Origin of the sequence: Massilia sp. CFBP9026, assembly GCF_034045165.1 — a bacterium.
Lineage (GTDB): Bacteria > Pseudomonadota > Gammaproteobacteria > Burkholderiales > Burkholderiaceae_D > Telluria > Telluria arenae.
In genome coordinates this window covers 171,403-228,135 of record NZ_JAXCWH010000008.1, presented here as the reverse complement: position 1 = coordinate 228,135, position 56,733 = coordinate 171,403, and the positions used below count along the sequence as shown (strand labels likewise).

General features: G+C 65.5%; 50 protein-coding genes and 1 pseudogene (2 of these 51 cut by a window edge). 36 read left to right on the top strand and 15 right to left on the bottom strand.

Annotation, left to right across the window (positions count from 1 at the left end; translation table 11 throughout):
- From SOM28_RS20210 to SOM28_RS20180, 7 genes are all read left to right on the top strand, one after another.
- Nucleotides 1-681: the 3' portion of a WecB/TagA/CpsF family glycosyltransferase gene (locus SOM28_RS20210; RefSeq protein WP_123068746.1), read on the top strand. It extends 66 nt beyond the left edge of the window; the window shows 681 of its 747 coding nt (coding positions 67-747); its start codon lies beyond the left edge, outside the window; the stop codon is at nt 679-681.
- A 54-nt stretch (nt 682-735) separates the two neighbouring features.
- Complete coding sequence (galE, locus tag SOM28_RS20205) at nt 736-1,734, top strand: UDP-glucose 4-epimerase GalE (RefSeq protein WP_123068745.1); 999 nt, start codon at nt 736-738, stop codon at nt 1,732-1,734.
- A gap of 16 nt (nt 1,735-1,750) precedes the next feature.
- Nucleotides 1,751-2,923: a nucleotidyltransferase family protein gene (locus SOM28_RS20200; protein WP_320469223.1), complete on the top strand. Its 1,173-nt coding sequence runs from the start codon at nt 1,751-1,753 to the stop codon at nt 2,921-2,923.
- A complete protein-coding gene (locus SOM28_RS20195) occupies nt 2,920-4,338 on the top strand; it encodes a mannose-1-phosphate guanylyltransferase/mannose-6-phosphate isomerase (protein WP_123068743.1) in 1,419 nt (472 codons plus the stop codon). The genes SOM28_RS20200 and SOM28_RS20195 overlap by 4 nt, the downstream gene beginning before the upstream one ends.
- A 66-nt stretch (nt 4,339-4,404) precedes the next feature.
- Nucleotides 4,405-5,118, top strand: coding sequence for a PEP_CTERM-anchored TLD domain-containing protein (locus SOM28_RS20190; RefSeq protein ID WP_320469222.1), 714 nt, complete (start codon nt 4,405-4,407; stop codon nt 5,116-5,118).
- 177 nt (nt 5,119-5,295) lie between these two features.
- Nucleotides 5,296-8,250 (top strand): ExeM/NucH family extracellular endonuclease, encoded by a 2,955-nt coding sequence (locus SOM28_RS20185; protein ID WP_320469221.1) that lies wholly within the window; start codon nt 5,296-5,298, stop codon nt 8,248-8,250.
- 11 nt (nt 8,251-8,261) lie between these two features.
- Nucleotides 8,262-8,858: an NF038129 family PEP-CTERM protein gene (locus SOM28_RS20180; protein ID WP_123068740.1), complete on the top strand. Its 597-nt coding sequence runs from the start codon at nt 8,262-8,264 to the stop codon at nt 8,856-8,858.
- Here the strand turns inward: SOM28_RS20180 and SOM28_RS20175 are convergent, their stop codons facing one another.
- Nucleotides 8,859-9,167, bottom strand: coding sequence for a hypothetical protein (locus SOM28_RS20175; RefSeq protein WP_320469220.1), 309 nt, complete (start codon nt 9,165-9,167; stop codon nt 8,859-8,861).
- Between the two features lie 303 nt (nt 9,168-9,470).
- On the opposite strand from SOM28_RS20175, the gene SOM28_RS20170 reads away from it, so the two are divergent.
- A complete protein-coding gene (locus tag SOM28_RS20170) occupies nt 9,471-9,887 on the top strand; it encodes a hypothetical protein (protein WP_320469219.1) in 417 nt (138 codons plus the stop codon).
- 30 nt (nt 9,888-9,917) lie between these two features.
- Nucleotides 9,918-10,325: a hypothetical protein gene (locus SOM28_RS20165; RefSeq protein WP_320469218.1), complete on the top strand. Its 408-nt coding sequence runs from the start codon at nt 9,918-9,920 to the stop codon at nt 10,323-10,325.
- Between the two features lie 113 nt (nt 10,326-10,438).
- On the opposite strand, the gene SOM28_RS20160 is transcribed toward SOM28_RS20165, so the two are convergent.
- Nucleotides 10,439-13,585 (bottom strand): S8 family peptidase, encoded by a 3,147-nt coding sequence (locus SOM28_RS20160; protein ID WP_320469217.1) that lies wholly within the window; start codon nt 13,583-13,585, stop codon nt 10,439-10,441.
- A 62-nt stretch (nt 13,586-13,647) separates the two neighbouring features.
- Nucleotides 13,648-14,406: an NF038120 family PEP-CTERM protein gene (locus tag SOM28_RS20155; protein WP_320469216.1), complete on the bottom strand. Its 759-nt coding sequence runs from the start codon at nt 14,404-14,406 to the stop codon at nt 13,648-13,650.
- Nucleotides 14,407-14,777: 371 nt separating this feature from the next.
- Here SOM28_RS20155 and gspG point away from each other — a divergent pair, with 371 nt between their 5' ends.
- Genes gspG through SOM28_RS20100 form a run of 11 tightly spaced genes read left to right on the top strand, consistent with a single transcriptional unit; the run spans nt 14,778 to nt 24,177 of the window.
- Nucleotides 14,778-15,224 carry a type II secretion system major pseudopilin GspG gene (gene gspG / locus SOM28_RS20150; protein ID WP_320469215.1) on the top strand — a complete coding sequence of 149 codons (447 nt, stop codon included), beginning with the start codon at nt 14,778-14,780 and terminating at the stop codon, nt 15,222-15,224.
- Between the two features lie 41 nt (nt 15,225-15,265).
- Nucleotides 15,266-16,453: a type II secretion system F family protein gene (locus SOM28_RS20145; RefSeq protein ID WP_320469214.1), complete on the top strand. Its 1,188-nt coding sequence runs from the start codon at nt 15,266-15,268 to the stop codon at nt 16,451-16,453.
- Nucleotides 16,450-18,135 carry a GspE/PulE family protein gene (locus SOM28_RS20140; protein WP_320469213.1) on the top strand — a complete coding sequence of 562 codons (1,686 nt, stop codon included), beginning with the start codon at nt 16,450-16,452 and terminating at the stop codon, nt 18,133-18,135. Before SOM28_RS20145 ends, SOM28_RS20140 begins: the two co-directional genes overlap by 4 nt.
- Nucleotides 18,128-18,943 (top strand): hypothetical protein, encoded by an 816-nt coding sequence (locus SOM28_RS20135; RefSeq protein WP_320469212.1) that lies wholly within the window; start codon nt 18,128-18,130, stop codon nt 18,941-18,943. Before SOM28_RS20140 ends, SOM28_RS20135 begins: the two co-directional genes overlap by 8 nt.
- Entirely contained in the window at nt 18,940-19,485 is a 546-nt protein-coding gene (locus tag SOM28_RS20130) for a PilN domain-containing protein (RefSeq protein ID WP_320469211.1), read from the top strand. The genes SOM28_RS20135 and SOM28_RS20130 overlap by 4 nt, the downstream gene beginning before the upstream one ends.
- Entirely contained in the window at nt 19,482-20,042 is a 561-nt protein-coding gene (locus tag SOM28_RS20125; protein ID WP_123068730.1) for a hypothetical protein, read from the top strand. The genes SOM28_RS20130 and SOM28_RS20125 overlap by 4 nt, the downstream gene beginning before the upstream one ends.
- The gene (locus SOM28_RS20120) at nt 20,039-20,593 is read left to right on the top strand and encodes a hypothetical protein (RefSeq protein WP_123068729.1); all 555 of its coding nucleotides are present in this window, start codon (nt 20,039-20,041) and stop codon (nt 20,591-20,593) included. Before SOM28_RS20125 ends, SOM28_RS20120 begins: the two co-directional genes overlap by 4 nt.
- 29 nt (nt 20,594-20,622) lie before the next feature.
- The gene (locus SOM28_RS20115; protein WP_320469210.1) at nt 20,623-22,623 is read left to right on the top strand and encodes a secretin GspD/PilQ domain-containing protein; all 2,001 of its coding nucleotides are present in this window, start codon (nt 20,623-20,625) and stop codon (nt 22,621-22,623) included.
- Nucleotides 22,620-23,108 (top strand): type II secretion system protein, encoded by a 489-nt coding sequence (locus tag SOM28_RS20110; RefSeq protein WP_123068727.1) that lies wholly within the window; start codon nt 22,620-22,622, stop codon nt 23,106-23,108. The genes SOM28_RS20115 and SOM28_RS20110 overlap by 4 nt, the downstream gene beginning before the upstream one ends.
- A gap of 5 nt (nt 23,109-23,113) precedes the next feature.
- On the top strand, nt 23,114-23,488 hold the full coding sequence (locus tag SOM28_RS20105) for a type II secretion system protein (protein ID WP_370663529.1): 375 nt from the start codon (nt 23,114-23,116) through the stop codon (nt 23,486-23,488).
- Nucleotides 23,488-24,177: a type II secretion system protein gene (locus SOM28_RS20100; protein ID WP_123068725.1), complete on the top strand. Its 690-nt coding sequence runs from the start codon at nt 23,488-23,490 to the stop codon at nt 24,175-24,177. Before SOM28_RS20105 ends, SOM28_RS20100 begins: the two co-directional genes overlap by 1 nt.
- 6 nt (nt 24,178-24,183) lie before the next feature.
- Here SOM28_RS20100 and SOM28_RS20095 read toward each other — a convergent pair whose 3' ends face one another.
- The 3 genes and pseudogenes from SOM28_RS20095 to SOM28_RS20085 form a co-directional block, all read right to left on the bottom strand.
- A complete protein-coding gene (locus SOM28_RS20095; protein ID WP_229414874.1) occupies nt 24,184-24,582 on the bottom strand; it encodes a LuxR C-terminal-related transcriptional regulator in 399 nt (132 codons plus the stop codon).
- 58 nt (nt 24,583-24,640) lie between these two features.
- Nucleotides 24,641-24,784: pseudogene (locus SOM28_RS20090) on the bottom strand (histidine kinase); the annotation flags it as partial.
- Nucleotides 24,785-24,922: 138 nt separating this feature from the next.
- Nucleotides 24,923-25,276, bottom strand: a complete 354-nt coding sequence (locus SOM28_RS20085) for a hypothetical protein (RefSeq protein ID WP_123068724.1) — start codon at nt 25,274-25,276, stop codon at nt 24,923-24,925.
- 201 nt (nt 25,277-25,477) lie between these two features.
- Between SOM28_RS20085 and SOM28_RS20080 the strand changes: the two genes are divergently transcribed.
- Nucleotides 25,478-27,583 (top strand): protein-disulfide reductase DsbD family protein, encoded by a 2,106-nt coding sequence (locus SOM28_RS20080; RefSeq protein WP_320469209.1) that lies wholly within the window; start codon nt 25,478-25,480, stop codon nt 27,581-27,583.
- A gap of 21 nt (nt 27,584-27,604) precedes the next feature.
- Nucleotides 27,605-28,243: a redoxin domain-containing protein gene (locus SOM28_RS20075; RefSeq protein WP_320469208.1), complete on the top strand. Its 639-nt coding sequence runs from the start codon at nt 27,605-27,607 to the stop codon at nt 28,241-28,243.
- Between the two features lie 12 nt (nt 28,244-28,255).
- Here the strand turns inward: SOM28_RS20075 and murJ are convergent, their stop codons facing one another.
- A complete protein-coding gene (gene murJ / locus SOM28_RS20070) occupies nt 28,256-29,812 on the bottom strand; it encodes a murein biosynthesis integral membrane protein MurJ (protein WP_320469207.1) in 1,557 nt (518 codons plus the stop codon).
- 259 nt (nt 29,813-30,071) lie between these two features.
- Between murJ and rpsT the strand changes: the two genes are divergently transcribed.
- A complete protein-coding gene (rpsT, locus tag SOM28_RS20065; RefSeq protein WP_005669248.1) occupies nt 30,072-30,338 on the top strand; it encodes a 30S ribosomal protein S20 in 267 nt (88 codons plus the stop codon).
- A 393-nt stretch (nt 30,339-30,731) separates the two neighbouring features.
- A complete protein-coding gene (locus SOM28_RS20060; protein WP_123068720.1) occupies nt 30,732-32,963 on the top strand; it encodes an NADP-dependent isocitrate dehydrogenase in 2,232 nt (743 codons plus the stop codon).
- Between the two features lie 50 nt (nt 32,964-33,013).
- Here the strand turns inward: SOM28_RS20060 and SOM28_RS20055 are convergent, their stop codons facing one another.
- Entirely contained in the window at nt 33,014-33,559 is a 546-nt protein-coding gene (locus SOM28_RS20055) for a pseudouridine synthase (protein WP_320469206.1), read from the bottom strand.
- Between the two features lie 128 nt (nt 33,560-33,687).
- On the opposite strand from SOM28_RS20055, the gene icd reads away from it, so the two are divergent.
- Both icd and SOM28_RS20045 read left to right on the top strand, forming a co-directional pair.
- Nucleotides 33,688-34,941, top strand: coding sequence for an NADP-dependent isocitrate dehydrogenase (gene icd, locus SOM28_RS20050; protein ID WP_320469205.1), 1,254 nt, complete (start codon nt 33,688-33,690; stop codon nt 34,939-34,941).
- Nucleotides 34,942-34,970: 29 nt separating this feature from the next.
- Nucleotides 34,971-35,276, top strand: coding sequence for a hypothetical protein (locus tag SOM28_RS20045; protein ID WP_320469204.1), 306 nt, complete (start codon nt 34,971-34,973; stop codon nt 35,274-35,276).
- 55 nt (nt 35,277-35,331) lie between these two features.
- Here SOM28_RS20045 and cspE read toward each other — a convergent pair whose 3' ends face one another.
- A complete protein-coding gene (gene cspE, locus SOM28_RS20040; protein WP_005669258.1) occupies nt 35,332-35,535 on the bottom strand; it encodes a transcription antiterminator/RNA stability regulator CspE in 204 nt (67 codons plus the stop codon).
- A 319-nt stretch (nt 35,536-35,854) separates the two neighbouring features.
- Between cspE and clpS the strand changes: the two genes are divergently transcribed.
- The 3 genes from clpS (at nt 35,855) to SOM28_RS20025 (ending at nt 40,295) form a co-directional block, all read left to right on the top strand.
- The gene (gene clpS, locus SOM28_RS20035) at nt 35,855-36,157 is read left to right on the top strand and encodes an ATP-dependent Clp protease adapter ClpS (RefSeq protein WP_020653505.1); all 303 of its coding nucleotides are present in this window, start codon (nt 35,855-35,857) and stop codon (nt 36,155-36,157) included.
- A complete protein-coding gene (clpA, locus tag SOM28_RS20030) occupies nt 36,154-38,454 on the top strand; it encodes an ATP-dependent Clp protease ATP-binding subunit ClpA (protein WP_123068716.1) in 2,301 nt (766 codons plus the stop codon). Before clpS ends, clpA begins: the two co-directional genes overlap by 4 nt.
- 254 nt (nt 38,455-38,708) lie before the next feature.
- Nucleotides 38,709-40,295 (top strand): methyl-accepting chemotaxis protein, encoded by a 1,587-nt coding sequence (locus tag SOM28_RS20025; RefSeq protein WP_320469203.1) that lies wholly within the window; start codon nt 38,709-38,711, stop codon nt 40,293-40,295.
- Nucleotides 40,296-40,399: 104 nt separating this feature from the next.
- Here SOM28_RS20025 and SOM28_RS20020 read toward each other — a convergent pair whose 3' ends face one another.
- The 3 genes from SOM28_RS20020 to prpR all read right to left on the bottom strand — a co-directional run bounded on the left by SOM28_RS20020 (nt 40,400) and on the right by prpR (nt 44,718).
- Complete coding sequence (locus SOM28_RS20020) at nt 40,400-41,587, bottom strand: trans-sulfuration enzyme family protein (protein ID WP_320469202.1); 1,188 nt, start codon at nt 41,585-41,587, stop codon at nt 40,400-40,402.
- Nucleotides 41,584-42,963, bottom strand: a complete 1,380-nt coding sequence (locus SOM28_RS20015) for a pyridoxal-phosphate dependent enzyme (RefSeq protein WP_123071324.1) — start codon at nt 42,961-42,963, stop codon at nt 41,584-41,586. Before SOM28_RS20015 ends, SOM28_RS20020 begins: the two co-directional genes overlap by 4 nt.
- Before the next feature lie 156 nt (nt 42,964-43,119).
- Nucleotides 43,120-44,718 carry a propionate catabolism operon regulatory protein PrpR gene (gene prpR, locus SOM28_RS20010; protein ID WP_320469201.1) on the bottom strand — a complete coding sequence of 533 codons (1,599 nt, stop codon included), beginning with the start codon at nt 44,716-44,718 and terminating at the stop codon, nt 43,120-43,122.
- Nucleotides 44,719-44,882: 164 nt separating this feature from the next.
- On the opposite strand from prpR, the gene SOM28_RS20005 reads away from it, so the two are divergent.
- Both SOM28_RS20005 and SOM28_RS20000 read left to right on the top strand, forming a co-directional pair.
- On the top strand, nt 44,883-45,191 hold the full coding sequence (locus SOM28_RS20005; protein WP_320469200.1) for a DUF485 domain-containing protein: 309 nt from the start codon (nt 44,883-44,885) through the stop codon (nt 45,189-45,191).
- Nucleotides 45,191-46,858 (top strand): cation acetate symporter, encoded by a 1,668-nt coding sequence (locus SOM28_RS20000; RefSeq protein WP_123071321.1) that lies wholly within the window; start codon nt 45,191-45,193, stop codon nt 46,856-46,858. Before SOM28_RS20005 ends, SOM28_RS20000 begins: the two co-directional genes overlap by 1 nt.
- Nucleotides 46,859-46,907: 49 nt before the next feature.
- Here SOM28_RS20000 and SOM28_RS19995 read toward each other — a convergent pair whose 3' ends face one another.
- The 3 genes from SOM28_RS19995 to SOM28_RS19985 all read right to left on the bottom strand — a co-directional run bounded on the left by SOM28_RS19995 (nt 46,908) and on the right by SOM28_RS19985 (nt 48,619).
- A complete protein-coding gene (locus SOM28_RS19995) occupies nt 46,908-47,234 on the bottom strand; it encodes an antibiotic biosynthesis monooxygenase family protein (RefSeq protein ID WP_320469199.1) in 327 nt (108 codons plus the stop codon).
- A 29-nt stretch (nt 47,235-47,263) separates the two neighbouring features.
- The gene (locus tag SOM28_RS19990) at nt 47,264-48,253 is read right to left on the bottom strand and encodes a zinc-dependent alcohol dehydrogenase family protein (RefSeq protein ID WP_320469198.1); all 990 of its coding nucleotides are present in this window, start codon (nt 48,251-48,253) and stop codon (nt 47,264-47,266) included.
- Between the two features lie 63 nt (nt 48,254-48,316).
- Entirely contained in the window at nt 48,317-48,619 is a 303-nt protein-coding gene (locus SOM28_RS19985) for an ArsR/SmtB family transcription factor (RefSeq protein WP_123071318.1), read from the bottom strand.
- Between the two features lie 270 nt (nt 48,620-48,889).
- Here SOM28_RS19985 and prpB point away from each other — a divergent pair, with 270 nt between their 5' ends.
- The 5 genes from prpB to SOM28_RS19960 form a co-directional block, all read left to right on the top strand.
- Nucleotides 48,890-49,780: a methylisocitrate lyase gene (prpB, locus tag SOM28_RS19980; protein ID WP_320469197.1), complete on the top strand. Its 891-nt coding sequence runs from the start codon at nt 48,890-48,892 to the stop codon at nt 49,778-49,780.
- Nucleotides 49,781-49,792: 12 nt separating this feature from the next.
- Nucleotides 49,793-50,953: a bifunctional 2-methylcitrate synthase/citrate synthase gene (gene prpC, locus SOM28_RS19975; protein WP_320469196.1), complete on the top strand. Its 1,161-nt coding sequence runs from the start codon at nt 49,793-49,795 to the stop codon at nt 50,951-50,953.
- A gap of 169 nt (nt 50,954-51,122) precedes the next feature.
- The gene (acnD, locus tag SOM28_RS19970; RefSeq protein ID WP_320469261.1) at nt 51,123-53,729 is read left to right on the top strand and encodes a Fe/S-dependent 2-methylisocitrate dehydratase AcnD; all 2,607 of its coding nucleotides are present in this window, start codon (nt 51,123-51,125) and stop codon (nt 53,727-53,729) included.
- A gap of 14 nt (nt 53,730-53,743) precedes the next feature.
- Nucleotides 53,744-54,934, top strand: coding sequence for a 2-methylaconitate cis-trans isomerase PrpF (prpF, locus tag SOM28_RS19965; RefSeq protein WP_320469195.1), 1,191 nt, complete (start codon nt 53,744-53,746; stop codon nt 54,932-54,934).
- Between the two features lie 143 nt (nt 54,935-55,077).
- Nucleotides 55,078-56,733, top strand: the 5' portion of a protein-coding gene (locus SOM28_RS19960; protein ID WP_320469194.1) for a bifunctional diguanylate cyclase/phosphodiesterase. It continues 960 nt past the right edge of the window; only the first 1,656 of its 2,616 coding nucleotides appear in the window; it begins with the start codon at nt 55,078-55,080; the stop codon falls past the right edge of the window.

Genomic DNA, 56,733 nt, shown 5'->3' with positions numbered 1-56,733 from the left:
CTGGTCGAGGGTTTCGTACGTGCCCGGCGGCCGCACCAGCATGTGGTGGTCAATGTCGACAAGCTGGTCAAGGCCAGCCGCGACGAGGACCTGCGCCGCATCATCAATGCCTGCGACCTGGTCAATGTGGACGGCATGCCGGTGGTGTGGGCTTCGCGCCTGCTGGGCAAGCCGCTCAAGGAGCGGGTCGCCGGCATCGACCTGTTCGAGGCGCTGATGGGGCGCGCGGCGGACAAGGGCTGGCGGGTGTTCCTGCTCGGCGCGCGCCCCGACGTGGTGCGCGAGGTAGCCGCGACCTACGCCCGCCGCTATCCGGGCTTGGTGCTGGCCGGCGTGCGTGACGGCTACTGGCAGGGCGAGGATGCAGAAGCAGGGGTGGTGCGCCAGGTGCGCGACAGCCGCGCCGACCTGCTGTTCGTGGCGATTTCCTCGCCCAGGAAAGAACAGTTTCTCGGGCTCTACCAGGCCGAGATGCGGATACCGTTCGCGATGGGGGTGGGCGGGAGCTTCGATGTGGCGACCGGCCGGGTCAAGCGGGCGCCGGCCTGGATGCAGACGGCCGGGCTCGAGTGGTTCTTCCGCTTCCTGCAAGAACCGCGCCGGATGTTCCGGCGTTACTTTATCGACGACATGGCGTTTATCTGGCTCGTGATCAAGGAGGCGGCCAGGACAAATAAGTGAAACGCGATAACAAGAAATAGATCATCAACAAACTATCAACAGAGAGCGAAAGACATGAAGATTCTGGTTACTGGCGGCGTGGGCTATATCGGGTCGCATACCGTCGTCGAACTGCAGGCCGCCGGGCACGACGTGGTCGTGGTCGACAACCTGTCGAACGCCCAGCAGTCGGTCTGCGGGCGCGTCGAACGCATCAGCGGCAAGCCGTTCGCCTTTGTCCAGGCCGACATCCGCGACCGCGCCGCCATGGAAGCCGCGTTCGCCGAGCACAAGCCCGAGGCGGTGATCCACTTCGCCGGCCTGAAGGCGGTCGGCGAATCGGTGGCGCAGCCGCTGCGCTACTACGACAACAACGTCAACGGCAGCGTGGTGCTGTTCGAGACCATGGCCAAGTTCGGCTGTAAATCGCTGGTGTTCTCGTCCTCGGCCACCGTCTACGGCGATCCGGCCTCGGTGCCGATCCGCGAGGATTTCCCCCTGTCGGCCACCAATCCCTATGGCCGCAGCAAGCTGATGATCGAAGACATCCTGCGCGACCTGGCCAAGGCCGAGCCCGACTGGCGCATCGCGCTGCTGCGCTACTTCAATCCGGTCGGCGCCCATGAAAGCGGCCTGATCGGCGAAGAGCCGAGCGGCATCCCGAACAATCTCGTCCCTTACATCGCCCAGGTCGCCAACGGCCAGCGCGACAAGCTGTCGGTGTTCGGCGGCGACTACGACACCCCGGACGGCACCGGCCTGCGCGATTACATCCACGTGGTGGACCTTGCCATCGGCCACGTCAAGACACTCGATCGCCTGAACAAGGGCCCGGGCATCGTCACCTACAACCTCGGCACGGGCCGGGGCAACAGCGTATTGGAAATGGTGCGCGCCTTCGAAGCGGCCAGCGGGCGTCCAGTCGCCTACCAGATCGTCGACCGCCGTCCGGGCGATGTGGCCAAGTGCTACGCCGACCCGGCCCTCGCGCGTGAAGAACTGGGCTGGACTGCCGAACGTGATGTCGCTCAAATGTGCGCTGACGTATGGCGCTACCAAACCACAGCCAAATAATGCAAAGGATAGTCTAATGAAAGCCATGATTCTCGCCGCAGGCAAGGGCACACGCGTCCGTCCGCTCACCTATGACCTGCCAAAACCCATGATCCCGATTCTGGGCAAACCTGTGATGGCTTACCTGATCGAACACCTCAAGAAAAATGGCGTGTCCGAAATCATGGTCAACGTCAGCTGGCTGCACGAAAAAATCGAAGAGTATTTCGGCGAAGGCGAGCAGTTAGGCGTTCAGATCGGCTACTCCTTCGAGGGCTATACCAAGGACGACGGCGAAGTCGTGCCGGAGCCGATCGGCTCGGCCGGCGGCATGAAGAAAATCCAGGAATTCGGCGGCTTCTTCGACGACACCACCGTGGTGCTGTGCGGCGACGCCCTGATCGACCTCGACCTCAAGGCCGCGCTGCTGGAACACCGCCGCAAGGGCGCGATGGCCACCGTCATCACCAAGGAAGTGCCATGGGACAAGGTTTCGTCGTATGGCGTGGTGGTCTCGGACGAGCAGGGCCGCATCCTGGAATTCCAGGAAAAGCCGAGCCAGCAAGAAGCGAAGTCCAACTTCATTTCCACCGGCATCTATATCTTCGAGCCAGAAGTGATCGACCTGATTCCCTCGGGCGTGGCGTTCGACATCGGTTCCGAGCTGTTCCCGCTGCTGGCCGAGCGCGGCCTGCCATTCTATGCCCAGGGCCGCCCGTTCAACTGGCTCGACATCGGCACCATGGGCGATTACTGGGAAGTGCTGCAGTCGGTCATCACCGGCGAAGTCAATAATATGGACGTGCCGGGCATCCAGATCAAGCCGGGCGTCTGGGTCGGCCTGAACACCAGCATCGACTGGGAAGGTACGACCATCGAGGGACCCGTCTACATCGGCTCCGGGGTTAAAGTAGAGGCCGGCGCCCGCATCGTGGGCCCGACCTGGATCGGCCACGGCAGCCATATCTGCGAAGGCGCCGAGATCGTGCGCAGCGTGCTGTTCGAGTACACCCGCGTGTTGCATGATGTAACATTGAATGAAATGATTGTCTTTAAGGAATATAGTGTCGACCGAAAAGGCGAAATGAAGCACGCCTCCGAGTATTCCTCGCAGGAGTGGCTCAATGCACGCGACCGTCGCCGTTCCCGGCGCAAGGAAATCGCGGATCACGACACCAACGAGTTAGAGAAAGAGAAAGCCAGCGCATGAAGATCTATCCAGTCATCCTCTCCGGCGGCGCCGGCACCCGCCTGTGGCCCCTGTCGCGCAAGGTCTTGCCGAAGCAGTTGCTGCCGCTGGTGGCCGACAAGACCATGCTGCAGGAAACCGCCTTGCGCGTGGCCGGCTGGCCGGAGATGATGGCGCCGCTCGTGGTGTGCGGCAATGACCACCGCTTCATGGTGGCCGAGCAGTTGCGCGAAGTGGGCATCACGCCGCTGGGCATCCTGCTCGAGCCGGTCGGCCGCAACACGGCGCCGGCCGTGGCCGCCGCCGCCCACCACCTGCAGGCGATCGATCCCGAGGCCGTCATGCTGGTGCTGCCGGCCGACCACGTGATCGAGAACGGCGAAGCCTTCCGTGAAGCGGTCGACCGCGCCACCCGCCTGGTGGCCAAGGGCGCCCTGGCCACTTTCGGCATCGTGCCCAAGACCCCGGAAACCGGCTACGGCTACATCCGCCGCGGCGAACCGGTGGACGAGTGCGGCGAATGCTACAAGGTGGCGCGCTTCGTCGAGAAGCCCGATGCCGCCACGGCCGAAGGCTTCCTGGCCGAGGGCAGCTACTACTGGAACAGCGGCATGTTCATGTTCGCCGCCGCGCGCTATCTGACCGAGCTGGAGCAGCACGCCCCGGCCATCGCCGGCGCCGCCAGCCAGGCCATGCATGCGGCCTACCGCGACCTCGATTTCTGCCGCCTCGACGAGAACGCGTTCTCGGCCTGCCCGTCCGATTCGATCGACTACGCGGTGATGGAGCACACCCGCGACGCCGCCGTGGTGCCGGCCGATATCGGCTGGAACGACGTCGGTTCGTGGTCGGCCCTGTGGGAAACCCAGGCCAAGGATGCCAACGGCAACGCCCAGCGTGGCGACGTCTACCTGGACGGCGTCAAGAATTCGCTGGTGCGCGCCGAAAGCCGCATCGTGGCGGTGGTGGGCCTGGAAGACGTGGTCGTGGTCGAGACCCAGGATGCGGTGCTGGTCACCTGCAAGAGCAAGGTTCAACGCGTCAAGCAGGTGGTCGAACACCTGGCCTCGAAAGAACGCACCGAGCACCTGCACCACACCCGCGTCTACCGTCCATGGGGCCACTACGAGGGCATCGATGCGGGCGACCGTTTCCAGGTCAAGCGCATCACGGTCAAGCCGGGCGAGAAGCTGTCGCTGCAGATGCACCATCACCGCGCCGAGCACTGGGTCGTGGTGTCGGGCACCGCGCGCGTGACTTGCGGCGATACGGTCAGCCTGCTGTCCGAGAACGAATCGACCTATATCCCGATCGGCATGAACCACCGCCTGGAAAACCCGGGCAAGCTGCCGCTGCACATCATCGAAGTGCAGTCGGGCAGTTATCTGGGCGAGGACGACATCGTCCGCTTCGAGGATATCTACAAGCGGGCGTAATAGCGCTGGCGGCGTCCCCAGGCCGCGCGCCTGGAACTTGTCCTGCAACGGCCAGTCTGACGTTGCATGAACAAGATCCTGGCACGGGGCGGGGTGGCCGCCATCCTTGTTGCAGCGCTTGGCCTGGCGGCAGCGCCGGCGGTGGCGCAAACCGATACGCTGCTGCTCGATCCCAGCCTGCAGGGCCAGCTCGAACGCTGGCTCGGCGCCGGCCCCCTCTATCTCGAGAACGTCTACACGCGGCAGCCGGGCGACGACGCGCTCGACTTCCATGCCGCTGCGGATGGTCGCGGCAGCAACTTCACCCTGATGCGCATCGCCAACGACGCCGGCGACAGCTGGGTCGTGGGTGGCTACAACCCGCGCAGCTGGTCTTCCACGGCCGGCTGGCACGTTTCCGAGCTCGACTGGCAACGCACCGGCTTCCTGTTCAACTACACCGATCCGGCCGTCTACCGCCAGCTATTGCTCGACAACGTACTGCCCAGCCAGGGCTCGCGCCAGACCTATAATTCGCCCGACCACGGTCCCACCTTCGGCGCCGGTCCCGACCTGTTCGTCGACGACCGGCTGACCACCTCCATCTCCTGGCAACTGAGCTACGGCAACCCCGCCTTCGAAGGGCGCAGCATCATCGACGGCACCTATGGCGGCCAGTTCAGGCGCATCGAGGCGCTCGAGACCTATGCCATTTCACTCGTGCCCGAGCCCTCCGCCTTTTCGCTGCTGGCCGGCGGCCTTGGCGTGATCGGCTGGGCCGCGCGGCGTCGCCGGCGCTGACCTCACCATTCGTTGATTCCCTGCGGCAATTCGACTCGCGTCTGTTGAATTGCCGCTAAGCTAGAAATTACCCATTCCGGCTAATTTCTAGTCATCATGTTGTCAATATCCGCATTTACTATCATTCTGCTAATAGAAATGGCGGGCACATCTTGTGCGATAACTAATGGGGAATCAATGACCACCTTTGCAACTTTCACACCGCGACGTACGCTGCTGGCGACCCTGGTGGCCAGCCTTGCCGCGAGCGCGCCGACGCTTGCCGCCGACGTCGTCATCAACCAGCTGTATGCCCACTCGCACAGCACCTCGAGCAACTTCGGTCACGATTTCGTCGAACTGTTCAACCGCGGTAGTGCGCCTGTCAGCCTGGACGGCATGCGGGTGCAATACCAGTCGGCCAATGGCACCACCTGGAGCAGCAGCGTCGCGCTGCCGCCGGTCACGCTCGCGCCGGGCCAGTACTTCCTGGTGCGCGGTGCCAAGGACCAGGGAAGAAACCCGATCGAGGTATTCGACGCCCAGGCGCCGGCCATGAATATGGCAGGCGGAACCGGCAAGGTCGCCATCAGCGACGGCACCCGCCTCCTCGACCTGGTCGGCTATGGCAGCGCCAACCTGTCCGAAGGCGCGCCGGCGCCGTCGCCGACGCTGGAACAGTCGCTCCAGCGCGCCGCCGCCGGCTGCCAGGACAGCGACGACAACCGCGCCGACTTCGTGCTGGCGCCGGTAGTCGGCCCGCGCACCACCACGTCGCCGCTGCAAGCCTGCGGCGACACCGGCCCGACACCCAAGCCGATCGTGCTGGCCTGCCCGGCAACGGTGCAGGTCGAGCAGGGCCGCGGTGGGTCGGCGCTGCTGTCGGCGATCGATGGCGACGCCATCGTCAACCGTGCCGCCATCGTGTCGGGCGCCGTCACCGGCATCACCCTCGGCGGCTTCACTCCGGCCAGCGCGGCCGGCGGCAAGGCCGAGGCGCGCCTCGAGATCGCCGATACCCTGGCCGGCGGCCGCTATCCGGTGCAGGTCGAATTCGGCAACGATGCCGGCGAGACCGAGAGCTGCACCATCAATGTCGCCGTCGCGGGCATCGTCACCATTCCGCAGATCCAGGGTTCGGGCGACAGCAGCCCGTACGCCAACACCGTGCAGACCGCACGCGGCGTGATCACGGCCAAGGTCGACGGCGGCTTCTTCATCCAGGATCCGCAGGGCGATGGCGATCCGTCGACCTCGGACGGCATCTATGTGTATGGCACCGATACCGCGCTGGCGGTCGGCACCCTGGTCAGCGTGACCGGGCAGGTGGTCGAATTCCGCCCGAACGGCGCCGACCGCACCTATACCGAGTTCAAGGACGTCACCAATATCACCGCGCTGGGCGCCGGCCCGGCCATCGTGCCGGTCAATATCACGCTGCCGGGCACCGACCTGGCCAGCGTGGAAGGCATGCTGGTGCGCTTCACCAATACGCTCACCATCAACGGCAACGGCGACCTGGCCAACCGCGGCGAGCTGACCCTGTCCAACGGCCGCCGCGAGCAGCCGACCAGCCGCTACCCGCAGGGTTCGGCTGAAGCAGAAGCACTTTATCGCGAGCACATGGCCAACCGCATCGTGCTGGACGACGGCCTGTTCCGCGCTCCGGCCGCCATGCCTTACCTGGCCGAGGACGGCACCGTGCGCGCCGGCGACACGATCGATAACCTGACCGGCGTGATCGACTTCGGTTCCACCGGCGCCAGCAGCGGCGCCAGCACCGGCTTCAAGCTCCAGCCAACCGAAGCCCCGGTGATCAATCGCGCCAACGCGCGCCAGGCGGCGCCGGTGCTGCCGCAAGGCGTCAAGGTCGCGGCCGCCAACGTGCTGAACTTCTTCACCACCTTCACCAATGGCGGCGATGCCTGGGGCAAGTCGGGGCAGGGTTGCGCACTGGGCAGCAATACATCCGCCGGCAATTGCCGCGGCGCCGATAACGCGGCCGAGTTCGTCCGCCAGCGCGACAAGATCGTCGCCTCGCTGGCGGCGCTGGACGCCGACGTGGTCGGCCTGATGGAAATCCAGAACAACGGCGACGTTGCGGCCAAATACCTGGTCGACGAGATCAACCGCGTCACCGCGCCGGGCACCTACGCCGTGGTGCCGGCGCCGGTCGGGCTGGGCACCGATGCGATCCGCGTGGCCATGATCTATAAACCGTCGAAGCTGACCCTGGTGGGCGGCGCGCTGTCCGACCCGCACGAGATCAACAGCCGTCCGCCGATGGCGCAGACCTTCATGGCCGGCAACGGCGGCAAGTTCTCGGTCATCGCCAACCACCTGAAGTCGAAGGGTTGCGGCGGCGCCAGCGGCGGCGATGCCGACCAGGGCTATGGCCAGGGTTGCTATGACGCCACCCGTGTCCAGCAGGCCCAGCGCCTGACCAATTTCTTCATCCCGCAAGTGGTGGCGGCGGCGAAGGATCCGGATGTGCTGGTGCTGGGCGACCTGAATTCGTATGCCTTCGAGCGCCCAATCAACCACCTGACCGGCGCCGGCGCGATGGTCAATGTGATCGAGCAGTTCGTGCGGCCGCACGCGATGCCGTACTCCTATGTGTTCAACGGCCTGGCCGGCTCGCTCGACCACGTCCTGGCAAGCAGCTCGCTGGCGCCGCAGGTGGTGGGCGCGGCTGAATGGCATAACAATGCCGACGAGCCGAAAGACATCGACTACAACCTGGAAAGCACCGGCACCGATGTGTATCGCAAGAACGCTTATCGCGCCTCGGACCACGATCCGCTGGTGGTCAGCCTGAACCTGACCGGTTCGACCACCGATGTCACGACCTCGAGCAAGATTGTGATCGGCGGCTTCAGCACCAACCGCGCGACCGGCAAGACCACCAGCAACGTCACCATCACCAATACCGGCAACAAGCCGCTGGCCGGCCCCCTGCACCTGGTGCTCAACGGCCTGCCGACCGGCATCACGCTCGACAATCCGGCCGGCATGCACGGTGGCGCGCCGTATATCACCTTGCCGCAGGCGGGCATTGCCCCCGGCGCCACGGTGACCGTCGCCACCTCGTTCACCAATAGCGCCAAGCGCAACTTCATCTACACACCGCAGCTGGTCTCCGGCTCGTTCTAAAGGAAAGCACCATGACCCATTTCACCAATATGTTGTTCCGCGTACTGCTGGCGCTGTCGATCGCGATCGGCGCCCCGGCAGCCCTGGCCGGTCCGATGTACCGCGTCTCGCTCGACACCTCGGCCCTGGCCGGCACGGTCGGTTATCTCGACCTGGGCCTGAACGGCCCGCTGGACGCGGCGCCGACCGTGGCCCGCGTCAGTAATTTCAGCGGCGCCTTCCTGGACGGCGGCATCCTGGCGCCGTCGGGCGACGTCAGCGGCGACATCGTCAACGGTGTCGTTCTGCGCAATAGCGCCGACCTCAACTACTTCGACCAGCTGGTCACCTTCGGCGGCCTGTTCAGCTTCGACGTCAGCTTCGACCTGGGCGGCGGCGATCATGGCACCTTGTTCAGTGTCGGCTTCATCGACGATGCGTATAACTTCCTGGGCGCCATCGGCAATGTGATCGAGATGAACCTGGTCGCGGGCCAGCCTGTCGAGTTGCAGCTGGTGGATGGCGCGTTTGCCGGCGTGGCCGAGGTGCCGGAACCGGGCGCCTGGTTGCTGCTCGCGAGCGGCCTGTTCCTGCTGGTGACGACGCGCCGCCTGCGCCAGCGTCGTTGATCAGGTTTGCGGAAGGCTGGCCTCGAGCGCGGCGCGGCGCTGGGCATCGATGCGCCAGGCTTCTGCATTGCCGTCGATGATGCGCAGGCTGGCGCAGCCTTCGGCGGCGCAGTCGGGCGCCGGCATCGTGGCCGAGGCAACGGTGGCGACAGTGGCGACGGGGGCCGCTGCTGCGCTCACCGAGGCTGGCGCACTGGCGATGACGGTGGTCGACGCGCTCTGGACGGTCGTGTCGATGTCGTACTGGCCGCCGCAGGCAGCCAGGACGCAGGTCAGGGAGAGGGCGATGATGGTGCGCAGGAAGGTCATGTAGGAACTCGAACAAGCTCGTCTGTAATGAAGCTATTGTAGTGAGTAAATTTTCCTACGCTCAATTTTTTACATTTGCGAACGTCCAAGTTTGCATTTGAAGAGAATAGGATGCGCGACGTTCACGCCATTTGCCTGCAAATGAGAAATATATCCTCACGGAAACTTAAGATGTTTTGATGCAAGCTTGTGGGGCGTCAGCGTGTTCCGTAAGGTGTGCGCAACAGGCGGTCGACACATTTGGTAACAGTTAGTTAATGTTATCCACTTGACCAGTCATATCGTGCGCGCGAAGATGGCGGCATGAAAAAACTCATCCTCATCCTCCTGTTCGGCGCCACCGCCGCCTGCACCACCCAGTCCCACGATCCGGTCCAGCCGCCGGTCAAGGACGGCGCGCCGCCGGTGGTTGCGCTCCAGCCCGGCGCCACCGTCTCCGAGATCAAGCGCCTGATCGGCACCCCCGCCTGCAGCGACAATGCGCAATGCCGCTCGCTCCCGGTCGGCGCGCTGGCCTGCGGCGGCCCGCAGGAATACCTGCCATACTCGAGCGCGAAGAGCGACGAGAAAGCCCTGCTGGCCCTGGCCGAGCGTTCGAAGACCGAGCGCCAGGCCGAGATCCAGCGCACCGGCGAAATGTCGATCTGCATCCATCGCCCCGATCCGGGCGCGGTATGTGTGGCCGGCGCCTGCCAGTTGGGCGGACCGCCAGCCGCTTGACCATACGAGGCATGACAAGGAGACGCCGCCATGAACAAGATCCTGCTGCTTCTCCTGGTCACTTGCAGCGCGTGTAAAAGCCAGGCTGGCGCGCCGCAGCCGCCCCAGACCGGCGCGCCGGCGTCTCATGGCGACTCCGCCGCCACCGTGGCCGAGATCAGGCGCCTGGTGGGCGCCGCCAGTTGCAGCAGCAGCACGCAATGCCGCACGCTCCCGGTCGGCGCCAGGCCATGCGGCGGCCCGGATTTCTACCTGGCCTGGTCCAGCCCCCATCCCGACGAGGCCAGCTTGCTGGCGCTGGCGGAACATTCGCGCAGCCAGCGCAAGGCCGAAGCCAGCCGCACTGGCGAACTGTCGACTTGCCAGCACATCCCCGATCCGGGCGCGGTCTGCGTTGCCGGCGCCTGCCGCTTGGCCACGCCAGCGAGTGCATCCTGATGGTGAAAGGCGCTGTCATCGTTAGCTGTTGATGAGGCGCCATGAAAAAACGCCCTGCAAGCCATCGGCTTGCAGGGCGTTGTCGATTGCCGCAGTGTCAGCCGGCTACCGAATCAGTTCGACAGGTTCTTCGGCGAGCCGCGCTGGCCTCGCTGGGCCAGTGGCAGCGGGCTATTGGTCTCGACCTGGACCGCGGTCGTGGTGCCGACCACATTGTTGTTGTCGAGCAGGCGCACCGCGCCCAGGAAGCGCTTGCCGCTCGGCAGCCCCGACCAGCTGGTCGCCACCGTCGCGCTGCCGCCTGCATACACCCGGGCCGGTACCAGAGCCTTGAAGTTGCCGCCGCGGTCGGCCGTGGTCACCACCGCCGTCGACACGCCGAAGGTGGTCGGTCCCGCATCGGAGGTCGAGTACACGAAGGCGCAGGCGCGGTAGGTGCCGGGGGCCGGCGAGATCATCCTGACCAGCTCGTTCGAACCGGCTTCAGCGGAGTAATCCACCAGCGCGCCGTTGGCATTGAGCACCAGCAAGTCGAGGTCGTCTTCACCCTGGCCCGAGGTATCGCGGTCGAACGTTTCGAACTGCGCCACCATGGCGCCGCTCGGCACTGTCACTTGTTCGATCACGGTGCCAGGCGCGCCGGAGGCGCAGGCAGCACGCATCGTTTCGAGGCTGGCCTGGGTGCTGTCATCCGTGACCGGTGCGGTGAACACGCGGCGGCTGATTTCCTTCAGGCCACCAGCCACTGCGCTCATCTTGCCGGCGAAGTTGGTGTAGACCGTCATCGGCTTGTTGCCGGTGGCGCGGTCGCTGGACACGAATTCCGGTGCGGCCAGCGACTGGCCGGCGGCGCGCGCCACCACCGGGCTGCGCACGGTGCGGCCTTCGCCGCTCCAGGTCAGGGTGCCGTACTGCCAGGTCTGGGCCGGCGCGCTGGTGCGTGCCAGCCTGACCGTGAACGAACGGGTTTCGCCTGCCGGAATCGTCAGCGTGCTCGGGGTGACGCTGGCGCTGAAGCCGGTGATGGCAATGTTGGCCGTATAGGTCGCGGTGCTGTTGCTGACATTGGTCACGCTGCGCACCACGTCCACCGAACCGAGCACATTGGGAACCGAGATCGACGGCAGGTTCAGGTTGTAGCCGGCGATGCTGCCGCCCGCGCACTGGGCCGCCATGCCGGCGCCGCACATGTATTTGCGGTAATCGCTTTCGGTGATGGCATACACCAGGCCCGGATCGAGCGCTGCCCGCGGATTGACGTGGCCGGCGCCCTGGCCGAAGGCGCCGCGGCCGGCGGTGTCGCCGTTGATGCCGTCGGGGACGGTATCGGTGGCGGTGGTCATCAGCGCCGACTTGATCATCGACGGCGACCAGTCCGGGTAGCGCTGGCGCAGCAGGGCCGACAGGCCGGTCACGTGAGGCGCCGACATCGAGGTGCCGCTCATGGGCGAGAAGTCGACCGGCGGCACCAGGGTGCCGTTGATCACATCCGCACGCTGGGTCGGGCTCAGCTCCGGCGTCACGGCGGCGATGATGTCCACGCCAGGCGCGGTCATGTCCGGCTTGAGCACATTGGCGTCGGCGCGGTTCGGGCCGCGCGAGGAGAAGCCTGCCATCATCGGGGCCGGCTGCTCGGACGGGCCGATCGCGAAGCGGGTGATCGCGGCCGTGCCGCCACCGATCGCATAACTGCGGATGGCGGCGCCCTTGGTGGCGTTGACGTGCACGGTGGGTACGGAATGCATTTCCGCCACCAGGCCGGCGCCATTGTCGACTTGCACCATACCGACGCCGCCGGCTTCGGCCACCGCCAGGCTCTTGTCGACCCGCGCATTGGTGCCGCGGGTGCAGATCACGATCTTGTCCTTGACCTTGACCGGGTCGAGCACCGGCTGGCCGCCGTTCGAGGCGGCGCTGTAGCACAGCGTGACGAGGGTCGGATTGGCGCCTGGCAGGGCCGCCGCTTCGGCGGTGATCAGGGGCGCCGACGGCAGCGGCGTGGCATTGATCGAGGCGCCGCTATAGCGCTGGCCGTTGCCGAGCACGACTTCGGCCTGGAGGCTGCGGTCGTAGGTCGAGGCGCCGATGGTCGAGTGCCATGGGCTGACGTGGGCCACCTGGTTGCCGGGACCGTCGTTGCCGGCCGACGCCACCGCGATCACGCCTGCATTCGAGGCGTTGAAGAAGGCTTGTTCCACGAGGTCGTTGATCGACAGGCCGCCGCTGATCGAGTAGTTGATCACATGCACACCGTCCTTGACCGCCTGCTCGATCGCGGCCACGTTGTCGCCCGCATAGCAGGTATTGCGTGCGCCGGTCGGCTGGGTGGCGTCGTTATACGACCAGCACACCTTGTAGCTCGACAGGCGCGCGCGCGGCGCCATGCCCGACATCTGTCCCACGTTCACGGTATTGATGAAGGTGTCGACCAGCGAGTTGCCGCCGGCGGTCGACGAGGTGTGGGTGCCATGGCCGCCTTCGCCCAGCGTCCCGCCGATCGAATCGCGTGGCGAGGAGTTGAATTCGCTCCAGTGGGTCGGGCGGTTAACGCTCAGGAAGGTGGCGTTGAAATACTGGGCGCCGACCAGCTTGTTGTTGCAGTTGGCGGTGGTAAAGCCTTCGCCTTCCTGGCAAATACCTTTCCAGCGCGCCGGCGGTGCGCCGTAGGCCAGCGTGCCGCTATTGTCGAAGGTCGGTTTGCCGTTGCTGTCGACCCGGTCGGCATAGGACAGGTGTTCAGGCCAGACGCCGCCGTCGACGATGCCGATGATGATGTCCTCTCCCTTGAGCTCGATGCCGTTGGCGGCCAGTTGCGACCATACGCCACCCGCCCCGTCCAGGCCGAGGAAGGTCGGGGTGTAGGTGGTGGCGAGTTCGTGGGGCGTATCGGGCTGGACCGCCGCCACGTCGCTGCGCGCCATCAGCGTGCGCACTTCGGCGTCGGTGAGCATGGCCGCGAAGCCGTTGAGCACGACGTCATAGGTGTGGGTGACGGGCGCGTTGCCGACGCTGGCGCGCACGACGGACTTCTTGCCGTCGAGGTAGCTGGTGTAGCTCTGGACGTTGGGGGCCTCGATGTCGATGCGGCGGCCGGGAGCCGGCTTGGTCGCGGCCAGGCCGCTGATCGCGCCGTCATAGGAAGCGACCGGCTTGTCGACCAGTTGCACGATATACGGGCGGCGAACGTCGTCGGCGTGGGCTGCCAGCGTCAGGCTGGACAGGGCAAGCAGTACCGCTGCGGAGAGTGGACGGATTTTCATGAACGTGATTCCTCGTTGTATTCTTGTCTGTTCTTGTGTTCAGGACCGGGCGCGCAAGCGCATCAGGCAGTGCGGCGGCGTGCGCGCGCCAGCAGGCCCAGCAGGCCGATACCGAAAATCAGGCCGGTGGCCGGTTCCGGGACCTCAGCGGCGTCATCGCTGACCAGGATCACGTTGTCGAGGGCGAATTGCGCGGTATTGCTCTGATAGGCGCGGCAAAAGCCGTCGTTGCCGCAGGCGAAGCCGATCATGAGCAGCTCGGTGAAGGCGTTGTCGAACATGGTGGTTGCGCTGAAATTGGCGAACGAGAAGCCGTCGCTGCCAGGGCCGTCCAGCCAGAAATCCTCTTCCAGGACCTCGCCGGCCGCAGTCAGGCCACGCACCAGGATCAGCCCGACCGTGTCCAGATAGCCCCCCAGTGCCGAGGTATGCCCGATGAAGCTGGCATCGAAGCCCTGCAGCCGGAATGGGTTGGCCGAGTCGGACCAGATGGACACCGTGCTGTCGTTCAGGGCGCCGTAATAAGCGCCGCTGGGTCCGGTTGGACATGCCATGTTGGCGCACCAGCTCGGGTCGCTGCCGTCGATATTGACGCCGACCAGGGTGCCGGCGCCGTCCGCGAAGGGAGATGCGAAGCCGAAGTTGAAACCGCTTTCGGAATAGACCTCGCCATCGATATACGCGGCGCCGGCGCCACCCTCGAAGGTGATCGTGGCGGCTTGGGCTGGCGTCGCCAGCGCTGCCGCGGCGGTCGTGACGGCCAGGAGCCTGATGAGGGGCGTTCCGAAAAAGGGTAGTGCCAGGTGCGATTTCCGATTCATGATCAGCCTTTGTGGTTGAGTATTCTCGCCTTGTGGGCGCGGCATGGCGTGTGGACCTGAAGCTCAGGTTGCAAAGAAATATATCAATGGAAATAACTAAAGTGTAAAAAATCTTAACGAAAGATATTTTGACTTTCGTTAAGTTGCATTAATTAAATTCGGTTTCTTCTATGGAAAAACATTATTTTTTGAGTTTTGTCACCTGTTTGAAATATGCATCATTTCAGCGACGGAAATAATATTTCCCTTGGAAGGAACAATGAGCACTGCATGGGAATGGTGTATTTTTGAAAAGAACAGTTGTCGCTGCACATAGCAGCGTGTTACCTTTCACCGGCAGGATTTCAAAGAGGCAATCTAGGAGTCGTTTGATGGTTTTTGCTATGAAACAGGGCGCCGTCGTCCGTCGCGGGCGCAGCGCGGGCTTCACGCTGCTGGAACTGCTGGTGGTGATCGTCATCATCGGACTGCTCGCCGCCTATGTCGGACCCAAGTACTTCTCGCAGCTCGGCAAATCCGAAGTCACCGCCGCCCGCGCCCAGATCGACGCCTTCGACAAGACCCTCGACACTTACCGGCTCGACGTCGGCCGCTATCCGACCACCGAGGAGGGCCTGGCCGCCCTCATGACGGCGCCGCCGAGCGCCGGCGCCAAGTGGAACGGCCCCTATCTGAAAAAGGCGATTCCGCCCGACCCCTGGGGCAATCCCTACCAGTACCGGGCGCCGGGCACCCGTGGCGAGTACGAGGTGCTGTCCCTGGGCAAGGATGGACAGCCGGGCGGAACCGGCGACAACGCCGACATTAGTTCCAACTGAACGTTTCCTTTTCGTTTCACCGCAACCTGGCCGGGCATCCCATGCAGTTCGCCGTTCGCACCCTTGCGCCCGATATGTCGATCTCCAACGTCGTCGTCGACGCGCTCGACGCCCAGGACGCGCGCCGCCAGGTCGAGGCGCGCGGCCTGTACGTCAGTGCCGTCGAGCCGGCGCGCGGGGCGGCGCTGGCGCGTCCCAAGGGCGGCAAGCTCTCGCTGGTGCTGTTCAGCCAGGAGCTGCTGGCGCTGCTCAATGCCGGCCTGGGCATCGTCGAAAGCCTCGAAGCCCTGCTCGAAAAGGAAGGCGCACCGTCCACCCGCGGCGTGCTGGAACGGCTGCTGGGCGGGCTGCGCGAAGGCCGGCGCTTTTCCAGCGTGCTCGCGCTTCAACCGGCCTTGTTCCCGCCGCTGTACGTCGGCATCGTGCGCGCCGCCGAAGGCACCAGCGACCTGCCGCGCGCGCTGGCGCGCTACATCGACTACCAGCAGCGCATCGATACCGTGCGTGCCAAGATCGTCAGCGCCTCGATCTATCCGGTGATCCTGTTGATGGTCGGCGGCGGCGTCAGCGCCTTCCTGATCGGCTACGTGGTGCCGAAGTTCGCCGAGGTCTACCACGGCGCGGGGCGCGACCTGCCGTGGATGTCGCAACTGATGCTGGACTGGGGCCAGTTCGCGGCCGGCCACGGCAGCGCGATCCTGGTCGCCGCAGCGCTGCTGGTCGCCGGCGCGATTGCCGGCGTGCGCCATCTGCTGCGCAGCGGCGGCATGGCGCGCCTGCTGGCGAAACTCCCCGGCATCGGCGAACGGGCCCGCGTGTATGAGCTGTCGCGCCTGTACCTGACGCTGGGCATGCTGACCGAGGGCGGCATCACCATCGTGGGCGCGATCGAGACCGTGCAGCCGATGGCGTCGGGCCACCTGGCGCGCAACCTGGCGGCGGCGCGCGCCGCGATCGAGGCCGGCCAGCCGCTGTCGAACGCCTTCGAGGCACATGGCCTGACCACGCCGATCTCGCTGCGCATGTTGCGCGTGGGCGAGCGCACCGGAGAAATGGGGCCGATGCTGACCCAGTCGGCCGCCTTCTACGACGGCGAGATCGGGCGCTGGATCGACCGCTTCACGCGCACCTTCGAGCCGCTCCTGATGGCAGCCATCGGCCTGGTGGTGGGCGCCATCGTGGTGCTGCTGTATATGCCGATCTTCGACCTGGCGGGAGACATGTCGTGAGTGCGGAACCCTTCGACACGGCGCTGCTGGCGCGCGCCCGCGCGGCCGCCACCGTCTCGCGGCGCGGCCTGGTGCTCGAGCTCGAGGCCCTGACCGGGCGCGATCCGCGCGAACTGGTGAAGGAACTGGCTGCGCCCTTCGGTCTCGCGGTGATGGAGACCGGCGCCATGCTGGCCCTGGCGCCGGCCTTCGAACTCTTGCCGCTGGCCCAGGCGCTGTCGCGCCACTGCGCGCTGCTGCGCCATCCGGATGGGCGCCTGACCGGGGTGTTGTCCGATCCCTTCGACCTGGACCTGCAGACCTGGCTCGGGGCCCAGGCGCGCGCCAGCGCCAGGAACCCATTGGAATTGTGCCTGGCGCTGCAGTCCGACATCCAGGCCTATCTGTCGAAGCAGGAAGAGTCGGCGCGCGCCGTCGACTCGCTGGTGGGCGGCACCCAGGATGCGCGGCGCGACGGCAAGTCGGGCACCGTGCTGTCCTTCGCCTCGGTGTCGGAAGCGGGCAGCCCGGCCGTCAAGCTGGTCAACTCGACCCTGTACGACGCGCTCAAGGCCGGCGCCTCGGACATCCACCTGGAGAGCACCGCCGGCGGCCTGGCCGTCAAATACCGGGTCGACGGGGTGCTCGATCACGCCGCCACCGTGGGCGGCATCGAGCTGGCCGAGCACATCATCTCGCGCCTGAAGGTGCTGGCCGAACTCGACATCGCCGAGCGCCGCGTGCCGCAGGACGGCAGCTTCCGGGTCGAGGCGGGCGGGCGCGACATCGACCTGCGGGTCTCGATCATGCCCAGCATCCACGGCGAGGATGCGGTGATCCGTATCCTCGACAAGCGCGCCATGATCGAGGCTTATGGCTCCCTGACGCTGGAGGCGCTGGGCTTCGATGCGCCGTCCCTGGTCACCTTGCGGCACCTGGCCCAGGAGGCGTACGGGATGCTGCTGGTGACCGGCCCCACCGGCTCGGGCAAGACCACGACCCTGTACGCGGCGCTGACCGAGATCCACAATGGGCGCGAGAAGATCATCACGATCGAGGACCCGGTCGAATACCAGCTGCCGGGCATCCTGCAGATCCCGGTGAACGAAAAGAAGGGCCTGACCTTCGCCAAGGGCCTGCGTTCGATCCTGCGCCACGACCCGGATAAAATCATGGTGGGCGAGATCCGCGACCGCGAGACCGCCGAGATCGCGGTGCAGTCGGCCCTGACCGGCCACCTGGTGCTCACGACGGTCCACGCCAATAATGTGTTCGACGTATTCGGCCGCTTCACCCACATGGGGATCGATCCGTATGCTTTCGTCTCGGCCCTGAACGGCATCTGGGCCCAGCGCCTGATCCGCATGTGCTGCCCGCGCTGCGCCGAGCGCTACGAACCGGGCGAGCAGGAGCTGGCCTCGGTGCATCTGCGGCGCGAGGAAGTCGCAGACTACGTCTTCATGCGCGGCAAGGGTTGCGGCGACTGCCGCGGCACCGGCTACAAGGGCCGCCGCTCGATCGCCGAGATCCTGACCCTGAACGACGAGATCCGCGAGCTGATCGTCGACAAGCAGCCGATCCGCCAGATCAAGGCCGCGGCCCACGCCAACGGCACCCGCAGCCTGCGCCTGGCGGCGCTCGACCTGGTGCGGCGCGGCGCCACCACGATCGACGAGATCAAGCGGGTGACCCTGCATGCGTAAACTGCATTTCCCTCCCATCGGACGAGCCCTGCGCCTGGGCGTGGCCGCCAACGGCCTGGCCCTGGTCAAGACCAGCCGCCTGTTCGGCGGCGCGCCGCTGGCCCTGGCGGAGCAGCCGCTCGACCTGTTCGCTCCCGATGCGCTGGCGCCGGGCTTGCGCATGCTGCTGTCCGACCTGCCGGTCAAGGGCTGGCCGGTGAGCGTGGTGCTGGCCGACGAGCTGGTGCGCCTGTGGCAAGTGCCGCCGCCGCCCGGCGCCACCCGCATGGGCGACCTCGAGGCGGCCGCCGCGCTGCGCTTCCAGCACCTGTTCGGCGCCGCCGGCGCCGAGTGGAAGATCAGCGCCGACTGGGATGCGGTCGATCCCTTCCTGGCCGCGGCTGCGCCAGTGGCCTTGCTCGACGCGCTGGCGGCTGCCGCCCGTGAGCACGGCTTCCACCTGGTCGAAATCGGCCCGCAATTCGTCGCCGCCATGAACGCCTGGCGCCGCGAGCGCAGGAGCGGAGCCTGGTTCGGCCTGGTCCATGGCGGCGTGCTGTCGCTGGCGGCCTACGATGGCCGCAAGCTGGCGGCGGTGAGGAGCGCCCCGATCCCGGCCGGGGCCGACCGCGACTGGCTCGATTCCCATATTGCGCGCGAAGCGCTGCGGGTCGGGATCGCGCGGCCCGAGCGCCTGCAGTTGAGCGGCGCCGCGCCCGCCGCCTGGGCCAGCAGCCCGGGGCGGCTGAAATTCTCCTGCAGCCTGCTCGAGCAGGCCGACGAGTGGTCGGAACTGGCGCGCCTGGCCCGCACCGGAGTGCCGGCATGAAGCGCACCCGCATCGATTTCGCGCCGCCCGGCCTGCGCCGCACGCTGTTTCGCGCGCCGCCGACCCTGATCTATGCCGTACCGGGCGTGCTGGCGCTGTGCATCCCGGCGCTGTTCATGACCCAGCGTTACTTCGAGCAGCAGGAAGAAGTGCGCGATCTGCAGGCGGCGCTGGCCGCGCGCAGCGCGCCGGCGCCCGTGGCTGCGCCGCCAGCGCCGAAAGTCGCCGTGGCGCCGGCCCAGGCCGGCGCCGTCAATGCCGCCATCCTGCAACTGAACCTGCCGTGGCGCGACCTGGCCGCGGCCCTGGGCGAAGCCACGCCGAGCACGATCGCACTGCTGGCGCTGGAGCCGGACGCGAAACGGCGCACGGTGCGCATCAGCGCCGAGGCGCGCTCGAGCGACGAGATGCTGGCCTATATCACGCGCCTGCAGGCCGAGGAATGGTTCAGCAGCGTGGTGCTGCTGCGCCACGAGGTGATGGAGCAGGACCCGAACCGTCCGCTGCGGTTCCAGGTCAGCGTGCAGTGGGAGGCGTCATGAAGGCGGGCGCCTTCCTGCTGCGCGCGCGCCTGCTGCTGGCGCGCATCGATCCGCTGGTGGCCCTGGTGCTGGCGCTGCTGCTGGCCGGCGCCGCGGTCCAGGTGGCGCTGTTGCCGGCGCGCGCGCAACTGAACGCAGAATACGAGGCGGCGCGCCAGGCGGCGCGCACGCCGCTCCCGCCGCAGCCAGTTCCGGCGGCGCAGCCGCCCAGCAGCGACCAGAACCTGCAGCACTTCTATGCGACCCTGGGCGAGCGCCGCGGGGTAGAGCGCCAGTTGAAGGAAGTGTTCGCGCTGGCCGAGCGCCACGGCCTGGCGCTGCGCCAGGGCGAGTATCGGGCCACCAACGACCGCAATGCGCAGCTGATTGCCTACCAGGTCAACCTGCCGGTGAAGGGGAGTTATGGCGCGATCTGGCAGTTCGCGATGGACGTGCTGCGCGCGATCCCGCACGCTTCGCTGGACGACGTCGCCTTCCGCCGCGACAGCGTGGGCGAGGCCGGGGTCGAGGCGCGGCTGCGCCTGACTTTCTATTTAGCTGAAGGAAGCAAGCCGTGAAGCCGCGCCACATCGTCATGGGCGTTGCGCTGGCGCTGGCCGCCGGCCTGGTCGTGTTTGGCGACAGGACGCCAGAGGCGGAGCTGGCCGAGCCCGCCGAGCGCGCGGCCGCCACGACGGCCACGACGGCGGCCGGGCCGGTGCGCAGCGCCGCGCCATCCATCAGGAAAACCGGCGACGACGTCGCCATCGCGCGCCTGATCCCGCGCGAGACCTTGATCGGCGCCAGCGGCGAGCGCTTCGGGGAAGGCGACAATAGCCTGTTCGCGCGCCATGACTGGACGCCGCCGCCACCGCCGCCATCGAACGAGCCGCCGCCACCTCCGCCGCCGCCGAGCGCGCCGCCGCTGCCGTTCACCTACATCGGCAAGTCGCTGCAGGACGGCGTGTGGCAAATCTACCTGGCGCGCGGCGAACGCACCTATCTCGTGAACGATGGCGACACCATCGACGGCACCTACCGCGTGGACGCGATCCGTCCACCGGTGCTGACCCTGACTTACCTGCCGCTGGAACAACGACAGCAGCTCAATATTGGAGTATTCGACTGATGGTGCGAACCCGGATTCAAGGCCTGGCCATGCTGTTGCTGCCACTGCTGCTGGCAGGGTGCGCGGCCCAGCGCGCCTACCAGGAAGGCAATGCGCTGGTGGCCCAGGACCAGGTGGGCGCCGGCCTGGCCAAGTACCAGGAAGCGCTGGCGTCCGAGCCGGACAATCCGGTCTACCGGGCGGCCTTCCTGCGCGCGCGCGACAACGCCACCGCGCGCCTGGTGGACCAGGCCGAGCGCGCGCTGGCGTCCGGCCAGGTCGACCTGGCGACCCAGGACTTCCGCCGCGTGCTGGCGATCGATCCCGTCAACGACCGCGCCCGCGCCGGCCTGCGCCAGGTCGAGGCCGAGCGCCGCCACGCGCTGGCCATCGGCGAGGCGCGCGCCGCCTTCGACAAGGACGAACTGGAAACGGCGCGCCAGAAGCTGGCCGCAGTGCTCACCGAACGCCCCATGCACGAGGCGGCGCGCCAGCTGATGCAGGAAGTCGACGAGAAGGCGGCGGCCGCACCGAAAGGCCAGGCGGCGCTGGCGGCCAGCTACCGTAAACCCATCAGCCTGGAGTTCCGCGAGGCGCCACTGAAGCAGGTGTTCGAGGTCATTGCGCGCCACTCGGGCCTGAACTTCATCTTCGACAAGGACGTCAAGGCCGATACCCGCACCTCGATCTTCCTCAAGAACAGTACGGTCGAGGCGGCGGTGTATTACCTGTTGATGACCAACCAGCTCGAGCGTCAGGTCATGGACGGCAACACGGTCCTGATCTATCCGAACGTGGCGGCCAAGGTGCGCGAATACCAGGAGATGACGGTCAAGACCTTCTTCCTGGCCAATGCCGAAGCCAAGAGCATCGCCAATACCTTCAAGACCATCCTCAAGGCGCGCGACGTGGTGGTGGACGAGAAGCTGAACCTGGTGATCCTGCGCGACAATCCGGAAGCGATCCGCATCGCCACCCAGCTGGTGGCCCTGCAGGACGTGCCCGAACCCGAGGTCATGCTCGACGTCGAGGTGCTCGAGATCCGGCGCAGCAGCGTGATGAACCTCGGCATCGCCTGGCCGGCGGGGCTCTCGTTCGCGCCGCTGCAGACGCTGGATGGCTTCCCACTGACGATCGACGACCTGCGGACTTTCAACAGCAGCAATATCACGGTGGGCGGCATTGGCGCGACGCTCAACGCCAACAAGACCGACGGCGACACCAATACCCTGGCCAACCCGCGCATCCGTGTGCGCAACAAGGAGAAGGCGAAAGTCGTCATCGGCGACAAGATCCCGAACATCTCGGCCACGGTGTCGTCGGGCATCGGCGGTTTCGCTTCCGAGAACATCAATTACATCGACGTCGGCCTGACCCTGAACGTCGAACCGACCATCCACCTGAACAACGAGGTGGCGATTCGCATCGGGCTCGAGGTCAGCAGCCTGGGCGAATCGGTCGAGACTCGTAGCGGCACCGTGGCCTACCGCATCGGCACCCGCTCGGCCACCACCTTGCTGCAGCTGAAGGATGGCGAGAACCAGGTGCTGGCGGGCCTGATCAACCACGAAGACCGCAGTAGCGGCAGCAAGGTGCCGGGCATCGGCGACCTGCCGATCGTGGGCCGTTTGTTCGGCAGGCAGACCGACCAGCGCGACCGCACCGAGATCGTGCTGTCGATCACGCCGCGCATCGTGCGCGCCATCCAGCGTCCGCCGGCATCGGCGTCGGAGTTCGGCGCCGGCACCGAGGCCAGCTTCCGCCGCCGTCCCGACAACGGGGTGCGGGTGCAGGTCGGGACTGCGCGCGCGCTGCCCACGCCGACCGCAGCGGCGCCCGTCGAGACGACCCCGGTCGCGCCGCCGCCAGATGCCACCCCGAGCTTCTCGGTGCCGCCGTCGGCGCTGCCGGCCACGCCGCAACTGGGTTCGCCGCCATCGGCGCCGCCGGGTGCGCCGGCGCCGCAGCCCGAACCGGCGCCGACGCCCGAACCCGAATTCGTGCCGGCCGCCTATCCGCCGGGCGTCAATCCGCCAATCCCGCAGCGATGAATTTCCAGGCCCAGCGCGCGCGCACCGGCTTCACGCTGATCGAGCTGCTGGTCACGCTGGCCATCCTCGCGCTGCTGGGGACCCTGGTGCTGCCGGTGGCCGAGGTCACCGTGCAGCGCCGCGACGAGCAGGAACTGCGGCGCGCGCTGCGCGAGATCCGCGCCGGACTGGACGCCTTCAAGAAGGCGGGCGACGAAGGCCGCATCAGTAAAGCGGCGGACGCCAACGGCTACCCGGAGCGGCTGGAGCTGCTGGTGGAGGGCATGCCCGACCTGCGCAGCCCGAAACAAGCCAAAATCTACTTTTTGCGGCGCCTGCCGCGCGACCCCTTCAACCCCGATCCCGAATTGTCGGACGCGGCCACCTGGGGCAAGCGCAGCTACGCCAGCGAAGCCGACGAGCCGAAGGAGGGCGACGATGTCTACGACGTGTACTCGACCTCGCAGCGGATCGGCCTGAACGGCATCCCCTACAATAAATGGTGAACCCGATGAAAACCGCACGCGGCTTCACGCTGATCGAACTGCTGGTGGTGCTGGGCATCGTGGCCCTGCTGCTGACGCTCGCCGTGCCGCGCTTCTTTCCCAGCATCGACAGCGCAAAAGAGACCATCCTGGCCGACAACCTGCGCAACACGCGCGCGGTGGTCGACCAGTACCGCTCCGACACGGGGCGCTATCCGGAATCGCTCGAACAGCTGGTCGAACAGAAATACCTGCGCGAGATCCCGCTCGACCCGGTCACCGAAAGCCGCGAGACCTGGGTATTGGAGGCGCCGCAGGACGGTGAGCAGGGCGGCTTTTCCAACCTGCGCAGCGGCGCGCCCGGCAACGACCGGCGCGGGCGTCCCTACCTGGAGTGGTGATGCATGCGCGGCGCCAGGCCGGCTTCACCTATCTCGGCCTGATCATCTTCGTGGCCATCATCGGCCTGGTGGGGGCGGCCACGCTCAAGATCGGCTCGCTCCTGCAGCGCGCCGCGGCCGAGGAAGAATTGCTGGAAATCGGCGCCGCCTTCAGCGCCGCGCTGGACAGCTATGCCGCCGCCACGCCGCGCGGCGCCTCGCCGTATCCGCCGTCGCTGGCCGAACTGCTGAAGGACCCGCGCTCGCCCGCCGTGCGGCGCCACCTGCGCAAGGTCTATGTCGATCCGCTGACCGGCAAGGCCGAGTGGGGCATCGTCTACCTGGGCGACGGCGAGACCGGCGTGGTCGCCTTCCACAGCCTGTCCAATGCCAGGCCGCTCAAGCTCGCGAACTTCGACAGCCGCTTCAAGGGGCTGGACAACAAGGAAAAGATTTCGGAGTGGCGCTTCAGCGCGGGCGAGCGCAGCCTGGCGCCTGCCGTCACGACGACGCAATCGGGCGGGACGCCCGCGCCGCAAGCGGCGCCGCCCATCCTGCAATCGGCGCCGCCCATCCTGCAGCCGGCGCCGCCCGTCCAGCAGCCTGCGCCGGTCGTGCCGCCGCCGCCCGAACCCAAGCCCGAACCCGATCCAGAACCTGACCCCGAACCTGAACCTGAACCGGCGGAGGGGGCCGCGACGCCGGCCTAGGCGACGTCAGATGAGTTCGAGCTCGATGCCGCGCAGGGCCGCTCGCACGCGGTCGCGTACGCCCAGCTTGGACAGGATGCTCGATACATGGTTCTTGACCGTGCCCTCGCTTATGCCGAGGGCTGCGCCGATTTCGGCGTTACTGAGCCCGCCGGCGATCAGGGCGAGGATCTCGATCTCGCGGCGCGTCAGGCCGGCCGCACCGGCGGGCGCCGCCGCCAGGGCGGGCTGGTAGGAGGCGCGTACCCGCTCGGTCAGGCCGGGCCGGAACAGGGTGGCCCCGCCGGCCACGGCGCGCACGCCCTCGGCCAGTCGTTCCAGCGAAATGTCCTTCAGCAGGAAGCCGCGCGCGCCAGCGCGCATCGCTTCCAGCAGCGCCTCGTCGTCGTCGAAGGTCGTCAGCATGATCGTCGGCGGAAGCTGGGCGGGCGGACGGCAGGGCGGGTGGCACGGCGGCGCCGGTCTGGCGCAGCGCCAGGTCCAGATCCAGGTTCAGCGCCGTCAGGTGGTGACCGATCGTGTCGTGCAGGTCGCGTGCGATGCGCAGCCGCTCGCTCCCACGCACGGTGTCGGCCAGATGGTGTGCAGTGGGCGAGGGGAGTCGCATTTTCGCAGATGCATTGTGGAAAGTCTGCTCGTTCTTGCCGATCGCGTCAGAAGCCGAACTGGACGCCGACCTGCGCGCGGTTCTGGACGAAGCGGCGGTTCCCTTCGCGCACGCGGCCGTAGTGTTCCAGTTCGACCGTCAGCGCCACCTGCTCGGACACGCCCCAGGCGAGCCCACGCCCAGCATTGGCTTGACGGCGGTCACGTGGAAGTCCTGGGCGCCGAAGCGCGCGCCGTCGAACCGGAGCATGCCCGTCGTGCCCGCATGACCAGCCTCGATGGCGAAGTGCCGGTTCAGGGCGTAGCCGGCGTAGCCCTTGAACGCAACGACGTCGTTGTCCTGCCTGACCCGCTGGCCGTCGCCGTTCTTGATGCTGCCCTTCGAGGGCCCGAGGGCGAGGCCGATGTAGCTGCGCTCCTGGGCTTGCGCTGCGCCGGCGCCGGCGCCGGCGAGGATGACAATGATGGCGGCGGCATGGACGATTTTTTGCATGGTTGTTTTTCCGGTTCTGGTTGAATCGCGGCGCCCCCAAGCCGCTGCGAGTGGAGCGATTATCGGAAGCCGGGCCAGTACGCGCATGAGCCGAAAGTCAGGATGCCGCCCGCTGTCTTTACGGCGCCCGTAGTGATTGCCCGGAGATGCAGGAACGTGTTAGTTTTGTCACCGACCGTCGGACCTACTCATCTACCACTCATGCCCGGATCTTTTCCAACCGCCGCCTGGTCTTCCTGGCGCACCCTGATCGCTGCACTGCTGCTCGTATTGACGCCGATGCTGGCCGTGGCGGCCGAGAGCAATGTGCAGCAAAGCCCGCGCGCCACGGTGTCGCTGGTGAGCGAATACGCCGCCGTGAGTCCCGGGCAGCAATTGCGCATCGGCCTGCGCCAGCGCCTGGCGCCGCACTGGCATACCTACTGGAAGAATCCCGGCGACGCCGGCTCGCCGCCGAGCATCACGTTCAAGGCGCCGGACGGTATCACGGTGGGCGAGATCGCCTGGCCGGGCCCGGACCGTTTCATCATCGGCCCGGTCGCCAGCTATGGCTACGAGAACGAGATCGTGTTCCCCATGGCCCTGACGGTGCCGAAGGATGCGCGGCCCGGCAGCCAGCTGGTGCTCGAGGCCGATGCCGACTGGGTGGTGTGCGAGAAGGAGTGCATTCCCGAGGACGGCAAGTTCCGCCTGGCCTTGCCGGTCGAGGCGGATGCGCGTCCCGCCAGAACGGAAATCCTGGCTGCCTTCAAGAACGCCGACGCCCGTCAGCCACAGCCATCTCCATGGCGCGCCTCGGTGAGCGCCGACGAATCGACTTTGCAGCTGGCGGTCGAGGGCGAAGGCATCGCGCCGACCTCGGTGCAATCGGCCCTGTACTTCCCGGACAGCTGGGGTGTCGTCGACCACGTGGCGGACCAGGTCCTGACAGTGGAAGAGGGCAGGCTCACGCTGGCGACGACCAAGGGCCAGGGCTACACGCCCGGGCCATCCGCCGGCCTGCTGGCGATCACCGACGGCGGCGGACAGAAACGCTGGTTCGCGCTCGAACTCACGCCCGCTGCCACCACTGCGGCCACCACCGGGGCGCCGGCCACGCTGCCCTTGTGGCAGATGGCCTTGTTCGCCTTCCTGGGCGGCCTGATCCTGAACCTGATGCCCTGCGTCTTTCCGGTGCTGGCGATCAAGGCCACGGCGGTGGCCGGGATGTCGGGCGGCGACCGGCGCGAGGTGCGCCTGTCCGGCCTGTTCTACACCCTCGGCGTGCTGGCCGCCTTCATGGCGCTGGCTTTGGCCCTGCTGGCTGTGCGCGCGGGCGGCAGCGCGGTCGGCTGGGGCTTCCAGTTCCAGTCGCCGCTGTTCGTGGCGGCGATGTCCTGGCTGATGCTGGCGATCGGCCTGAACCTGTCCGGCGTGTACGAGGTGGGCGGCGCGCTGGCGGGTGCTGGTCAGGGCCTCGCCGAGCGCAAGGGCCATGCCGGCAGCTTCTTCACCGGCCTGCTGGCGGTGGTGGTGGCCACGCCGTGCACCGCGCCGTTCATGGGCGCCGCGATCGGTTCGGCGCTGGTGGCGCCTGCGTATGTCAGCCTGGTGGTGTTTGCGATGATGGGTCTCGGCCTGGCCCTGCCGTTCCTGTTGCTTGGCATCTTCCCGGCGGTCGCCCGGCGCCTGCCGCGGCCCGGCGCGTGGATGGTAACCCTGCGTCAGGCGATGGCCTTCCCGATGTATGCGACCGCCGCCTGGCTGCTGTGGGTGCTGGCCCAGCAGGCGGGCGAGGCCGGCCTGCGCATGGCGCTCGCCGGGCTGGTGCTGGTAGGCCTGGTGGCCTGGCTGGTGGGTTTGGGCCAGCATGGGACCGGGAAGCGCTGGTTGCCGCGCGGTGCGGCGGTGGCCGGGGTGGCCGGGATTGTCGGCTTGATGGTCATGCTGCATGGCGCCGAGCCGCAGGCCGCCACGGCCCCTGCACAATCCACGCAGGCCGAACCCTATAGCGCCGAGCGCCTGGCCGCCCTGCGCGCCGAAGGCAAGCCGGTGTTCGTCAACATGACCGCCGCCTGGTGCATCACCTGCCTGGTCAACGAGCGCACGACCTTGTCGACCTCCGCCGTGCAAGAGGCGATGCGCGAACACGATGTGGTCTACATGAAGGGCGACTGGACCAACCGAGATCCCGCCATCACGGCATTCTTACAATCGTTCCAGCGCGACGGCCTGCCGTTCTATGCCTTCTATCCGGCCGGGAAGGAACCGGTGGTCCTGCCGCCGGTGCTGACCCAGGCCATCGTCACCGAATCATTCAAGCAGTAATCATTCACAAGGAGATTTCATATGAACGGTTCTTCTCGTCGCGCCATGCTGCGCACCACCGCATCGGCCGCCGCCCTGGTAGCAGCCGGTTTCCTGGGCGCCGCGCCGGCCCTGGCCGCACCAGTCGTCGGCCAGCCGGCGCCCGCCTTCACGGCGGTCGACAGCAAGGGCAAGCAGCACAGCCTGGCCGACTACAAGGGCAAGGTCGTGGTGCTGGAATGGACCAACCACGATTGTCCTTACGTGAAGAAGCATTACCAGGCGAACATGCCGAACCTGCAGAAGCAGGCGCAGGATGCAGGCGTGGTGTGGCTGAGCGTGATCTCGTCGGCACCGGGCGAGCAGGGTCATGTGGATGGCAAGAAGGCCGATGAACTGACGGCCAGCCGCAATGCGGCGCCAAGCGCCGTGCTGCTCGACCCGCAAGGCACGGTCGGCAAGGCCTATGACGCGCGCACCACGCCGCATATGTACGTCATCGACGCCAAGGGCGTGCTGCGCTACGCGGGCGGCATCGACAGCATCGCCTCGGCCAAGCTCGAAGACATCGAGAAGGCCAGCCCGCTGTTCAAGACCGCGATGGAGGCGGTGGTGAAGGGCCAGAACGTGGCCCAGGCCACCACCCGTCCTTACGGCTGCAACGTCAAGTACAAGTCTTGATCGCGGTGTAACTCAATTCGCGCGGCGCCGGAAGTCGCGCGGCCTGAAGCCCAGTACCGCCAGCACGGCGAAATAGGCAAAGGCGCAAGCGGTGATGATGCCAAGCAGGGCGCCGATGCGCAGCGCCGGCGTGGCCTTCATCGCCGCCCAGTCGAACTGCGCCTGGCCGAACCAGGCCAAGGCGCCCATCACGCCGACCGCGATGGCCAGCTTGATGAAGAATGCCAGCCAGCCCGGTTGCGGCGTGTAGATGCCGCGCCGGCGCAGGCCCACGTACAGGCAGGTGGCGTTGATGCAGGCGCCCAGGCCGATCGACAGGGCCAGCCCCGCCACGCCCAGGTCGAGCCAGAACACGAACAGCAGGTTCATGAGCTGGGTGGCGAACAGCACCATGATCGCGATGCGCACCGGCGTCTTGACGTCCTGGCGCGCATAGAAGGCCGGCGCCAGGATTTTGACGAGGATGATGCCGAGCAGGCCGGCGCTATAGGCCATCAGCGGCATGGCCGAATTGGCCAGCGCCGCATCGTCGAATTTACCGTAGTGGAAGAGGGTGGCGATCATCGGCTCGGCCAGGGTCGCCATGCCCACCGCCGCCGGCAGCGCCAGCAGGAAGGTCAGGCGCAGTCCCCAGTTGAGCAGCGCCGCGTATTCCTCGGTATTGCCTTCGCTATTGGCTTTCGACAGCGACGGCAGCAGGATGGTGCCCAGGGCGACGCCCAGCATCGCGGTCGGGAACTCCATCAGGCGGTCGGCATACTGCAGGGCCGAGACGGCGCCGGCCGCCAGGCTGGCGGCGATGCCGGTATTGATCAACAGGCTGATCTGGGCCGCCGATACCGCGAACACAGCCGGTCCCATTTTCCTCAGCGTGCGCCGCACGCCGGCGTCGCGCAGGCCGTGCATCGGGTTGAGCGATATGCGCGGCAGCATGCCGATCTTGACCAGCGAAGGGATCTGGATCGCCACCTGCAGCAGGCCGCCGACGCAGACCGCGATCGCCATCGCATAGATCGGCTGCTCCAGGTAGTTGACCAGCACCAGCGAGGCGAAGATGAAGGACAGGTTGAGCAATACCGGTGTAAAGGCGGGAATCTTGAACTGGCGCCAGGTATTGAGGATGCCGCCGGCCAGGGCCACGAAGGACATGCAGGCGATATACGGGAACATCATCTGCGTCATGACCACCGAGGCGTCGTAGGCGCCGGGCGTGTCGCGCAGGTCGCCGGCGAGCAGCGTGATCAGGAGCGGGGCGCCGACGATGCCGACGATGCTGGTCAGCACCGTGGCCCAGATCAGGGCGGTGGCGACGTGGTCGACCAGGGTCTTGGTGGCCGCCTCGCCGTGCTGGGTTTTATATTCCGACAAGATCGGCACGAAGGCCTGCGAGAACGCGCCCTCGGCGAACAGCCGGCGCAGCAGGTTCGGCAGGCGGAAGGCGATGATGAAGGCGTCGGTATAGGCCGAGGCGCCGAAGGCGCGCGCGAACAGGCTTTCGCGCAGCAGGCCGGTGACGCGCGACAGCATGGTCATGCTGGAAATGGCGGCGAGGGTTCTGAGCAGGTTCATGGCGCAAGATTATACTTGGGCAACTCGTTCGTACGGACACGAATGGCAGGTGCCGGATAATGCCCCGCTAGGCGCGGTAAACCGACAATCTTTGAATTATGAATTGCTCGGAATTGAAACCTTCGCTATAATCGTGGGCTGTACTGAATTCTGTTAGCAGACACTAATCGTTGGGCAGGCACCGCATCGCTAACCCCGGCGCCAGTTTGACAGTCGCTAATGTTTGCAAACGCAACTTGACCCCGATTTAGGAAATTCCATGGCAAATACCGCACAAGCGCGCAAACGCGCTCGTCAAGCAGTTAAGCAAAACGCACACAACTCGTCGCAGCGTTCGACCCTGCGCACCGCAATCAAGGCCGTCCGCAAAGCCATCCAGGCTGGCGACAAGGCAGCTGCGACCACTATCTTCCAGCAATCCGTGTCGAAGATCGACAGCATCGCTGACAAGAAGATCATCCACAAGAACAAGGCAGCGCGTCACAAGAGCCGCCTGGCTGCAGCCCTGAAAGCACTGTCGGCTTAATAGCCGTTTGCGACGCGGCCCTCAGGGCCGCGACGGCAAAGTTCTGTGCAGTTGGAAAGACCCGCCCGACTTCGGTCCCGGCGGGTTTTTTTGCTTGGCGCTTCACTTTCCTCGCTGCAGCCCGCCAAACTTGTCGAACGCTTAAAAACTGGTAAGCCGACCAAAGCTCGGGCATAATATGGCGCGTCTTATGTCTTATAGAAGACTTCGGCGCTGACCGCGACGCCGTGGGGTGATGTGATCACTCTTTTGCGATCTGCCATCCCGGAGTCGGGAGGGGTAGAATGTCCGGCATCAGTGCGGAGCGCCAAGGCGGAGCGCCAGAGTCTCGCCTGTGGCCAATTGTCAGTTTTATACTCGCGACAGCGTTCGCGACTACCGAGGAAAATGTGCATGAGCAGTGATCAGACCATCATCTACACCCTGACCGACGAGGCGCCGCTGCTGGCGACCCACGCCTTCCTGCCTGTGGTCAGCACCTTCACCAAGCCGGCCGGCATCACGGTCGAGGCCAGCGACATCTCGGTCGCGGCCCGTATCCTGGCCGCCTTCCCGGAGAACCTGACTCCGGAACAGCGCGTGCCCGACGCGCTGGCCGACTTGGGCAAGAAGACGCTCACGCCGGAAGCCAACATCATCAAGCTGCCGAACATCAGCGCCTCGGTCACCCAGCTGACCACCGCGATCAAGGAACTGCAGGACAAGGGCTACAACATCCCCGACTATCCGGCCGATCCGAAGACCGACGAAGAAAAAACCATCAAGGCCAAGTACGGCAAGTGCATCGGCTCGGCGGTGAACCCGGTCCTGCGCGAAGGTAACTCGGACCGCCGCGCACCGCGCGCCGTCAAGGAATACGCACGCAAGAACCCGCACTCGATGCAGCCATGGTCGCAGGCGTCGCGCACCCACGTGTCGCACATGACCCACGGCGACTTCTACCACGGCGAGAAGTCGATGACCCTCGACGCGGCGCGCGAAGTCAAGATGGAACTGGTCACCAAGAGCGGCCAGACCATCGTCCTGAAGCCTAAAGTTGCCCTGCAGGCCGGCGAGATCATCGATTCGATGTTCATGAGCCGCAAGGCCCTGCTGGACTTCTACGAAGCCCAGATCGAAGACGCGCACCAGACCGGCATGCTGTTCTCGCTGCACGTCAAGGCGACCATGATGAAGGTCTCGCACCCGATCGTGTTCGGCCACTGCGTGCGCATGTTCTACAAGGATGCTTTCGCCAAGCACGGCGACCTGTTCGACAGCCTCGGCATCAACGTCAACAACGGCATGGCCGACCTGTACAACAAGATCGCCGACCTGCCGTCGTCGCAGCGCGAAGAAATCATCCGCGACCTGCACGCCTGCCAGGAACACCGTCCTGAACTGGCCATGGTCGACTCGGCCAAGGGCATCACCAACTTCCACTCGCCGAACGACGTGATCGTCGACGCGTCGATGCCGGCGATGATCCGCGCCGGCGGCAAGATGTACGGCGCCGATGGCCGCCTGAAAGAAGTGAAGGCTGTCATTCCGGAAAGCACCTTCGCTCGCATCTACCAGGAGATCATCAACTTCTGCAAATGGCATGGCGCTTTCGATCCGAAGACCATGGGCACCGTGCCGAACGTCGGCCTGATGGCCCAGCAAGCCGAAGAATACGGTTCGCACGACAAGACCTTCGAGATCACCGAAGCTGGCGTGGCCAACATCACCGACCTCGCCACCGGCGAAGTGCTGATGTCGCAGAACGTCGAACAGGGCGATATCTGGCGGATGTGCCAGGTCAAGGACGCGCCGATCCGCGACTGGGTCAAGCTGGCCGTGACCCGCGCCCGCAACTCGGGCATGCCGACCGTGTTCTGGCTCGACCCGTACCGTCCGCACGAGAATGAGCTGATCAAGAAGGTCAAGGTCTACCTGAAGGATCACGACACCAGCGGCCTGGACATCCAGATCATGTCGCAAGTGCGCGCGATGCGCTACACCCTGGAGCGCGTCAAGCGCGGCCTGGACACCATCTCGGTGACCGGCAACATCCTGCGCGACTACCTGACCGACCTGTTCCCGATCATGGAACTGGGCACGTCCGCCAAGATGCTGTCGATCGTGCCGCTGATGGCCGGTGGCGGCATGTACGAAACCGGCGCCGGCGGTTCGGCACCGAAGCACGTGCAGCAGCTGGTCGAAGAAAACCACCTGCGCTGGGATTCGCTGGGCGAGTTCCTGGCCCTGGCCGTCTCGCTGGAAGACCTCGGCATCAAGACCGGCAACAACAAGGCCAAGGTGCTGGCCAAGACCCTGGACTCGGCCACCGGCAAGCTGCTGGACAACCGCAAGTCGCCATCGCCGAAGACCGGCGAGCTCGACAACCGCGGCAGCCAGTTCTACCTGTCGATGTACTGGGCGCAAGAGCTGGCCGCGCAGACCGAGGATGCCGAACTGGCCGCCAAGTTCGCGCCGCTGGCCAAGCAGCTGGGCGAGAGCGAAGCCAAGATCGTTGCCGAACTGCTGGAAGTGCAGGGCAAGCCGGCCGATATCGGCGGCTACTACAAACTGGACGAAGCCAAGGTGGGCGCCGTGATGCGTCCGAGCGCGACCTTCAACGCTGCGCTGCAATCGCTGGCGTAATCCGGAGCGTCAATAAAAAACCCGCCGTACCGTGAGGTCGGCGGGTTTTTTTACATCCTGACCTCGATGTGCTCGCCCGGCATGAGTGGGTGCGTCGCCAGCGAGAACGGCCCGATACTGCTGCGCACCAGGCGCAGGGTAGGGAAGCCCACCGCCGCCGTCATCCGCCGCACCTGCCGGTTCTTGCCTTCTTCGAGCGTGATCGCGATCCATGCGGTGGGCTTGTCCTGGCGCGCGCGGATCGGCGGATTGCGCGGCCACAGCCATTCGGGCTCGGCGATGCGCACCGCGCGGCAGGGCTTGGTGACGAAGTCGCCCAGGTCGAGCGGGGCCTGCAGCCGCGCCAGCGCGGCGGCGTCGGGCACGCCATCGACCTGCACCAGATAGGTCTTGGCTTCCTTGAGGTCGGGGTGGGCGATCTTGTGCTGCAGCTTGCCGTCGTCGGTCAGCAGCATCAGGCCCTCGCTGTCGGCGTCCAGCCGGCCGGCGGGATAAATGCCGGGAATATCGAGATAATCGGCCAGCGATTCGCGGCCCTCCTGCGGCGAGAATTGGCACAGGACCTGGAATGGCTTGTTAAAGAGAATCAGGGGCATCGGAAGCGTGTGAACGGATGAGGATAGCTGAGGCATAATGCATGGCAAGCCGATGCATCGTGGCGGCATGCCGGGCGTCATTGTAAGCGAGTTCGCGCCGCAGGCCGCCGCCCTACCTGGAGGAATGGATGGTCCAGCATATCACCGTCCCGGCCGCTGGCCGGAAGATCACCGTCAACCCCGACTTCACCCTGAATGTCCCGGACCACCCGGTCATTCCCTATATCGAGGGCGACGGCACCGGCGTGGACATCACGCCGGTCATGATCAAGGTGGTCGATGCGGCGGTGGACAAGGCCTACGGTGGCGCGCGCAAGATCAGCTGGATGGAAATCTTTGCCGGCGAGAAGGCGACGCAACGCTATGGTGCGGACACCTGGCTGCCGGACGAGACGCTCGCCGTGCTGAAGGACTACGTGGTTTCGATCAAGGGCCCGCTGACGACGCCGGTGGGCGGCGGCATCCGTTCGCTCAACGTCGCGCTGCGCCAGGAACTCGACCTCTACGTGTGCCTGCGGCCGGTGCGCTACTTTGCCGGCGTGCCATCGCCGCTCAAGCAGCCGGAAAAGACCGATATGGTCATCTTCCGCGAGAACTCCGAAGACATCTACGCCGGCATCGAGTGGGAAGCCGGCTCTGAAGGCGCGAAGAAGCTGATTGCCTTCCTTTCCGAGGAAATGGGCGTGAGCAAGATCCGCTTCCCGGACACCTCGGGCCTGGGCATCAAGCCGGTCTCGCGCGAAGGCACCGAGCGCCTGGTGCGCAAGGCGATCCAGTATGCCATCGATAATGACAAGCCTTCGGTGACCCTGGTCCACAAGGGCAACATCATGAAGTACACCGAAGGCGCGTTCCGCGACTGGGGCTACGCCTTGGCGCAAAAGGAATTCGGCGCCGAGTTGTTCGACGGCGGCCCGTGGTGCAGGATTAAGAATCCGAAGACGGGGCGCGACATCATGATCAAGGATTCGATCGCCGACGCCTTCCTGCAGCAGATCCTGCTGCGCCCGGCGGAATACAGCGTGATCGCCACGCTGAACCTGAATGGCGACTATATCTCGGACGCGCTGGCGGCCCAGGTCGGTGGCATCGGCATCGCGCCGGGAGCGAATATGTCCGATTCGGTGGCGATGTTCGAAGCCACCCACGGCACGGCGCCGAAATACGCGGGCAAGGATTATGTGAATCCGGGGTCGCTGATCCTGTCGGCCGAGATGATGTTGCGCCATATGGGCTGGAGCGAGGCGGCCGACCTGATTATTGCGGCGATGGGGCGGGCGATCGTCGCGAAGACCGTGACCTATGATTTTGCGCGCCTGATGGAAGGGGCGACCCAGGTGTCGTGTTCGGGATTCGGCGAGGCCATGATCGACAACATGTAGGCGTCATTTATATCGCATAAGGAGGGACTGTGAGCGAAGAATCAATCACGCAAGCCAGATACGAGAAAATCGGACGTTTTATTGACGCTTTCCAGCGGTGTGCCGATCCGGAGCGCTTGCGCGCGGCGGCCGCAACCGCAGAATTGGCGCCCGACCTGGCCGAGCGTGCGGCGTCGCTGGTGCGCCGTTATGACGAGGCGCTGGAGGCGCTGCAGCGCAACAGTCCGCAAGCCATGCCCGATTCGGTTGACGACGATCAGCTGAATGCGATTCTGGCCGACACAGAGGCATTCGTACGGGAGAGCGGCTGGACGAACGGCGATGCGCCCGATTGATGGACGAAAAAAAACCCCGCATGCGCGGGGTTCTTTGCTTCCGGGAGGGGAGAGATTACAGACCCTGGATGTTGGAAGCTTGCTTGCCTTTAGGGCCTTGCGTGACTTCGAATTGGACTTTTTGACCTTCTTTGAGGGTCTTAAAACCGTTCATGTTGATCGCGGAGAAGTGAGCAAACAGATCCTCGCCGCCGTCATCAGGAGTGATGAAGCCAAAACCTTTGGAATCATTGAACCACTTAACAGTACCAGTTGCCATAAAAGAACTTTCAAATTTAACAAATCACACGAGCCATAAAAGCAAGAAGCTTCTTGCCCCCTCCTCAGCCTTGCTCACTTCTTATCAACAAGTACATAAGTACAATGTCAATAACTGCATTGTTGGTGGAATAATCACTGAAGTCAAGCGCTTTTACGTGCCTCTTGCCAAATATTTCAGGCCTAAGTCATCCACGCTCTTGATTTCCTCAATCGGAACGCCATCTGCGCAAATATCCGAAAACGCGTAAGATGGAAGCACCAGAAAACGAGCTGATGTTTACGCTTGGCACCAACCTCGGAAGTATTAGAATAACCCCATGGCAACGAAGCACGATACTGAACAGCTGCTTGAGCGGCAGACCGTCAAACCGCCTCCGCTGTACCAGGTGGCGCTACTGAACGATGACTACACGCCGATGGAGTTCGTGGTCGCCGTGATCCAGGAGTACTTCAACAAGGATCGCGAAACCGCAACCCAGATCATGCTCTCTGTTCACCGTCATGGTAAGGGTGTGTGTGGGGTGTTTTCCAAAGATATAGCGTGTACCAAAGTGGAGTTTGTCTTAACGCATGCGCGCAAGGCCGGGCACCCCCTGCAGTGCGTGATGGAGGAAGTATGATTGCGCAGGAACTTGAAGTATCCCTACACATGGCCTTTGTCGAGGCTCGCCAGGCACGTCACGAGTTCATCACCGTGGAACACCTGCTGCTCGCGCTACTCGATAATCCATCGGCCGCCGAAGTCCTGCGTGCGTGCGCGGTCAATATCGAAGACCTGCGCAAGACCTTGACTAATTTTATCGGTGATAACACCCCGACCGTGCCTGGCACGGGCGAGGTCGACACCCAGCCGACGCTCGGTTTCCAGCGCGTGATCCAGCGCGCCATCATGCACGTGCAGTCGGCCTCGAACGGCAAGAAAGAAGTGACCGGCGCGAATGTGCTGGTCGCGATCTTCGGCGAGAAGGATTCGCACGCCGTCTACTACCTGCACCAGCAGGGCGTGACCCGTCTCGACGTGGTCAACTTCATCTCGCACGGCGTGCGCAAGGACCAGCAGATGGACACCCAGAAGGCGTCCGAAGGCGTGGAAGAAGCGCAGGTCGAAGGCCAGGCGAAGGAATCGCCGCTGGACCAGTTCACCCAGAACCTGAACAAGGCGGCCGCCGACGGCAAGATCGATCCGCTGATCGGGCGCGAGGAAGAAGTCGACCGCGTCATCCAGATCCTGTGCCGCCGCCGCAAGAACAACCCGCTGCTGGTGGGCGAGGCCGGCGTGGGTAAAACCGCGATCGCCGAAGGCCTGGCCTGGCGCATCGTGCAAGAGGACGTGCCCGAGATCCTGCAGAACGCCGTCGTGTTCTCGCTCGACATGGGCGCGCTGCTGGCCGGCACCAAGTACCGCGGCGATTTCGAGCAGCGCCTGAAGGCCGTGCTCAAGCAGATCAAGGACACCCCGAACGGCATCCTGTTCATCGACGAGATCCACACGATCATCGGCGCCGGCTCGGCCTCGGGCGGCACGCTCGACGCGTCGAACCTGCTCAAGCCGGCACTGGCCAATGGCCAACTGAAGTGCATCGGCGCGACCACGTTCACCGAATTCCGCGGCGTGTTCGAGAAAGACCATGCACTGTCGCGCCGCTTCCAGAAAGTCGACGTCAACGAACCGACCGTCGAGCAGACCGTGGCGATCCTGCGCGGCCTCAAGTCGCGCTTCGAAGAGCACCATGGCGTGAAATACTCGGCGTCGGCGCTGTCGACCGCGGCCGAGCTGGCGGCGCGCTTCATCAACGACCGTCACCTGCCAGATAAAGCGATCGACGTGATCGACGAGGCCGGTGCAGCCCAGCGCATCCTGCCGAAGTCGAAGCAGAAGAAAACCATCGGCAAGACCGAGATCGAGGACATCATCGCCAAGATCGCGCGGATTCCCCCGCAAACGGTCAACCAGGACGACCGCAGCAAGCTGCAGACGATCGACCGCGACCTGCGCAACGTCGTGTTCGGGCAAGACCCTGCGATCGAGGCGCTGTCGGCCGCGATCAAGATGGCGCGTGCCGGCCTGGGCAAGACCGACAAGCCGATCGGCTCCTTCCTGTTCTCCGGTCCGACCGGCGTCGGCAAGACCGAGGTGGCCAAGCAGCTGGCCTTCATCCTGGGTATCGAGCTGGTGCGCTTCGACATGTCCGAGTACATGGAGCGTCATGCCGTGTCGCGCCTGATCGGCGCGCCGCCGGGCTATGTCGGTTTCGACCAGGGCGGCCTGCTGACCGAGGCCATCACCAAGAAGCCGCACACCGTGCTGCTGCTGGACGAGATCGAGAAGGCCCATCCGGACATCTTCAACATCCTGTTGCAGGTGATGGACCATGGCACCCTGACCGACAACAACGGCCGCAAGGCGGACTTCCGCAACGTGATCATCGTGATGACCACCAATGCGGGCGCCGAGAGCCTGACCAAGCGTTCGCTGGGCTTCCTCGATTCGAAGGCGGCTGGCGACGAGATGGCCGACATCAAGCGCATGTTCACGCCGGAGTTCCGCAACCGCCTGGACGCGATCATCAGCTTCCGTGCGCTGGACGAGGACATCATCCTGCGCGTGGTCGACAAGTTCCTGATGCAGCTCGAAGAACAGCTGCATGAGAAGAAGGTCGAGGCGATCTTCACCGAGAAGCTGCGCAAGTTCCTCGGCACCAAGGGCTTCGACCCAGCGATGGGCGCGCGTCCGATGTCGCGCCTGATCCAGGACATGATCCGCAAGGCGCTGGCCGACGAACTGCTGTTCGGCCGCCTGACCAGCGGCGGCCGCGTGACGGTCGACCTGAACGAGAAGGACGACGTGGTCCTCGAGTTCCCGGAAGGCGACGCACTGCCGCCACCGGCACCGGCAGAGACGGTCGAGATCGAGTAACGGAGGGCGCCGCAAGGCGCTCTGAGCAACAAGCCCGCGCACCCAGTGCCGCGGGCTTTTTTTTGTTAACGGAACGATGCGCGATGGCGCGCGACCCTCGCTCTGAGTGGCATGACTTTTATTTAACTTGCTTGCCTTTATTTTAAAAGTCTTTGTAAAGAACTATGGTAATTCTTGAAATGTGAGTTCATGACTGTGTCATATAACATTTCTAGAATGCACGCATCGTTGTCCCACCTCATCACGGACTACCCATGCGACTCCCACAGCTCAATACCTCCGCCAAGCTCATCGGCGCCTTCGGCATCCTCTCCCTCGTCATCGTGATCATTGCCGCCGTCGCGGTATGGCGCATGCACGCGGCGGATGTCATCACCTCTAACCTGGTCGACGACAAGCTGGCCAAGCAGCAGCTGGTATCCGACCTGCTCGGCATCGAGCGCCTGAACGGCTCGCGCACCGTCTCGATCGCGCGCAGCGACAGCCTGGAACTGGCCGACTACTTCCAGGCCCAGCTGGCGGAAGGCCGCAAGAACATCGCCGCCATCGAAGAGAAATTGGCCAAGCTGCCCGTGTCGGAGCGCGAGCGCGCGATGCTGAAGGATGCGGCCCGCCACAAGGCCGCGCTGGGCAAGGTCCAGGAAGCGCTGTTCAAGGCCAAGGATCTGGGCCAGACCGGCCTGGTCGAGGAAATCCTGACCAGGCAATGGGAACCGGGCTACAAGGCCAAGGTCGGCGCGTTCGAAGCCTTGCTCGCCTACGAGAGTAGCGAAGCGCACCGCCTGGCCGACGAAACGACCGCCTCGTCGAGCTTCAGCAAGATCCTGCTGCTGGGCCTCGGCGGCGCGGCGCTGCTGGTGGGCGCGGGCCTAGCCTGGGCCCTGAGCCGCAACCTGGTGGTGCCGCTGCAGCAGGCCGCGATGCTGGCCGAACAGGTGGCCCACGGCGACCTGCGACCGACCATCAGCCACCAGCGCAGCGACGAGATCGGCCGCCTGTTCGACGCCCTCAACGGCATGACCCACGGCGTCTCGAATACCGTGTCGCAGGTGCTGGTCGGCGCCCAGGCGATCGACTCGGCCTCGAACGAGATCGCCGAAGGTAACCAGGACCTGTCGAACCGCACCGAGCGCCAGGCCGACGCGCTGCGCCAGACCGTGAGCGCGATGGATGAACTGAGCGAGGCGATCGCCAGCAACAACGCCAATGCGAAGAACGCCAATGCACTGGCCCAGACCGCGTCCGGCGTGGCCACCGAAGGCGCGCGGGCGGTCGAACAGTTGGTGGCGCGCATGGGGGCGATCAAGGCCTCGGCCGCGCGCATCGTGGACATCACCGGCATGATCGACAGCATCGCCTTCCAGACCAATATCCTGGCGCTGAACGCGGCGGTGGAGGCGGCGCGCGCGGGCAGTGAAGGCCGCGGCTTCGCCGTGGTGGCCAGCGAGGTGCGCAACCTGGCCCAGCACTCGGCCGGGGCGGCCAAGGAAATCAAGAAGCTGATCGGCGAGTCGTCGAGCGAGATCGAGGCCGGCACCGGCATGGCCGAATCGGCCGGCTCGACCATGCGCGCGATGCTGCAGCACGTGCACGAGGTGGCCGGCATTCTCGGTCAGATCCACACCGCCAGCGCGGGCCAGGCCATTGGTGTCACCCAGGTCAGCAAGTCGATCGCCGAGATCGACATGTCGACCCAGCAGAACGCGGCGATGGTGGAAGAAGCCGCCGCGGCGGCGGCCTCGATGCGCCAGCAGGCGGCGGAGTTGTCGGCGCTGGTGGCGACGTTCAAGTTGCGCAGCGCGCTCGCCGCGCCTGCGACTCAGCATCTGCTGGCAGCGTAGGGTGGACGGCTCTGCCGTCCACGCGGTGATAGTTGGCCGCAAGATCATCTGGCGCGGGAGCGGAGCCGTCAACCATCACCGCGTGGACGGCGAAGCCGTCCACCCTACGATCCTATTGCCGCCAGCGCCCGCCGCAGGTCCTCGCGCTGGTCGTCGATATGCTCGATGCCGACCGACAGGCGAATCAGCCCATCGCCGATCCCCAGCTCGGCGCGCTGCTCCGGCGGAATGGTGGCGTGGGTCATCAGGGCCGGATGCTCGATCAGGCTTTCCACGCCGCCCAGGCTTTCGGCCAGGGTGAACACCTCGCAGGCCTCCAGGAAGCGGCGCGCGCCGGCGATGTCGGTGTCGAGGTCGATCGACACGATGCCGCCGTAGCCGTGCATCTGGTGGCGCGCCAGCGCGTGCTGCGGATGCGATTCCAGGCCTGGGTAGTACACCTTGCGCACTCGCGGCTGCTGCTCGAGCCAGCTGGCCAGCAGCAGGGCGCTGGCGTTGCTGCGCTCGACGCGCAGGGCCAGGGTCTTGATCCCGCGTAGCACCAGGAAGCTGTCGAACGGACCCTGGATGGCGCCCACCGCGTTCTGGATGAAGCCGAGCTTCTCGGACAAGCCAGTCTGGGCGTCGCCGGCGCCGACCACGGCCACGCCGCCGATCACGTCCGAGTGGCCGTTCATGTACTTGGTGGTGGAGTGCACCACGATGTCGAAGCCGTGCTCCAGCGGACGCTGGTTGATCGGGCTGGCGAAGGTGTTGTCGCACACGCTGATGATGCCGCGCGCGTGGCAGATGCCGGCGATCGCCGTCAGGTCGGCCAGCTTGAGCATCGGGTTGGTCGGGGTCTCGACCCACACCATGCGCGTCTCGGGCTTGATGGCGGCGGCCAGCGCGTCGGGGTCGGACAGGTCGACGTAGCTGAACGACAGGCCGGCGCTGTCGCGGCGCACGCGCTCGAACAGGCGGTAGGTGCCGCCATACATATCGTCGCCGGCCACGATGTGCGAACCGGCCGGCAGCAGTTCGAGCACCGCCGCAATGGCAGCCAGGCCGGAAGCGAAGGCGAAGGCGGCGCGACCGCCCTCGATGTCGGCCACGCAGCGCTCGAGCGCCCAGCGCGTCGGGTTGTGCGAGCGGCCGTAGTCGAGGCCCTTGTGCACGCCGGGGCTCTCTTGCCGGAAGGTCGAGGTGGCGAAGATCGGCGGCATCACGGCGCCGGTGGCCGGTTCGGGCGACTGGCCGCCGTGGATGACGCGGGTAGCCAGGTGCCGTTTGAATTCGATTGGATGAGTCAAGACAGGGTCCTTCGCAGATGGTTGAGCAGGTCGTAGCGCGTGATCAGGCCGTAGAAGGTCGGCCCGTCGGCAATGACGGCGGTCAGGCCGCGGTCGAGGATCTCGCGCAGCTGGCCCATGCTGGCCGCCGGATGCAGGGTTTGCAGTTCGGACGTCATGGTGCCGGACACCGGCGCATTGAAGCGCGCGGTATCTTGCGTCACCTGGTACAGCAGGTCGGATTCGTCGATCAGGCCCAGCAGCCGGCCACCCGCGTCGACCACCGGCAGCTGCTGCACATCGCTCGAGCGCATGCGGTTGAAGGCGGTGAGCAGGGTGTCGTCGGGCGAGAGCGTGATGACTTCGCCGGCGTCGTGGCGGCGGCCGATCAGGTCGCGCAGGTCGCCTGTCTTAGGCCGGGTAATCAGGCCCTGGTCGACCATCCAGCCGTCGCTGTAGACCTTGGAGAGGTAGCGGGTGCCGGTGTCGCACACGAAGGTGACCACGCGCCTGGGGCGGGTCTGGGCGCGGCAATAGCGCAGCGCGGCGGCCAGCAGGGTGCCGGTGGACGAACCCGCCAGGATGCCTTCTTGCTGCAGCAGCAGGCGCGCGGTGGAAAAACTTTCTTCATCGCTGATGGTGTAGGCGGTTTTTACACGCGACAGGTCGGCGATGCCGGGGATGAAATCCTCGCCGATGCCCTCGACCGCCCACGAGCCCGCATGTTGCGAGACGTGGCCGGTCTCGACGTACTCGGCCAGGATCGAGCCTTTCGGATCGGCCAGGACGAATTCGAGCAGGGGCTGGGTCTTTTTGAAGTAGCGCGACAGGCCGGTGAGGGTGCCGCTCGATCCGACCCCGACCACGATGGCGTCGAGCTTGTGGTTGGTCTGGTCCCAGAGTTCAGGGCCGGTCGTCGTCTCGTGGGCGCGCGGGTTGGCGGGATTGTTGAACTGGTCGGCGAACCAGGCGCCGGGGATCTCTTTCGCCAGGCGCGCGGCGTAGTCCTGGTAATACTCGGGATGGCCCTTGCCGACGTCGGAGCGGGTCAAGTGGATCTCGGCGCCGAGCGCCTTCAGGTGCAGGACTTTTTCGGCCGCCATCTTGTCGGGCACGACCAGCACCACGCGGTAGCCCTTGATGCGCGCCACCAGCGCAAGGCCCAGGCCGGTATTGCCGGCCGTGGCCTCGATCACGGTGCCGCCGGGCTGCAGCAGGCCGTCGTGCTCGGCCTGCTCGATCATGGTCTTGCCGATGCGGTCCTTGATGGAGCCGCCCGGGTTCTGCGATTCGAGCTTGAGGAACAGCTGGCAGGGGCCGGTATCGATCCGGGTGACTTCCACCAGCGGGGTATCGCCGATCAGCGAAAACAGTGCAGCTTGCGACGCATGTTGCATATTGCCTCCGTTAAGCCGGCCAGCCGGCGCGGGTAGCGCAAGGGAACCGCGGCGGGCAGGCGTGCTACGACGACTGGCGCGGATCGGCGCCAGCACTTTGAACATTCATGATACGAGTTTTTGTCGAGCGCTGCTTTGGAGCAGCTTAAAGTTTTATTAAGCCTCGCCCTTGAGACGGCGCCACAAGGTTGTGCGGCTGATGCCAAGGTGCCGCGCGGCAAGATCACGTTGTCCGCCGAAGCGGGCCAGCACGGCAGCCACCGATTCGCGCCCAGGCGCAGGGGAGGGGGCCGTGTCAAGCGACGCCGCTTGCCGCCCAAGTTCCGGCGCCACCGACAGCATGAAGGCCGGCGTCAATGCCTGCAGCGGCTCGGCCGCCAGGAACAGGGCGACCCGCTCCATCAGGTTACGCAGCTCGCGCACATTGCCCGGCCAGGCGTAGGAAGCGAGCAGGGGCGCGCAAGCCTTGACCTCGGCCGCCAGGTTCGGATGCGGGCGCGCATCGAGCGCGGCCAGTGCATGCTTGAGCGACCATTCGGCCAGTGGCGCGATGTCCTGCGCGCGGGCGCGCAGTGGCGGCAAGGCCAGGCGCAGCACCGCCAGCCGATAGAACAGGTCGGCCCGAAAACGTCCCTCGCGCATCCGCGCTTCGAGGTCGCAGTGGGTGGCGCTGATCACGCGCACGTCGATCGGCACCGGGCGCGTGCCGCCGACCCGCATTACCTCGCGTTCTTCCAGCACGCGCAGCAGGCGGGTCTGCAGGGCCAGCGGCATTTCGCCGATCTCGTCCAGGAACAGGGTGCCGCCATTGGCGGCCTCGAACAGGCCGGCGTGGCCGCCGCGGCGTGCGCCGGTGAACGCGCCTTCCTCGTGGCCGAACAGCTCAGATTCCAATAATGACTCGGCGATCGCGCCGCAGTTCACCGCCACGAAGGGGCGGTTGGCGCCGCGGCGTGGGCTCTCGCGGTGGATCGCCTGGGCCACCAGCTCCTTGCCGCTGCCGGTCTCGCCCTCGATTAGCACGGTGCTGGGCGAACGCGCATACAGCACCACGGTCTGGCGCAGGCGCTCCATCGCGGGCGAATCGCCGCGCAAGTCGTTCATGCCGCGCCGCGCGCGTTGCTCATTGGGCTTGCGCCGCCCGCGGCCGGCTTCGAGCCGGGTCAGGCGCGCCAGCTCCAGCGCGTCGTCGAAGGCCTGGCGGATCGAGGCGGCCGAATACAGGAATACGCCGGTCAGCCCGGCTTCCTCGGCCAGGTCGGTGATCAGTCCGGCGCCGACGATCACGGCGATGCCCTCGGCCTTGAGCTCGTGCACAGCGGCGCGCGCATCCTCGCGCGTGACGTAGGTGCGCTGGGCCAGGTCGAGGCCGAAGGTGGCGGCGAAGTCGCCCAGTTCTGGCAGCGGCGCCTGGTAGCTGATCACGCCGATCCGATTCGAGACCCGGCGCGCCCGCGCCAGCGCCTTCATGACGTCGTAGCCACTGGCCTTGGCAGCCACCACCGGCACCGACACGCGTCCCTTGAGCCAGGCGGCATTCGAGCCGGCCGCGATGACCACGTCACAGTGTTCATGGGCCAGGCGCTCGCGGATATGTTTTGCGGCCTCGTCGAAACCAAGATGCAGCGGTTCGATCGAAGCTAGATGGTCGTATTCGACGGTGATGTCGCGGAACAGCTCGGACAGGCGCGAGACGGAGACGGTCCAGATGACGGGCTTGTCGCCGGCATCCAGAGGGGAACGGGGTGCATTCATGTTTCAAGTTTAGTGCATTTTTCAACCCGGAGTTTCAATTTGAAACGCCGGGGCGTAATCGAACGAGCGGTCAATTACTTTTATGCCGTAAGAATCCGGTAAGGGGCCGCCCGTAGGATGGGTCTCAGCCGCAAAGGCAACACCAGAAAAATCAGGAGACAAAATTGGATCAAGACGTTGTACAGAGGGTCAAGAGCGACCCGAACTACCAAAAGCTCAAAGAGACCCGTTCCAAGTTCGGCTGGACGCTGACCTGGGCCATGATGATCGTGTACTACGGCTTCACGCTGCTGGTCGCCTTCAACAAGGAGTTCATGGGTTCCCGCATCGGTGACGGCGTCATGACCTGGGGCATTCCCCTGGGCCTGTTCGTCATCCTGTTCACCGTCGTCATCACCGGCATCTACGTGCGCCGCGCCAATCGCGACTACGACGAACTGAGCGACGCCATCAAAGCGAAAGTGGGTGCCTGATGAAACGCTTCCACACCGCAGCCGCGCTGGCCGCATTTGCTTCCTTGGCAGCCGCCGGCATCGCCCACGCCGCCCCTGACCTCGGCCAGGGCGTCAAGCAAGCCACCAACTGGACCGCCATCATCATGTTCGGCGTGTTCGTGCTGGGCACCCTGTACATCACCAAGTGGGCTGCCGCCAAGACCCGTTCGGCATCCGATTTCTATACCGCCGGCGGCGGCATCACCGGCTTCCAGAACGGCCTGGCGATCGCGGGCGACTTCATGTCGGCCGCTTCCTTCCTGGGTATTTCCGCCGCCGTGTTCCTGGACGGCTTCGATGGCCTGATCTATGCGATCGGCTTCCTGGTCGGCTGGCCCGTCATCACCTTCCTGATGGCCGAGCGCCTGCGCAACCTGGGCCGCTTCACCTTCGCCGACGTGGCCTCCTACCGCTTCGCCCAGAAGCCGATCCGCGTGTTCGCGGCCTCCGGCACCCTGGTCGTGGTCGCCTTCTACCTGATCGCGCAGATGGTCGGCGCCGGCCAGCTGATCAAGCTGCTGTTCGGCCTGGACTACTGGATCGCGGTGGTGCTGGTTGGCGCCCTGATGATGGTCTACGTGCTGTTCGGCGGCATGACCGCCACCACCTGGGTGCAGATCATCAAGGCCGTGCTGCTGCTGTCGGGCGCCTCGTTCATGGCGTTCTCGGTGCTGGCCCAGTACAACTTCAGCCCATCGCTGCTGTTCCAGACCGCGACCGAACTGCACGCCAAGGGCGACGCGATCATGGGTCCGGGCAGCTTCATCAAGGATCCGATTTCCGCGATATCGTTCGGCATGGCGCTGATGTTCGGCACCGCCGGCCTGCCGCACATCCTGATGCGCTTCTTCACCGTCCCGAGCGCCAAGGAAGCACGTAAATCGGTGCTGTGGGCGACCACCTGGATCGGCTACTTCTACATCCTGACCTTCATTATCGGCTTCGGCGCGATCGTGCTGGTGGGCACCAACCCGGCCTTCAAGGATGCTGCCGGCGCGCTGCTGGGCGGTAACAATATGGCTGCAGTCCACCTGGCGCAAGCCGTGGGCGGCGACGTGTTCCTGGGCTTCATCTCGGCCGTGGCCTTCGCGACCATCCTGGCGGTGGTGGCTGGCCTGACCCTGTCGGGCGCCTCGGCGGTCTCGCATGACCTGTACGCCACCGTGTTCAAGAAGGGCCAGGCAACCAGCGCCAACGAGCTGAAAGTGTCGAAGATCACCACCATCTGCCTCGGCATCATCGCCGTGCTGCTGGGTATCGCCTTCGAAAAGCAGAACGTCGCCTTCATGGTGTCGCTGGCCTTCGCAATCGCCGCGTCGGCCAACTTCCCGGTGCTGTTCATGTCGGTGCTGTGGAAAGACTGCACCACCCGCGGCGCCACCGTGGGCGGCTTCCTGGGCCTGGCAACCGCGGTCATCCTGACCGTGCTGTCGAAATCGGTGTGGGTCGACGTGCTGGGCAACAGCGCAGCGATCTTCCCGTACGCTTCGCCGGCGATCTTCTCGATGGCGATCGGCTTCTTCGGTATCTGGATCTTCTCGATCACCGACAAGGGACCACGTGCCCGCATCGACCGCGCCGGCTTCGAGGCGCAGGAAGTGCGCGCCGAGACCGGTATCGGTGCGGCGGGTGCGTCGGCGCACTAAAAAGAGCTTAAGTAAGTAAAAAGGGCGGCCTGTGAAGGCCGCCCTTTTTTTATTTCGCTGCCGACGCATCCCATGGGCCGATGCTGAAGGCCGCACCTTCGATGTGGCGGACGGCGGGTTCGCCGGCGAGAAAGTCCTGCAAGCCCGCCATGAACGCCTGGTGGTCGTCGCTCGTTTCGAAGTTCGGGGTGTGATCTTCCAGCGTCTGCCAGCGCACGATGAGTGTGAACTGTTGCGGCAGCTCGATCCCGGGCGCCAGCAAATGGCCCCGGTACCCCTTCGCACGGGTGAGCAGGTGAGCGACGTCGGCAAACGCATGTCTGAACGCGTCGGTGCGTTCGGGCCGGACGAGCAGGGTGGCGATTTCGTAGATCATGATATTCCTTTCGAAGTGAATGGAGCGACTCAGGCTGGTGCGCTGGTGCGATCGGCCAACGGCCCCACCGCGATCGCGATCTTTCCCCTGAGGCCATTGTCACGGCTTTCCAGCCGCGCATGGGCAAGCGGGATGTCGGCCAGCGAATAGACGGCGCCGACATGGGGTTTCAGCTGGCCGCGCTCGATCAGGGCGCTCAGTTCGTCGAGCTTGCCGCGGTTCTGGCGGGTGAAGACGAAGTGGTAGCTGGCATTCTTGCCCCAGGCCTGGATCAGGTTCTGCGGCGCCGCGATGTCCACGATGGAGACGACGCGGCCGAGTTGCGCCAGCACGTCCGGGCTACGCGTCAGGGTGTCGCCGCCGATGGTGTCGAATACCACGTCGACGCCGTGGCCGCCAGTTTCGCGCTGGATGGCTTCGACGTAATCCTCTTTCGTGTAATCGATGACGACGTCGGCGCCCAGGGAGCGTGCGAACTCGAAATTGTCTTCCTTCACCGTGGTGAACACGCGGGCGCCCATGGCTTTGGCGACCTGGATCACGACGTGGCCCACGCCCCCCGCGCCGCCATGGATAAGGATGCTTTCCCCGGCTTTCAGCTGTGCGCGCACGGCGAGGGCTTCCCAGGCGGTGCCGCCGACAAGGGTCAGGCTGGCGGCTTCGAGATGGGTCAGCGACGCCGGTTTCTTGCCGACGATGCTCTCGGCGGCGACATGGTATTCGGCATAACTACCGGGGCCATCGAAGATTTGCGGGGTGTACCAGACTTCGTCGCCTGGCGCGAACGCGGTCACGCCGGGACCGACTTCCTCGACCACGCCCGAGACGTCGTGGCCGGTGATGCCCGGCAGCGGCACCAGGTCGGCATAGTCGCCGCGGCGGACCTGGTAGTCCAGGGGATTGATGGAGGTGGCCTGCACCCGGACCAGCACCTGGCCGGCCTGCGGTACGGGTTTCGGCACGTCGCGCAGTTCAAACGATTGCGGGCCGCCAAAAGAAGTGAGCACTTGAGCTTTCATGATTGTTCCTCGTTTCGTTAAAAAGGGATATCGGGAATTGCCGATATGTAGTGGTAAAAAAATTTACAGCTCTTTGCCAATGATCTCGGCGAGCGCACTGATGGCTGCTTCATTGCGCTTGTAGTACGTCCACTGTCCAATGCGCCTGACTTCCACCAGGCCGGCTCTTTGCAGTGTTGCGAGATAATCGGACACGGTCGACTGTGACAAGCCGACACCTTCCTGGATGCTGCTGACACAGACGCCAACCGTGTGGACATCGCCCTCATCCTGCGGAGGGAAATGATTCTCGGGATCCTTCAAGCCTTTCAAGATGTCAAGGCGTGTGCGGTTCGAGAGGGCTTTGAAGATGTCTAGCAGTTCCATGGATTCCAGTATATCGGGATATCCCGATATGTCAAGCGACGCGTTTGGAGCGCATTAGCGTTTTAAGCTGGGCTTAATTGTTTCAGTCGTTGCATCTTATTGTTTCAGTATGAAACGATGGGGCGCAAGAGGAATGCCGGGGCGCTCACCGTGATGTACGCTAAGTGTTTGAATATAGTGAAAAATTACTGTCAAGTGCCGGAAGGATCAGGGCTGGCACGCGGTTTGCAATAGCAGGTTCGACACCCACCGCATCTGAAAGGACACCGCATGACCAAGCTCTCCGCCGGCGCCGAATTCCGCAAGGCAATGAAGGAAGAATCCCCATTGCAAGTGGTCGGCGCAATCAACGCCAACCACGCCCTGCTGGCCCAGCGTGCCGGCTTCAAGGCGATCTACCTGTCCGGCGGCGGCGTGGCGGCGGGTTCGCTGGGCTTGCCCGATCTTGGCATCTCGAACCTGGACGACGTCCTGATCGACGTGCGCCGCATCACCGACGTGTGCGACCTGCCGCTGCTGGTCGACGTCGACACCGGTTTCGGCGCCTCGGCCTTCAACGTCGCGCGCACCGTGCGCACCCTGGCCAAGGCCGGCGCCGCCGCCTTCCACATCGAAGACCAGGTCGGCGCCAAGCGCTGCGGCCACCGTCCGGGCAAGGAAATCGTCAGCAAGGACGAGATGGTCGACCGCATCAAGGCGGCCGCCGATGCCCGCCCATACGACGAGTTCGTGATCATGGCGCGCACCGACGCGCTGGCCGTCGAAGGCCTGGATGCCGCCATCGAACGCGCCGTGGCCTGCGTGGAAGCCGGCGCCGACATGATCTTCCCCGAGGCGATGACGAGCCTGGAGATGTATAAACAGTTCGCCGACGCGGTCAAGGTGCCGGTGCTGGCCAATATCACCGAGTTCGGTTCCACGCCGCTGTTTACCGTCGATGAACTGAAAGGCGCCGGCGTCGGCCTGGTGCTGTATCCGCTGTCGGCCTTCCGCGCGATGAACAAGGCGGCCGAGAACGTGTACAACGCGATCCGCCGCGACGGCACCCAGCAGAACGTGCTCGACACCATGCAGACGCGCGCCGAACTGTACGACCGCATCGACTACCATAGCTATGAACAGAAGCTCGACGCGCTGTTCGCCCAGAACAAAGCGAAATAAGGAGAACCGAGGATGACGACCCAGAACAACGAGACCCCAACCTTCAAGCCGAAGAAATCCGTGGCCCTGTCCGGCGTCGCCGCCGGCAATACCGCGCTGTGCTCGGTCGGCAAATCGGGCAATGACCTGCACTACCGCGGCTACGACATCCTGGACGTGGCCGACGCCTGCGAATTCGAGGAGATCGCTTATCTGCTGGTGCACGGCAAGCTGCCGAACGAGGCCGAGCTGCGCGGCTATAAAGCCAAGCTGCGCTCGCTGCGCGGGCTGCCTGCCGCCGTCAGGAGCGCGCTCGAGGCGGTGCCGGCCGGCGCCCATCCGATGGACGTGATGCGTACCGGCGTGTCGGTGCTGGGCTGCACCTTGCCCGAGAAGGACGACCACAATCTTGCCGGCGCGCGCGACATCGCCGACCGTCTGATGGCCTCGTTCGGCTCGATGCTGCTGTACTGGTACCACTACAGCCATGCTGGCCGCCGCATCGCAGTGGAAACCGACGACGACTCGATCGGCGGCCACTTCCTGCACCTGCTGCACGGCTTCAAGCCGAGCGAATCCTGGGTGCAGGCGATGCACACCTCGCTGATCCTGTATGCCGAGCACGAATTCAATGCCTCGACCTTCACCGCGCGCGTGATCGCCGGTACCGGTTCCGACATGCACTCGGCCATCACCGGCGCCATCGGCGCGCTGCGCGGTCCGAAACACGGCGGCGCCAACGAAGTGGCGCTCGATATCCAGAAGCGGTATGAGAACGCCGACGAAGCCGAAGCCGACATCCGCAACCGCGTGGCCAACAAGGAAGTCGTGATCGGCTTCGGCCACCCGGTGTACACGATCTCGGACCCGCGCAACAAGGTGATCAAGGAAGTGGCGCGCTCGCTGTCTCTTGATGCCGGCTCGATGAAGATGTTCGACATCGCCGAACGCCTGGAGTCGGTGATGTGGGATGTGAAAAAGATGTTCCCGAACCTGGACTGGTTCTCGGCCGTGTCGTACCACATGATGGGCGTGCCGACCGCCATGTTCACGCCGCTGTTCGTCATCTCGCGCACCTCGGGCTGGGCCGCCCACGTCATCGAGCAGCGCATCGACAACAAGATCATCCGCCCGAGCGCGAATTATGTCGGTCCGGAAGACCTGCAGTTCGTGCCGCTGGCCGAACGTAAGTAATCAGTTAGCACCACCAGCCCCAACACGTCGTTCCCGCGAAGGCGGGAACCCAAGTTAGTTCGCAGGCCACGAGTGCAGTTTTTGGTCACGCACGCAAAACTGGGTCCCCGCCTTCGCGGGGACGACGGTTTTCAGGTCAGCTAATCAATCGAGCATCGCCATGAGCACCATGAACACCAACCATCTGAAGCCACTCCCCGGCACCGACCTGGACTACTTCGACACGCGCTCCGCCGTCGACGCCATCCAGCCCGGCGCCTACGACACCTTGCCTTACACCTCGCGCGTGCTGGCCGAGAACCTCGTGCGCCGCTGCGATCCCGCCTGCATGACCGATTCGCTCAAGCAGATCATCGAACGCAAGCGCGAGCTCGATTTTCCCTGGTTCCCGGCGCGCGTGGTCTGCCACGACATCCTGGGCCAGACCGCCCTGGTCGACCTGGCGGGCCTGCGCGACGCCATTGCGCTGCAAGGGGGCGATCCGGCCCTGGTCAATCCGGTGGTGCCGACCCAGCTGGTGGTCGACCACTCGCTGGCCGTCGAATGCGGCGGCTTCGATCCGGACGCGTTCACCAAGAACCGCGCGATCGAGGATCGCCGCAACGAAGACCGTTTCCACTTTATCGACTGGACCAAGAAGGCCTTCCAGAACGTTGACGTGATCCCGCCCGGTAACGGCATCCTGCACCAGATCAACCTCGAACGCATGTCGCCCGTGATCCAGGTGGAGAACGGCGTGGCCTATCCGGACACGCTGGTCGGCACCGACTCGCACACGCCGATGGTCGATGCGCTGGGCGTGATCGCGATCGGCGTCGGCGGGCTGGAAGCCGAAAGCGTGATGCTGGGCCGCGCCTCGTACATGCGCCTGCCCGACATCGTCGGCGTCGAGTTGACCGGCCGGCCCGGCCCCGGCATCACCGCCACCGACACCGTGCTGGCGCTGACCGAGTTCCTGCGCAAGTCGAAAGTCGTCTCCGCCTACCTCGAGTTCCATGGCGAGGGCGCCGCCGCACTCACCCTGGGCGACCGCGCGACCATCTCGAATATGGCGCCGGAATTCGGCGCCACCGCCGCGATGTTCTACATCGACGAGCAGACCATCAAGTACCTGCGCCTGACCGGGCGCGAGGACGAGACCGTGCACCTGGTCGAGACCTATGCGAAACAGGCCGGCCTGTGGGCCGACAGCCTGCGGAATGCCCAGTACGAACGTACGCTGAGCTTCGACCTGTCCAGCGTGGTGCGCAATATCGCCGGCCCGTCGAACCCGCATAAGCGCGTACCGACCTCGGAACTGGCGGCGCGCGGCATCGCCGGTAAAGTGGAGAATGAGCCGGGCCTGATGCCCGACGGCGCCGTCATCATTGCCGCCATCACCAGCTGCACCAACACCAACAACCCGCGCAATATGGTCGCCGCCGGCCTGCTGGCGCGCAATGCCAACCGCGCGGGCCTGCTGCGCAAGCCCTGGGTCAAGAGTTCGCTGGCGCCGGGTTCGAAAGCCGTGGCCCTGTATCTGGACGAAGCCGGCCTCACGCCCGAGCTGGACAAGCTTGGCTTCGGCGTTGTGGCGTTTGCCTGCACCACCTGCAACGGCATGAGCGGCGCGCTCGACCCGGCCATCCAGCAAGAGATCATCGCGCGCGACCTGTATGCGACCGCCGTCCTGTCGGGCAACCGCAACTTCGACGGCCGCATCCACCCGTATGCCAAGCAGGCCTTCCTGGCTTCGCCGGCGCTGGTGGTCGCGTATGCGATCGCCGGCACCATCCGCTTCGACATTGAGAAGGACGTGCTGGGCGTCGATGCCGCCCGCAAGGAGATCCGGCTGGCCGACCTGTGGCCATCGGATGAAGAGATCGACGCCGTGGTCGCCGCCAGCGTCAAGCCCGAGCAGTTCCGCAAGGTGTATACGCCGATGTTCGCGCGCGTCGTCGACGATGGCGCCGCGGTCAGCCCGCTGTACGACTGGCGTCCAAAAAGCACCTATATCCGCCGCCCGCCGTACTGGGAAGGCGCGCTGGCAGGCGAGCGCACCCTCTCCGGCATGCGGCCGCTGGCGGTCCTGGGCGACAACATCACCACCGACCACCTGTCGCCGTCGAACGCGATCATGCTCGATTCGGCCGCCGGCGAATACCTGGCGAAGATGGGTTTGCCGGAAGAAGACTTCAATTCCTACGCCACCCATCGCGGCGACCACCTCACCGCGCAGCGCGCGACCTTCGCCAATCCGACCTTGAAGAACGAGATGGTCAAGGATGGCCTGGGCAATGTGATGGCCGGTTCGCTGGCGCGCATCGAGCCGTCGGGCGAGGTGACCCGCATGTGGGAAGCGATCGAGCATTACATGGAACGCAAGCAGCCGCTGATCGTGGTGGCCGGCGCCGACTATGGCCAGGGCTCGTCGCGCGACTGGGCGGCCAAGGGCGTGCGCCTGGCGGGCGTCGAAGCGATCGTGGCCGAAGGTTTCGAGCGCATCCACCGCACCAACCTGGTGGGCATGGGCGTGCTGCCACTGGAGTTCAAGCCCGGTATGAATCGCATCACGCTTGGCATCGACGGCACCGAGACCTTCGACGTGGTGGGCGAGCGCACGCCGCGCGCGGACCTGACGCTGGTAATCCATCGCAGGAACGGAGAACGGCTCGAGGTGGTGGTGACCTGTCGCCTCGACACGGCCGAGGAACTCGCCATCTATGAAGCGGGCGGGGTGCTGCAGCGCTTCGCCCAGGATTTCCTTGAATCGTCGGCTCCGAAAGCGGCGGCCTGATGGAGAACCGCACCATGTCCCACGTCCCCCAAATCAGGATCCCCGCCACCTATATGCGCGGCGGCACCAGCAAAGGCGTGTTCTTCAAGCGCGAAGACCTTCCCGAACCGGCGCGCGTGCCCGGCGCCGCGCGCGACGCGCTGCTGCTGCGCGTGATCGGCAGCCCCGACCCCTACGGCAAGCAGATCGACGGCATGGGCGGCGCCACCTCCAGCACCAGCAAGGCCGTGATCGTCGAGCGCAGCACCCGTCCCGACCACGACGTCGACTACCTGTTCGGCCAGGTGGCGATCGACAAACCCTTCGTCGACTGGAGCGGCAATTGCGGCAACCTGTCGGCCGCGGTCGGGCCTTTCGCCATCGCGAACGGGTTGATCGATCCTGCACGGGTGCCACGCGACGGCATCGCGGTCGTGCGCATCTGGCAGGCCAATATTGGCAAGACCATCATCGCCCATGTGCCGATGACGGATGGCCAGGTCCAGGAAACGGGCGACTTCGAGCTCGATGGCGTGACCTTTCCGGCGGCCGAGGTGCAGCTGGAATTCATCGATCCGGCGGCCGAGGAGGAGGGGAGCGCCGGTGCTATGTTCCCGACCGGGAACCTGGTCGACGAACTGGACGTGCCCGGTGTCGGCACCCTGAAGGCCACCATGATCAACGCCGGCATCCCGACCATCTTCGTCGAGGCGGGCGCGGTGGGTTACGACGGCACCGAGCTGCAGGATGCGATCAATGGCGATGCGCGCGCGCTGGCCATGTTCGAGACCATCCGCGCCCACGGCGCGCTGCGCATGGGCCTGATCGCGAGCATCGAGGACGCCGGCAAGCGCCAGCACACCCCGAAGGTCGCCTTCGTCGCGAAAGCGGCCGGCTATCTCTCGTCCAGCGGCAGGCAGGTGGCGCAGGGCGACATCGACCTGCTGGTGCGCGCGCTCTCGATGGGCAAGCTGCATCACGCGATGATGGGGACGGCGGCGGTGGCGATCGGCACCGCGGCGGCGATTCCCGGCACCCTGGTCAACCTCGCGGCCGGCGGCGGAGAACGTAGCGCGGTGCGCTTCGGCCATCCGTCCGGCACCCTGCGCGTGGGCGCCGAGGCGGTGCAGCGGGACGGCGCCTGGAGCGTCAGCAAGGCCATCATGAGCCGCAGCGCGCGGGTCTTGATGGAGGGGCGGGTATGCGTGCCGGGTGACGCCTTTTGAAGTTTTGGGGCGACGCCCGCGCGGTGTCGCTTTCTTGCCGCAAGCAGTTCAATTGCAGGCCGGTTTCGGGTTATGATGATCGCCCTTGTTGCCACTCGGCAACTCAAGGCAACCATGAGTATTAGCCGCGACTGCAACAACCGATGGATGGATTTTCGAACCTGCAATTAGCTGACGTTGCGGACGCCGGTGGATACGATGCGGACCTGGCGCAGCTGGCCGACCTGTCCGCCCTGCGGCGCATGGTGCGCGAGCAGCGCGCCGTGTTCGAGAACGCGCCGGTCGGCATCGCCGTCACCCAGCCCGACCGGATCCGCTCGTTCAATCCGCGCGCGGGCGAGATGTTCGGCTTCGCGCAGGACGAGGTCGGCAGCATCGCGCCGGCCGAGGTCTGCGTCTCGCCCGCAGACTACGAGACCCTGATCCGGGAAGCGTTCGCGGTGCTGGCCGGGGGCGGCCTGTTCGAAAAGAGCGAGCAGCAGTTCCGGCGCCGCGACGGCAGCAGTTTCTGGGCGCGCCTGCGCGGCTGCGCGGTCGAACCGGGCAACCGCGACGCCGGCACCATCTGGATCGTCGAGGACGTGACCGAAGCGCGCCAGGCGATGAGCGAGGTGCAGGCGATCATGACCAATGCCTCGATCGGCATCATGTTCACCCGCAACCGCGTGATCCGCCGCGCCAACCCCGCCTTCTGCCAGATGTTCGGCTATGCCGAGGACGAGCCGCTCGGGGTGTCCACGCGCGTGATCTACCCGGACGAAACCGCCTATCGCCAGCTCGGCGCCGAAGCCTATCCGCAGCTGGCGGACGGCCGGCCGTTCACGACTTCGCGCACTCTGGTGCGCAAGGACGGCACGCCGGCCTGGGTCCAGATGATCGGCTACCAGGTCAATGCGAAAGACCCCGACAAGGGCACGATCTGGATGCTCGAGGACCGTACCCGCGAGCGCAGCGACGAGCAATCGCTGCGCGAGGCGCTGATGGAAAACCGCGCTATCCTCGACAACGCGGTGCTGGGCATCGCCGTGGTCGAGGGCGGCCGCACCCTGCATTGCAACCGCAAGATGGAAGAGCTGTTCGGCGCGCCGCCGGGCGGCATGGACGGCATCGCGGTGCGCTCGCTGTATCCCGGCCACGCCAGCTGGAAGGAGGCGCGCGAGCTCTCCGGGCGCCACTTCGCGCTGGGCCAGGCCCACATGGCCGAGCACGAGATGGTGCGGCGCGACGGCAGCCGCTTCTGGGCGCGCCTGTCGGGCCGCCTGTTCGACCTGGCGCAGGCGAGCGGCAGGAGCGTGTGGCTGGTGGACGACGTCACCGCCCAGCGCGAGGCGGCCGACGCCATCCTGCGCGCGCGCGACGAGCTCGAGGTGCGGGTGGCCGAGCGCACCGCCGAACTGGCCGGCGCCAACGCCCTGCTGCAGGAAGAAATCAACGAGCGGCGCCAGGCCGAGGCGCGCGTGCACCACATGGCCTACCACGACAGCCTGACCGGCCTGCCCAACCGCGCCATGCTGTCCGAGCGGCTCGATGCGGCGATGCGCGTCGTGGCCTCGGGCGACGCGCCGCAGCAGGGGCAGCAGTTGGCCCTGATGTTCATCGACCTCGACCGCTTCAAGAACATCAACGATACCCTCGGCCACATGGTCGGCGACCAGCTGCTGCGCAACGTTGCCCTGCGCCTGGTGACCGCTGTGCGGCCCAGCGACCTGGTGGCGCGCCTGGGCGGCGACGAGTTCGTGGTGCTGATGCCGGGGATCGCCGGCAAGGGCGATGCCGCCGCGGTGGCCGACCGCATCATC

Excerpts from the sequence above, each read along its gene's own strand:
- galE (WP_123068745.1), top strand. The coding sequence starts at position 736 with ATGAAGATTCTGGTTACTGGCGGCGTGGGCTATATCGGGTCGCATACC.
- SOM28_RS20200 (WP_320469223.1), top strand. The coding sequence starts at position 1,751 with ATGAAAGCCATGATTCTCGCCGCAGGCAAGGGCACACGCGTCCGTCCG.
- SOM28_RS20195 (WP_123068743.1), top strand. The coding sequence starts at position 2,920 with ATGAAGATCTATCCAGTCATCCTCTCCGGCGGCGCCGGCACCCGCCTG.
- SOM28_RS20190 (WP_320469222.1), top strand. The coding sequence starts at position 4,405 with ATGAACAAGATCCTGGCACGGGGCGGGGTGGCCGCCATCCTTGTTGCA.
- SOM28_RS20185 (WP_320469221.1), top strand. The coding sequence starts at position 5,296 with ATGACCACCTTTGCAACTTTCACACCGCGACGTACGCTGCTGGCGACC.
- SOM28_RS20180 (WP_123068740.1), top strand. The coding sequence starts at position 8,262 with ATGACCCATTTCACCAATATGTTGTTCCGCGTACTGCTGGCGCTGTCG.
- SOM28_RS20175 (WP_320469220.1), bottom strand. The coding sequence starts at position 9,167 with ATGACCTTCCTGCGCACCATCATCGCCCTCTCCCTGACCTGCGTCCTG.
- SOM28_RS20170 (WP_320469219.1), top strand. The coding sequence starts at position 9,471 with ATGAAAAAACTCATCCTCATCCTCCTGTTCGGCGCCACCGCCGCCTGC.
- SOM28_RS20165 (WP_320469218.1), top strand. The coding sequence starts at position 9,918 with ATGAACAAGATCCTGCTGCTTCTCCTGGTCACTTGCAGCGCGTGTAAA.
- SOM28_RS20160 (WP_320469217.1), bottom strand. The coding sequence starts at position 13,585 with ATGAAAATCCGTCCACTCTCCGCAGCGGTACTGCTTGCCCTGTCCAGC.
- SOM28_RS20155 (WP_320469216.1), bottom strand. The coding sequence starts at position 14,406 with ATGAATCGGAAATCGCACCTGGCACTACCCTTTTTCGGAACGCCCCTC.
- gspG (WP_320469215.1), top strand. The coding sequence starts at position 14,778 with ATGGTTTTTGCTATGAAACAGGGCGCCGTCGTCCGTCGCGGGCGCAGC.
- SOM28_RS20145 (WP_320469214.1), top strand. The coding sequence starts at position 15,266 with ATGCAGTTCGCCGTTCGCACCCTTGCGCCCGATATGTCGATCTCCAAC.
- SOM28_RS20135 (WP_320469212.1), top strand. The coding sequence starts at position 18,128 with ATGCGTAAACTGCATTTCCCTCCCATCGGACGAGCCCTGCGCCTGGGC.
- SOM28_RS20130 (WP_320469211.1), top strand. The coding sequence starts at position 18,940 with ATGAAGCGCACCCGCATCGATTTCGCGCCGCCCGGCCTGCGCCGCACG.
- SOM28_RS20125 (WP_123068730.1), top strand. The coding sequence starts at position 19,482 with ATGAAGGCGGGCGCCTTCCTGCTGCGCGCGCGCCTGCTGCTGGCGCGC.
- SOM28_RS20115 (WP_320469210.1), top strand. The coding sequence starts at position 20,623 with ATGCTGTTGCTGCCACTGCTGCTGGCAGGGTGCGCGGCCCAGCGCGCC.
- SOM28_RS20110 (WP_123068727.1), top strand. The coding sequence starts at position 22,620 with ATGAATTTCCAGGCCCAGCGCGCGCGCACCGGCTTCACGCTGATCGAG.
- SOM28_RS20105 (WP_370663529.1), top strand. The coding sequence starts at position 23,114 with ATGAAAACCGCACGCGGCTTCACGCTGATCGAACTGCTGGTGGTGCTG.
- SOM28_RS20100 (WP_123068725.1), top strand. The coding sequence starts at position 23,488 with ATGCATGCGCGGCGCCAGGCCGGCTTCACCTATCTCGGCCTGATCATC.
- SOM28_RS20095 (WP_229414874.1), bottom strand. The coding sequence starts at position 24,582 with ATGCTGACGACCTTCGACGACGACGAGGCGCTGCTGGAAGCGATGCGC.
- SOM28_RS20085 (WP_123068724.1), bottom strand. The coding sequence starts at position 25,276 with ATGCAAAAAATCGTCCATGCCGCCGCCATCATTGTCATCCTCGCCGGC.
- SOM28_RS20080 (WP_320469209.1), top strand. The coding sequence starts at position 25,478 with ATGCCCGGATCTTTTCCAACCGCCGCCTGGTCTTCCTGGCGCACCCTG.
- SOM28_RS20075 (WP_320469208.1), top strand. The coding sequence starts at position 27,605 with ATGAACGGTTCTTCTCGTCGCGCCATGCTGCGCACCACCGCATCGGCC.
- murJ (WP_320469207.1), bottom strand. The coding sequence starts at position 29,812 with ATGAACCTGCTCAGAACCCTCGCCGCCATTTCCAGCATGACCATGCTG.
- rpsT (WP_005669248.1), top strand. The coding sequence starts at position 30,072 with ATGGCAAATACCGCACAAGCGCGCAAACGCGCTCGTCAAGCAGTTAAG.
- SOM28_RS20060 (WP_123068720.1), top strand. The coding sequence starts at position 30,732 with ATGAGCAGTGATCAGACCATCATCTACACCCTGACCGACGAGGCGCCG.
- SOM28_RS20055 (WP_320469206.1), bottom strand. The coding sequence starts at position 33,559 with ATGCCCCTGATTCTCTTTAACAAGCCATTCCAGGTCCTGTGCCAATTC.
- icd (WP_320469205.1), top strand. The coding sequence starts at position 33,688 with ATGGTCCAGCATATCACCGTCCCGGCCGCTGGCCGGAAGATCACCGTC.
- cspE (WP_005669258.1), bottom strand. The coding sequence starts at position 35,535 with ATGGCAACTGGTACTGTTAAGTGGTTCAATGATTCCAAAGGTTTTGGC.
- clpS (WP_020653505.1), top strand. The coding sequence starts at position 35,855 with ATGGCAACGAAGCACGATACTGAACAGCTGCTTGAGCGGCAGACCGTC.
- clpA (WP_123068716.1), top strand. The coding sequence starts at position 36,154 with ATGATTGCGCAGGAACTTGAAGTATCCCTACACATGGCCTTTGTCGAG.
- SOM28_RS20025 (WP_320469203.1), top strand. The coding sequence starts at position 38,709 with ATGCGACTCCCACAGCTCAATACCTCCGCCAAGCTCATCGGCGCCTTC.
- SOM28_RS20015 (WP_123071324.1), bottom strand. The coding sequence starts at position 42,963 with ATGCAACATGCGTCGCAAGCTGCACTGTTTTCGCTGATCGGCGATACC.
- prpR (WP_320469201.1), bottom strand. The coding sequence starts at position 44,718 with ATGAATGCACCCCGTTCCCCTCTGGATGCCGGCGACAAGCCCGTCATC.
- SOM28_RS20000 (WP_123071321.1), top strand. The coding sequence starts at position 45,191 with ATGAAACGCTTCCACACCGCAGCCGCGCTGGCCGCATTTGCTTCCTTG.
- SOM28_RS19995 (WP_320469199.1), bottom strand. The coding sequence starts at position 47,234 with ATGATCTACGAAATCGCCACCCTGCTCGTCCGGCCCGAACGCACCGAC.
- SOM28_RS19990 (WP_320469198.1), bottom strand. The coding sequence starts at position 48,253 with ATGAAAGCTCAAGTGCTCACTTCTTTTGGCGGCCCGCAATCGTTTGAA.
- SOM28_RS19985 (WP_123071318.1), bottom strand. The coding sequence starts at position 48,619 with ATGGAACTGCTAGACATCTTCAAAGCCCTCTCGAACCGCACACGCCTT.
- prpB (WP_320469197.1), top strand. The coding sequence starts at position 48,890 with ATGACCAAGCTCTCCGCCGGCGCCGAATTCCGCAAGGCAATGAAGGAA.
- prpC (WP_320469196.1), top strand. The coding sequence starts at position 49,793 with ATGACGACCCAGAACAACGAGACCCCAACCTTCAAGCCGAAGAAATCC.
- acnD (WP_320469261.1), top strand. The coding sequence starts at position 51,123 with ATGAACACCAACCATCTGAAGCCACTCCCCGGCACCGACCTGGACTAC.
- prpF (WP_320469195.1), top strand. The coding sequence starts at position 53,744 with ATGTCCCACGTCCCCCAAATCAGGATCCCCGCCACCTATATGCGCGGC.